49 protein-coding genes, 1 tRNA gene and 1 pseudogene are annotated in these 56,904 nt (G+C 71.9%); 26 read left to right on the forward strand and 25 right to left on the reverse strand.

What is annotated here, in order from left to right:
• The 9 genes from AFL01nite_RS15305 to cls all read left to right on the forward strand — a co-directional run.
• On the forward strand, window positions 1-399 hold a 399-nt coding region (locus AFL01nite_RS15305), incomplete at its 5' end, for a hypothetical protein (protein ID WP_186813866.1).
• A gap of 42 nt (window positions 400-441) precedes the next feature.
• Complete coding sequence (locus AFL01nite_RS07695) at window positions 442-927, forward strand: DoxX family protein (protein ID WP_146827101.1); 486 nt, start codon at window positions 442-444, stop codon at window positions 925-927.
• The gene (gene aroA / locus AFL01nite_RS07700) at window positions 924-2,186 is read left to right on the forward strand and encodes a 3-phosphoshikimate 1-carboxyvinyltransferase (protein ID WP_146827102.1); all 1,263 of its coding nucleotides are present in this window, start codon (window positions 924-926) and stop codon (window positions 2,184-2,186) included. Before AFL01nite_RS07695 ends, aroA begins: the two co-directional genes overlap by 4 nt.
• Entirely contained in the window at window positions 2,183-3,160 is a 978-nt protein-coding gene (gene rsgA, locus AFL01nite_RS07705; RefSeq protein WP_146827103.1) for a ribosome small subunit-dependent GTPase A, read from the forward strand. Before aroA ends, rsgA begins: the two co-directional genes overlap by 4 nt.
• Before the next feature lie 34 nt (window positions 3,161-3,194).
• Window positions 3,195-4,085: a histidinol-phosphatase gene (gene hisN / locus AFL01nite_RS07710; RefSeq protein WP_146827104.1), complete on the forward strand. Its 891-nt coding sequence runs from the start codon at window positions 3,195-3,197 to the stop codon at window positions 4,083-4,085.
• A 115-nt stretch (window positions 4,086-4,200) separates the two neighbouring features.
• Window positions 4,201-4,587, forward strand: coding sequence for a CBS domain-containing protein (locus tag AFL01nite_RS07715; RefSeq protein WP_307724458.1), 387 nt, complete (start codon window positions 4,201-4,203; stop codon window positions 4,585-4,587).
• A gap of 111 nt (window positions 4,588-4,698) precedes the next feature.
• Window positions 4,699-5,289 carry a PadR family transcriptional regulator gene (locus AFL01nite_RS07720; RefSeq protein ID WP_222593443.1) on the forward strand — a complete coding sequence of 197 codons (591 nt, stop codon included), beginning with the start codon at window positions 4,699-4,701 and terminating at the stop codon, window positions 5,287-5,289.
• Window positions 5,279-5,683, forward strand: a complete 405-nt coding sequence (gene arfB, locus AFL01nite_RS07725) for an alternative ribosome rescue aminoacyl-tRNA hydrolase ArfB (RefSeq protein WP_146827107.1) — start codon at window positions 5,279-5,281, stop codon at window positions 5,681-5,683. The genes AFL01nite_RS07720 and arfB overlap by 11 nt, the downstream gene beginning before the upstream one ends.
• A 41-nt stretch (window positions 5,684-5,724) precedes the next feature.
• Entirely contained in the window at window positions 5,725-7,188 is a 1,464-nt protein-coding gene (cls, locus tag AFL01nite_RS07730) for a cardiolipin synthase (protein WP_146827108.1), read from the forward strand.
• Between the two features lie 4 nt (window positions 7,189-7,192).
• On the opposite strand, the gene AFL01nite_RS07735 is transcribed toward cls, so the two are convergent.
• Both AFL01nite_RS07735 and AFL01nite_RS07740 read right to left on the reverse strand, forming a co-directional pair.
• Window positions 7,193-7,642 (reverse strand): CAP domain-containing protein, encoded by a 450-nt coding sequence (locus AFL01nite_RS07735; RefSeq protein ID WP_146827109.1) that lies wholly within the window; start codon window positions 7,640-7,642, stop codon window positions 7,193-7,195.
• Window positions 7,643-7,689: 47 nt separating this feature from the next.
• Complete coding sequence (locus tag AFL01nite_RS07740) at window positions 7,690-8,007, reverse strand: hypothetical protein (RefSeq protein WP_146827110.1); 318 nt, start codon at window positions 8,005-8,007, stop codon at window positions 7,690-7,692.
• 90 nt (window positions 8,008-8,097) lie between these two features.
• Between AFL01nite_RS07740 and AFL01nite_RS15310 the strand changes: the two genes are divergently transcribed.
• On the forward strand, window positions 8,098-8,262 hold the full coding sequence (locus AFL01nite_RS15310) for a hypothetical protein (RefSeq protein WP_186813867.1): 165 nt from the start codon (window positions 8,098-8,100) through the stop codon (window positions 8,260-8,262).
• 13 nt (window positions 8,263-8,275) lie between these two features.
• Here the strand turns inward: AFL01nite_RS15310 and AFL01nite_RS07745 are convergent, their stop codons facing one another.
• The 3 genes from AFL01nite_RS07745 to AFL01nite_RS07755 are packed head-to-tail and all read right to left on the reverse strand — an operon-like array spanning window position 8,276 to window position 10,669.
• Entirely contained in the window at window positions 8,276-8,977 is a 702-nt protein-coding gene (locus AFL01nite_RS07745; protein WP_146827111.1) for a VIT1/CCC1 transporter family protein, read from the reverse strand.
• A gap of 52 nt (window positions 8,978-9,029) precedes the next feature.
• Window positions 9,030-9,521 (reverse strand): DUF456 domain-containing protein, encoded by a 492-nt coding sequence (locus AFL01nite_RS07750; RefSeq protein ID WP_146827112.1) that lies wholly within the window; start codon window positions 9,519-9,521, stop codon window positions 9,030-9,032.
• Window positions 9,518-10,669, reverse strand: a complete 1,152-nt coding sequence (locus AFL01nite_RS07755; protein WP_146827113.1) for an acyl-CoA dehydrogenase family protein — start codon at window positions 10,667-10,669, stop codon at window positions 9,518-9,520. Before AFL01nite_RS07755 ends, AFL01nite_RS07750 begins: the two co-directional genes overlap by 4 nt.
• Window positions 10,670-10,702: 33 nt before the next feature.
• On the opposite strand from AFL01nite_RS07755, the gene AFL01nite_RS07760 reads away from it, so the two are divergent.
• Both AFL01nite_RS07760 and AFL01nite_RS07765 read left to right on the forward strand, forming a co-directional pair.
• Entirely contained in the window at window positions 10,703-11,731 is a 1,029-nt protein-coding gene (locus AFL01nite_RS07760; protein ID WP_146827114.1) for a Gfo/Idh/MocA family protein, read from the forward strand.
• A gap of 24 nt (window positions 11,732-11,755) precedes the next feature.
• A complete protein-coding gene (locus AFL01nite_RS07765; RefSeq protein ID WP_146827115.1) occupies window positions 11,756-13,393 on the forward strand; it encodes a lipase family protein in 1,638 nt (545 codons plus the stop codon).
• A gap of 80 nt (window positions 13,394-13,473) precedes the next feature.
• Here the strand turns inward: AFL01nite_RS07765 and AFL01nite_RS07770 are convergent, their stop codons facing one another.
• Window positions 13,474-13,848: a MarR family winged helix-turn-helix transcriptional regulator gene (locus AFL01nite_RS07770; RefSeq protein ID WP_186813868.1), complete on the reverse strand. Its 375-nt coding sequence runs from the start codon at window positions 13,846-13,848 to the stop codon at window positions 13,474-13,476.
• Window positions 13,849-14,003: 155 nt separating this feature from the next.
• Here AFL01nite_RS07770 and AFL01nite_RS07775 point away from each other — a divergent pair, with 155 nt between their 5' ends.
• Window positions 14,004-15,089, forward strand: a complete 1,086-nt coding sequence (locus tag AFL01nite_RS07775; RefSeq protein WP_246119637.1) for a substrate-binding domain-containing protein — start codon at window positions 14,004-14,006, stop codon at window positions 15,087-15,089.
• On the opposite strand, the gene AFL01nite_RS07780 is transcribed toward AFL01nite_RS07775, so the two are convergent.
• From AFL01nite_RS07780 to AFL01nite_RS07795, 4 genes are read right to left on the reverse strand one after another with little or no spacing between them, the layout of a single operon-like run.
• A complete protein-coding gene (locus AFL01nite_RS07780; protein WP_146827118.1) occupies window positions 15,026-15,826 on the reverse strand; it encodes an urease accessory protein UreD in 801 nt (266 codons plus the stop codon). The two genes, AFL01nite_RS07775 and AFL01nite_RS07780, sit on opposite strands and share 64 nt — an antisense overlap.
• Window positions 15,804-16,541, reverse strand: a complete 738-nt coding sequence (gene ureG, locus AFL01nite_RS07785; protein ID WP_146827119.1) for an urease accessory protein UreG — start codon at window positions 16,539-16,541, stop codon at window positions 15,804-15,806. The genes AFL01nite_RS07780 and ureG overlap by 23 nt, the downstream gene beginning before the upstream one ends.
• Window positions 16,534-17,193, reverse strand: a complete 660-nt coding sequence (locus AFL01nite_RS07790) for an urease accessory UreF family protein (protein WP_246119638.1) — start codon at window positions 17,191-17,193, stop codon at window positions 16,534-16,536. Before AFL01nite_RS07790 ends, ureG begins: the two co-directional genes overlap by 8 nt.
• Window positions 17,194-17,199: 6 nt before the next feature.
• Window positions 17,200-18,489 (reverse strand): urease subunit alpha, encoded by a 1,290-nt coding sequence (locus tag AFL01nite_RS07795; RefSeq protein ID WP_246119639.1) that lies wholly within the window; start codon window positions 18,487-18,489, stop codon window positions 17,200-17,202.
• Here AFL01nite_RS07795 and AFL01nite_RS07800 point away from each other — a divergent pair, their 5' ends adjacent.
• Window positions 18,490-19,542 (forward strand): MMPL family transporter, encoded by a 1,053-nt coding sequence (locus AFL01nite_RS07800; protein WP_246119640.1) that lies wholly within the window; start codon window positions 18,490-18,492, stop codon window positions 19,540-19,542.
• Window positions 19,543-20,502: 960 nt separating this feature from the next.
• Window positions 20,503-21,057 (forward strand): TetR/AcrR family transcriptional regulator, encoded by a 555-nt coding sequence (locus AFL01nite_RS07805; protein WP_068111705.1) that lies wholly within the window; start codon window positions 20,503-20,505, stop codon window positions 21,055-21,057.
• Between the two features lie 333 nt (window positions 21,058-21,390).
• Here AFL01nite_RS07805 and AFL01nite_RS07810 read toward each other — a convergent pair whose 3' ends face one another.
• Both AFL01nite_RS07810 and AFL01nite_RS07815 read right to left on the reverse strand, forming a co-directional pair.
• Window positions 21,391-21,870: a PaaI family thioesterase gene (locus AFL01nite_RS07810; RefSeq protein ID WP_068115057.1), complete on the reverse strand. Its 480-nt coding sequence runs from the start codon at window positions 21,868-21,870 to the stop codon at window positions 21,391-21,393.
• 5 nt (window positions 21,871-21,875) lie between these two features.
• The gene (locus tag AFL01nite_RS07815) at window positions 21,876-22,502 is read right to left on the reverse strand and encodes a TetR/AcrR family transcriptional regulator (RefSeq protein ID WP_068111701.1); all 627 of its coding nucleotides are present in this window, start codon (window positions 22,500-22,502) and stop codon (window positions 21,876-21,878) included.
• A gap of 199 nt (window positions 22,503-22,701) precedes the next feature.
• Between AFL01nite_RS07815 and AFL01nite_RS07820 the strand changes: the two genes are divergently transcribed.
• Together AFL01nite_RS07820 and AFL01nite_RS07825 are read left to right on the forward strand one after the other, a co-directional pair.
• Complete coding sequence (locus tag AFL01nite_RS07820; protein ID WP_246119641.1) at window positions 22,702-23,910, forward strand: cytochrome P450; 1,209 nt, start codon at window positions 22,702-22,704, stop codon at window positions 23,908-23,910.
• 360 nt (window positions 23,911-24,270) lie between these two features.
• Complete coding sequence (locus AFL01nite_RS07825) at window positions 24,271-24,810, forward strand: hypothetical protein (RefSeq protein ID WP_135268390.1); 540 nt, start codon at window positions 24,271-24,273, stop codon at window positions 24,808-24,810.
• A gap of 320 nt (window positions 24,811-25,130) precedes the next feature.
• Here AFL01nite_RS07825 and AFL01nite_RS15710 read toward each other — a convergent pair.
• The 4 genes and pseudogenes from AFL01nite_RS15710 to AFL01nite_RS07845 form a co-directional block, all read right to left on the reverse strand.
• A pseudogene (locus AFL01nite_RS15710) lies at window positions 25,131-25,244 on the reverse strand (MerR family transcriptional regulator); the annotation flags it as partial.
• 275 nt (window positions 25,245-25,519) lie between these two features.
• Window positions 25,520-26,446, reverse strand: coding sequence for a tyrosine-type recombinase/integrase (locus AFL01nite_RS07835; protein ID WP_084527694.1), 927 nt, complete (start codon window positions 26,444-26,446; stop codon window positions 25,520-25,522).
• Between the two features lie 170 nt (window positions 26,447-26,616).
• Window positions 26,617-26,690: transfer RNA gene (locus tag AFL01nite_RS07840), tRNA-Met, on the reverse strand.
• A gap of 74 nt (window positions 26,691-26,764) precedes the next feature.
• Window positions 26,765-30,211 (reverse strand): proline dehydrogenase family protein, encoded by a 3,447-nt coding sequence (locus tag AFL01nite_RS07845; protein ID WP_146827121.1) that lies wholly within the window; start codon window positions 30,209-30,211, stop codon window positions 26,765-26,767.
• Window positions 30,212-30,322: 111 nt separating this feature from the next.
• Here AFL01nite_RS07845 and AFL01nite_RS07850 point away from each other — a divergent pair, with 111 nt between their 5' ends.
• The 3 genes from AFL01nite_RS07850 to AFL01nite_RS07860 are packed head-to-tail and all read left to right on the forward strand — an operon-like array spanning window position 30,323 to window position 33,433.
• Window positions 30,323-31,225: a LysR substrate-binding domain-containing protein gene (locus tag AFL01nite_RS07850; RefSeq protein WP_146827122.1), complete on the forward strand. Its 903-nt coding sequence runs from the start codon at window positions 30,323-30,325 to the stop codon at window positions 31,223-31,225.
• Between the two features lie 10 nt (window positions 31,226-31,235).
• Window positions 31,236-32,957, forward strand: a complete 1,722-nt coding sequence (gene poxB / locus AFL01nite_RS07855) for a ubiquinone-dependent pyruvate dehydrogenase (protein ID WP_146827123.1) — start codon at window positions 31,236-31,238, stop codon at window positions 32,955-32,957.
• Between the two features lie 8 nt (window positions 32,958-32,965).
• Window positions 32,966-33,433 carry an aminoacyl-tRNA deacylase gene (locus AFL01nite_RS07860; RefSeq protein WP_146827124.1) on the forward strand — a complete coding sequence of 156 codons (468 nt, stop codon included), beginning with the start codon at window positions 32,966-32,968 and terminating at the stop codon, window positions 33,431-33,433.
• A 12-nt stretch (window positions 33,434-33,445) separates the two neighbouring features.
• Here the strand turns inward: AFL01nite_RS07860 and AFL01nite_RS07865 are convergent, their stop codons facing one another.
• From AFL01nite_RS07865 to AFL01nite_RS07875, 3 genes are all read right to left on the reverse strand, one after another.
• Window positions 33,446-36,283: a UPF0182 family membrane protein gene (locus AFL01nite_RS07865; RefSeq protein ID WP_246119642.1), complete on the reverse strand. Its 2,838-nt coding sequence runs from the start codon at window positions 36,281-36,283 to the stop codon at window positions 33,446-33,448.
• 139 nt (window positions 36,284-36,422) lie between these two features.
• Window positions 36,423-36,968, reverse strand: a complete 546-nt coding sequence (locus AFL01nite_RS07870) for a PPA1309 family protein (protein ID WP_222593444.1) — start codon at window positions 36,966-36,968, stop codon at window positions 36,423-36,425.
• The gene (locus AFL01nite_RS07875) at window positions 36,961-38,031 is read right to left on the reverse strand and encodes a YlbL family protein (RefSeq protein ID WP_222593445.1); all 1,071 of its coding nucleotides are present in this window, start codon (window positions 38,029-38,031) and stop codon (window positions 36,961-36,963) included. The genes AFL01nite_RS07870 and AFL01nite_RS07875 overlap by 8 nt, the downstream gene beginning before the upstream one ends.
• Window positions 38,032-38,130: 99 nt before the next feature.
• Here AFL01nite_RS07875 and AFL01nite_RS07880 point away from each other — a divergent pair, with 99 nt between their 5' ends.
• Together AFL01nite_RS07880 and AFL01nite_RS07885 are read left to right on the forward strand one after the other, a co-directional pair.
• Window positions 38,131-39,429: a zinc-dependent metalloprotease gene (locus tag AFL01nite_RS07880; RefSeq protein WP_146827126.1), complete on the forward strand. Its 1,299-nt coding sequence runs from the start codon at window positions 38,131-38,133 to the stop codon at window positions 39,427-39,429.
• Window positions 39,426-39,998 carry an NUDIX hydrolase gene (locus AFL01nite_RS07885; RefSeq protein ID WP_146827127.1) on the forward strand — a complete coding sequence of 191 codons (573 nt, stop codon included), beginning with the start codon at window positions 39,426-39,428 and terminating at the stop codon, window positions 39,996-39,998. The genes AFL01nite_RS07880 and AFL01nite_RS07885 overlap by 4 nt, the downstream gene beginning before the upstream one ends.
• On the opposite strand, the gene AFL01nite_RS07890 is transcribed toward AFL01nite_RS07885, so the two are convergent.
• Entirely contained in the window at window positions 39,922-40,428 is a 507-nt protein-coding gene (locus AFL01nite_RS07890) for a M48 metallopeptidase family protein (RefSeq protein WP_146827128.1), read from the reverse strand. The two genes, AFL01nite_RS07885 and AFL01nite_RS07890, sit on opposite strands and share 77 nt — an antisense overlap.
• A gap of 350 nt (window positions 40,429-40,778) precedes the next feature.
• On the opposite strand from AFL01nite_RS07890, the gene AFL01nite_RS07895 reads away from it, so the two are divergent.
• The 3 genes from AFL01nite_RS07895 to AFL01nite_RS07905 all read left to right on the forward strand — a co-directional run bounded on the left by AFL01nite_RS07895 (window position 40,779) and on the right by AFL01nite_RS07905 (window position 43,240).
• Window positions 40,779-40,937, forward strand: coding sequence for a DUF5679 domain-containing protein (locus tag AFL01nite_RS07895; protein WP_146827129.1), 159 nt, complete (start codon window positions 40,779-40,781; stop codon window positions 40,935-40,937).
• 98 nt (window positions 40,938-41,035) lie between these two features.
• The gene (locus AFL01nite_RS07900) at window positions 41,036-41,839 is read left to right on the forward strand and encodes a hypothetical protein (RefSeq protein ID WP_146827130.1); all 804 of its coding nucleotides are present in this window, start codon (window positions 41,036-41,038) and stop codon (window positions 41,837-41,839) included.
• A 36-nt stretch (window positions 41,840-41,875) separates the two neighbouring features.
• Window positions 41,876-43,240 (forward strand): ABC1 kinase family protein, encoded by a 1,365-nt coding sequence (locus AFL01nite_RS07905; RefSeq protein WP_146827131.1) that lies wholly within the window; start codon window positions 41,876-41,878, stop codon window positions 43,238-43,240.
• A gap of 4 nt (window positions 43,241-43,244) precedes the next feature.
• Here the strand turns inward: AFL01nite_RS07905 and AFL01nite_RS07910 are convergent, their stop codons facing one another.
• Window positions 43,245-45,251 (reverse strand): ATP-dependent helicase, encoded by a 2,007-nt coding sequence (locus AFL01nite_RS07910; RefSeq protein ID WP_146827132.1) that lies wholly within the window; start codon window positions 45,249-45,251, stop codon window positions 43,245-43,247.
• A gap of 118 nt (window positions 45,252-45,369) precedes the next feature.
• Between AFL01nite_RS07910 and AFL01nite_RS07915 the strand changes: the two genes are divergently transcribed.
• On the forward strand, window positions 45,370-45,624 hold the full coding sequence (locus tag AFL01nite_RS07915) for a mycoredoxin (RefSeq protein ID WP_146827133.1): 255 nt from the start codon (window positions 45,370-45,372) through the stop codon (window positions 45,622-45,624).
• 93 nt (window positions 45,625-45,717) lie between these two features.
• Here the strand turns inward: AFL01nite_RS07915 and AFL01nite_RS07920 are convergent, their stop codons facing one another.
• The 4 genes from AFL01nite_RS07920 to AFL01nite_RS07935 all read right to left on the reverse strand — a co-directional run bounded on the left by AFL01nite_RS07920 (window position 45,718) and on the right by AFL01nite_RS07935 (window position 56,891).
• Window positions 45,718-49,623, reverse strand: a complete 3,906-nt coding sequence (locus AFL01nite_RS07920; protein ID WP_146827134.1) for a hypothetical protein — start codon at window positions 49,621-49,623, stop codon at window positions 45,718-45,720.
• A 78-nt stretch (window positions 49,624-49,701) separates the two neighbouring features.
• A complete protein-coding gene (gene nudC, locus AFL01nite_RS07925) occupies window positions 49,702-50,565 on the reverse strand; it encodes an NAD(+) diphosphatase (protein WP_146827135.1) in 864 nt (287 codons plus the stop codon).
• 3 nt (window positions 50,566-50,568) lie between these two features.
• The gene (locus AFL01nite_RS07930) at window positions 50,569-53,697 is read right to left on the reverse strand and encodes an ATP-dependent helicase (protein ID WP_146827136.1); all 3,129 of its coding nucleotides are present in this window, start codon (window positions 53,695-53,697) and stop codon (window positions 50,569-50,571) included.
• Window positions 53,694-56,891, reverse strand: a complete 3,198-nt coding sequence (locus AFL01nite_RS07935) for an ATP-dependent helicase (protein WP_146827137.1) — start codon at window positions 56,889-56,891, stop codon at window positions 53,694-53,696. Before AFL01nite_RS07935 ends, AFL01nite_RS07930 begins: the two co-directional genes overlap by 4 nt.
• Window positions 56,892-56,904: the final 13 nt, after the last annotated feature.

A 56,904-nucleotide genomic window follows, 5' to 3' on the forward strand; every position in this document is an offset into this window, starting at 1 on the left:
ACCGAGCCCACGACGGAGCCCACCACCGAGCCCACGGTCGAACCGCCCGTGCCCGGTGACACCTCCGTCACGACGACCGCGACCGTCGGCAACCTCGGCTGGGACCTGCGCTATCCGGTGAGCTTCGCCTTCCGGGTCGGCCAGGACGTGCGCCCCGGCCAGACCGTCGGCGTCCGCGCCGTGTTCGACGGCGGCATCCGCGACTTCGCGATCGTGAGTTGGAGCGGGTCCGGCTGGACCTGCGAGGAGGGCGAGACCAGCAACGTCGTGTCCTGCGTGGCCTCCGTCCGCGCCGACCGCACCGTGGCGCCGCTCGTCATGAAGACGTTCCTGCTGCGTCCCCAGGGCGCCTACGCGGTCACCCTCGGCAGCGTCGTCACCCGCGGCACCTTCGGCTGAGCGTGGGTCGGCACCGGCACCGTCCTGCGGCATGATGAGGGCATGACTCTCCTGCGCGCGGTCGCCCGTCCGATGCTCGCCTCCATGTTCATCTCGGGCGGCGTGATGGCCCTGCGCAAGCCCGACGCCCTCGCGGCCAAGGCCCAGCCGATCGCCGACGTCCTGCGCAAGGCGGCGCCCCAGGCGAACCTCTCGGCCAGGAACCTCATCCGGCTGAACTCGGCCGTCCACGTCGCGGCGGGCGCGGCCCTGGCGACGGGCCACCTCCCCCGCACCTCGGCCCTCGTGCTGGCGGCCACCATGCCCGCCACGACCGTCGCCGGCCACCCGTTCTGGAACGAGACCGACCCGGTGGCGCGACGCAACCAGTTCACCCACTTCGTCAAGAACGTCTCGCTGACCGGCGGACTGCTGCTCTCCACGCTCGACCCCGACCCGCACAAGCCGTGGCTCGGCGCCCGGGCGAGGAACACGGCCTTGGCGGCCAAGGACTCGGTCGTCGACCAGATCGACGAGCTGCGGGGATGACGGTGGACTGGCACGCGCCTCGCCGGGAGCACCCGGCCGACGTCGACGTCCTGCTGCCCGGGTCGAAGTCCCAGACCAACCGGGCGCTGGTCCTGGCCGCCATCGCCGACGGCCCCTCGTCGATCCACCTGCCGCTCGCGGCGCGCGACACCGAGCTCATGGCGGCCGCCCTGGTCAGCCTCGGCGCGCGGATCGACCGCGACGGCGACACCTGGACGGTCACGCCGATCACTCCTGTCGAGGCCGCCGAGGTCGACTGCGGCCTCGCCGGCACCGTCATGCGCTTCGTCCCGCCGGTCGCCGCACTCGGCGCGGGCACCGTGCGGTTCGACGGCGACCCCCGGGCACGGGAGCGGCCGATGGGCACCACGATCTCCAGCCTGCGCGATCTCGGCGTCCGCATCGACGACGAGGGCACCGCGAGCCTGCCCTTCACCCTCCACGGCACCGGCGCGGTCCGTGGCGGTGCGCTGACGGTGGACGCGTCGGCGTCCAGCCAGTTCGTCTCGGCGCTGCTGCTGGTGGCCCCGCGCTTCGCGGAGGGACTCGACCTGCGCCACGCGGGCGGCCCGCTCCCCTCGCTGCCGCACGTCGCCATGACCGTCACCGAGCTGCGCCGGCGCGGCGTCGTCGTCGACGTGTCGGACGGTCGCTGGCAGGTCCACCCCGGCCCCGTGAAGGCACTCGACGTCACGATCGAGCCCGACCTCTCCAACGCGGGACCCTTCGTCGCCGCGGCCCTGGCCACGGCCGGCCGCGCGCGCGTGCGGCACTGGCCCGAGCAGACCGACCAGGCCGGCGACGCCTGGCGCGACCTGGCCGTCGCCTTCGGCGGACAGGTCGCCCGCGACGGCGCCGACCTCGTCGTCACCGGGCCCGAGCGCCTGCGCGGCGTCGACCTCGACCTGCACGACGTCGGCGAGCTGACGCCCGTCGTGGCCGCGCTGGCCGCCCTGGCCGACGGGCCCAGCACCCTGACCGGCATCGAGCACCTCCGCGGTCACGAGACCGACCGGCTGACCGCGCTGGCCACCGAGATCACCCGCCTCGGCGGGAACGTGGTCGAGCGCACCGACGGCCTCGTCATCACGCCCGCTCCCCTGCACGGGGGCGCGTTCGCGACGTACGACGACCACCGCATGGCGCACGCCGCCGCCGTCCTGGGCCTGCGGGTCGACGACCTCGTGGTCGAGAACATCGGCACGACGGCCAAGACCTACCCCGCCTTCGCCGACGACTGGGAACGGTCGGTGTCGTGAGGGACGAGGACGCCCAGTACGACCGGCCCCGGCGCCGCACCCGGCCCCGAACGAAGGACCGCCCGGACTACTCCGACGCCGTCGTCGCGATCGTCACCACCGTCGACCGCGGCCGCTACACCCTGCTGCTGGAGGACGGCACCGTCGTCACCGCGATGAAGTCGCGGCCGCTGGGCCGTCAGGGCGTCGTGGTCGGCGACGAGGTCCGCATCGTCGGCGACGTGTCGGGCGATCCCGGCAGCCTGGCCCGCATCGTCGAGGTGCTCGAGCGCCGCACCGTGCTGCGCCGCAGCGCGGACGACGACGACCCCATCGAGCGGGTCGTCGTCGCCAACGCCGACCAGCTCGTGATCGTCACCGCACTGGCCGACCCCCCGCCGCGGACGGGCCTGATCGACCGGTGCCTGGTCGCGGCCTACGATGCCGGCATGGACCCGGCCGTGTGCCTCACGAAGTCCGACCTGGCGTCCGCCGACGAGATCCTGGCCCAGCTCGAGCCGCTCGGCGTCCGCGTGGTCACCACCCGGATGGACGGCGAGCTCGACCACGTCCGCGACCTGCTGCGCGACCGCACGAGCGTGCTGATGGGCCACAGCGGCGTCGGCAAGTCGACGCTGGTCAACGCCCTGGTGCCCGATGCGCACCGCACGGTGAGCCACGTCAACGAGGTGACCGGGCGCGGCCGCCACACCTCGACCTCGGCCATGATCCTCGCGCTGCCGTTCGGCGGACGGATCGTCGACACCCCCGGCTTCCGCTCCTTCGGGCTGGCCCACGTCGACATCGAGCGGATCCTGCGGGCGTTCGCCGACCTCAACACGGCCGCGCGGGACTGCCCCCGGGGGTGCACGCACCTCGAGGCGGAGCCGGAGTGCGCCCTCGACGTGGCCGCCGAGACCGGCGAGATCGACCCCGCGCGACTGGCGTCGTTCCGCCGGATCATGGCCAGCCGCTCGCTGGCTGACGAGTACTGACCTGAGCGCGACGCCCAGACCGTAGGCTGAGCCCATGGCCAACCCGTACCTCGATGACCTGCGACTGGCCCACATCCTGGCCGACTCCGCCGACAACCTCAGCATGGACCGCTTCGGCGCCCTCGACCTCGAGGTCTCGACCAAGCCGGACATGACCTACGTGACGGAGTCCGACCGGGCCGTCGAGGACGCGATCCGTCGCACCCTCAAGACGTCGCGCGGTCGCGACATCGTGCTCGGCGAGGAGTCCGGCGAGACCGAGGGAACGGCCGAGAACGCCGAGCGGCGCTGGATCGTCGACCCGATCGACGGCACGTCGAACTTCGTCCGCGGCGTCCCGGTGTGGGCCACGCTGATCGCCCTGGAGGACGCCGGCGAGATCGTCGTCGGCTGCGTCTCGGCCCCCGCGCTCGGCCGTCGCTGGTGGGCGATGAAGGGCGACGGCGCGCACACCGGCAAGTCGTTCCGCCAGACGCGGCCGATCCAGGTCTCCGGGGTCCGTGAGCTCACGGCCGCGTCGCTGTCCTACTCCTCGGCGCCCAGCTGGGACCAGATCAACCGGCAGGGCGAGTTCGACGCGCTGATGCGCCAGTGCTGGCGGACGCGGGCCTACGGCGACTTCTGGTCGTACATGCTCGTCGCCGAGGGTGCCGTCGACATCGCCGCCGAGCCCGAGCTGAACCTGTGGGACATGGCTGCGCTGGACATCATCGTGCGCGAGGCCGGCGGCCAGTTCACGAGCCTGGCCGGCGAGCCCGGCCCGTGGGGCGCCAACGCCGTCGCCACGAACGGCCGGCTCCACGACTCCGTCATGGCCTACCTCGGCCACTTCCCCGACGACGAGCCGGCGTGGGCCGACGAGCCCGGCGACGACGGCGAGTTGGCGGACAACGTCACCCGCCTGCGATTCACGCGCGACGACTGAACCGCGAGATCGGCACCTGTGCGCCGGGTGTGATGCGGGCTACACTGCCGATCACAGTCGAGGAGGCTCGCCCATGCGCGTACGTGACGTTCTCACCGCCAAAGGCAGTTCGGTCGTGTTCACCATCGCCCCGGATGCGACGGTCGACGAGCTGCTCGACCGGTTGACCGAGTACAACATCGGAGCGCTGGTGGTCAGCCCGGACGGCCGGTCGATGGCGGGCATCGTGTCCGAGCGCGACGTGGTCCGCAAGCTGCGCGACGTCCCCGACCCCCGCGCGGCCACGGTCCAGCAGATCATGACAACCGACGTGCAGGTGTGCAGCCCGGAGGATTCGTTCGGCGCGTTGATGAGCGCCATGACCGAGCACCGCGTGCGGCACATCCCCGTGCTCGAGAACGAGGAGATCGTCGGCGTGCTCAGCATCGGCGACGCCGTGAAGTTCCGCATGGACCAGCTGGAGTTCGAGCGCGACCAGCTCACCCACTACGTCCAGAGCTGAGCTCCCCCCATGCCGGCGTGCCGGCCATCACGTTGTCGTCGATACGATTCCGATATATCGTTAATGCATCGACACCGCGGTGGTGTCGTCATGAAGCGAAAGGGGACGAGCATGCACAGCACTCCTCCCAAGCACGCCGGACAGCACCGGCACCCCCACCGGGCGCGTCGCGCCGGTGGACGCGACTTCGACTGGGACATGGGTCCCGGTCGCATGGGCCGCCCCGGACCTCGCGGTCCGCGCCGCGGCCGCAAGGGCGGCGACGTCCGCGCCGCAGCCCTCCTGCTGCTCGCCGAGGCCCCGGCCCACGGCTACCACCTGATCCAGCAGATCGCCGCCCGCAGCGAAGGCGCCTGGTCGCCGAGCCCCGGCTCGATCTACCCGGTCCTGCAGCAGCTCGAGGACGAGGGACTCATCGAGTTCGAGCGCGTCGACGGTCGCAAGACCGCGACCCTCACCGAGGCCGGCACGGCCTACGTCGAGGAGCACCGCGAGGCGCTCGGCGAGCCCTGGAACCCCGAGCAGCTGCGCCGCGGCGGCGACGCCGAGTCCGCCGCACTCGCCACGTCCCTTCGGACGCTGTCGGCGGCGGCCCGCCAGGTCATGACGGTCGGCACCCCGGCCCAGCAGACCAAGGCAGTCGAGATCGTCAGTGAGGCCAGGCGCCAGCTGTACGGCCTGCTCGCGGACGATGACGCCTGACGGACGCGTCCGGCTGCCCGAGTCGGAGCTGAGCTGGCGCTTCAGCCGCTCCTCCGGCCCGGGCGGCCAGCACGTCAACACGACCGAGACCCGCGTCGAGGTCCTCTGGTCCCCCGCCGACAGCACGGTGCTGTCGGACGACCAGAAGGCCCGGGTCGCCGCGCGCCTGCGCGGGCGACTCGTCGACGGCCGGGTCTCGGTCGTCGCGTCCACCCACCGGTCGCAGCTGCGCAACCGCGAGGACGCCTGGCGCCGGCTCGAGGAGCTCGTGGCCGAGGCGCTGCGACCCGTGAAGCGGCGGCGTCAGACCCGCCCCACCCGCGGATCGGTCGAGCGGCGGCTCGACGCGAAGAAGCGGCGCAGCCAGATCAAGCGCGACCGCCGCGACTGGTGACGCGTCCCGGTGCGGCGACCCGGCACCGATAGCCTGCGCGCATGGACTGGAGCACCGTCGTCTCCGTGGCCGCGGTCGTCGCCATCGTTGCCGTCAACATCGCCGCGATCGGCATCATCCCCGAGGGCCGGCGCCCCCAGACGGCCATGGCGTGGCTCATCCTCATCGTCTTCGCCCCGCTCGTCGGCCTGCTGGCCTTCCTGTTCTTCGGCAGTGCCCGCATCGGGCACCAGCGCCACCACCGGCTCACCTCCGCCAACGCGGTGATCGCCCGCGAGACCCAGGTGCTCGCCGCCGAGGTGCCGGCCGACGCACCCGACTACCTCGCCCCGATCGTGCGGCTCAACCATCGCCTGGCCTCGATGCCGCTGACCCGGGGCAACCACGTGGAGCTGCTCCCGGACTACCAGGAGTCGATCGACGAGATGATCGCCGCGATCGACGGCGCCACGGCCCGGGTGCACGTCGAGTTCTACATCATGGCGCTCGACGAGATGACGACCCCGTTCTTCGACGCCCTCGACCGAGCCACGGCGCGCGGGGTGACCGTGCGGGTCCTCTTCGACCACCTCGGGACGCGCGGCATCCCCGGGTACCGCGACCTGCGGAGGCGCCTGGCGACCTCGGACATCGACTGGCACCTGATGATGCCGTTGCTCCCGCTGCGGGGACGCTTCCGCCGTCCCGACCTGCGCAACCATCGCAAGCTCCTGGTGGTCGACGACGTCGTCGGGTTCACGGGGTCGCTCAACCTGACCCACCCCTCGTACAACAAGCCCCGGAACCTGGCCCGGGGTCGGGAATGGGTCGAGCTGTGGCTGCGCGTCGAGGGTCCGGTCGTGGCCACGATCGACGCGCTCTTCGCCGCGGACTGGGCTCTCGAGACGTCCGAGGTTCTCGACGTGCAGATGCACGAGGTCGACCAGACGCCGCACTCCCCGCGCGACACCGTCGACGTCTCGGTCCAGCTCGTGCCCAGCGGACCCGGCTTCGAGGCCGAGAACAACCTGCGGCTGTTCACCTCCCTGATCTACTGCGCTCAGGAGCGCATCTCGCTGACCAGCCCGTACTTCGTCCCGGACGAGACGCTGCTCTACGCCGTCACCACGGCGGCCCAGCGCGGTGTCGCGGTCGAGCTCTTCGTGAGCGAGGAGGCCGATCAGTTCATGGTCGGGCACGCGCAGGCCTCCTACTACCGCGAGCTGCTGGAGGCGGGCGTCCGGATCTGGCTGTACCCGGCGCCGTTCGTGCTGCACGCCAAGCACTTCAGCATCGACGACGACGTCGCCGTGGTGGGCACCAGCAACATGGACATGCGCTCGTTCGCCCTCAACTACGAGATGAGCCTGATGATCGCCGACCGCGAGGTCGTCCGACGGATCAGGACGGTCGAGGACTCCTACCGCGTCGTGTCACGTGAGCTGCTGCTCGACGCGTGGGAGCGTCGGCCCCGGCGCACCCGGTTCGTCGACAACGCGATGCGCTTGACCGCGACCCTGCAGTGAGCGGTCAGGCGGGCCGGCCGAAGACCTGCACGGTCCACGTGTGACCGCGGGCGTCCTTCGCGACGCCGATGCCCAGGCGGGTGTAGTTGCGGCTCAGCATGTTCTTGCGGTGACCGGGCGACTTCAGCCAGGCCCGGACGTTGCTCTTCGGCGTCGTGAAGCCGTGGGCCACGTTCTCCGCGACGGCCCGGTCGTTGCACGTGCGCAGGACCACCGACAGGTTCTGGTGGTACATCCGCTGCTGCTTCGCCATCCGGCGGGCCTGCCGCTGCGCGTACCGGTCGAGGCAGCGGTCCTTCTTGAGCGCCTTGCGGTCGCGGAACGTCCGGGACGCGTTCGTCTGCTGGTGCAGCTTCTTGTCGAAGGTGCTCGCGGACATGGCGACCGACGCCGGAGCGCTCGGGACGACGACGAGGGCGAGCGCAGTCAGGACCGCGGCGACGATGTGGCGCATGTTTCCAGTGTTACTGCAGCGCCCTCCAGGATCAAGCCGGCCCGGATTCAGGCGCCCGAGTAGCCGTTCAGCAGGGCGTAGAACACGGCGATCGCGACGCCGGCGGAGACGAGTCCGGCCACCGCGCCGACCGCGACCAGGTGACCCCGGCTCCGCGAGCCGTCCGACAGGCCCGGGACGAGCGACCACAGCAGCATGCCCGCCACGACCATGACGGCGACGAACAGCGGCAGGATCAGGTCCTCGTTGGCCTCGTCGAGCACGGCGGCCGTGGACGGGAAGAGGCCCAGTGCCAGCAGCACGAGGATCACGCCGACCGTGATGCGGCGATAGCCCCGGCGCTCCGGGGGCGACAACTGTTCCATGGGCCGAACCTACTGCGGAACGGGCGCCCCCCGCACCCTGCGCCACGTCGCCGCCTGGGGCAGGATCGGGAGGAGACAGAAGGAGGCGCCATGACCACGACCCCCGACGAGCCCCGACCGGACGTCGACCTCGAACCCGCCGCCGAGCCCGCCGACGCCGCCGAGCAGCAGCGTGACGCGTGGCAGAACGAGGACGAGCTGATCGTGCCCGACCCCGAGCGTCCGGTGCCGATCGACGAGGAGGAGGCGGAGTGAGACGACCTCCGGCCTAGACCATGCCGGACGTGTCCAGCAACTGCCCGATCGCGTACGTCAGGACCAGGGCCAGCGCACCGCCCACGACGAGGCGGACGGCGGCCCGAAGCTTCGGCCCACCGCCGATGTGGGCGGCGGTCGAGCCGGTGATCGCGAGCGCGATCATCACCGCCATGAAGGTCACGCCGACACGCCACTGCAGGTCGGTGAGCAGCATCGCGGCCAGCGGCAGCGCCCCGCCGAGCGTGAACGCGACCGCGGACGAGAACGCCGCGTGCCACGGGCTGACGAGGTCGTGCTCATCCAGTCCCAGCTCGACCTCGAGGTGCGCGGCGAGCGCATCGTGCTCGGTCATCTCGCCCGCCGCCCGGATCGCCGTGTCACGCGAGATGCCGCGCGCCTCGAGCATTCCCGCGAGTTCCTCCAGCTCGCCCTCGGGATCCTGGTGCAACTCGCGCTTCTCGATCGCGATGAGGTTGCGCTCGCTGTCGCGCTGACTGCTGACCGAGACGTACTCCCCCAGCGCCATCGACACGGCCCCGCCGACGAGTGCCGCAGCGCCGGCGGTGGCGATCGCGCTGGTGTCGTCCGTGGCACCGGCCACGCCGACGACGAGCGACGCGACGGAGACGATCCCGTCATTGGCGCCCAGCACGCCCGCGCGCAGCCAGTTCAGCTTCTGGGAGGTGACGCCCTCGTGGGGCTCGGTGCTCATGGCCACAGACTAGTGCCCACCGGGTGGACCCCGATGGTGGGCGGGGCCGACGTCAGACCCGGACGACGAGCACCGCACCGAGCCACGCCAGCGCGGTGACGAGCGCGAGCGCCAGCTCCACCAGGATCGAGATCCCGGTGGCCTTCATGGCGTGCCCGGTCGCCCGCCGGGCCGCCTGCGCGTCGCCGAGGCGCTGCAGCTCGGACAGGTACGTGCCCCCGATGAAGCCGATGAACAGTCCGACCACCGGGATGACGAAGAACCCGACGACGCCGAGCACCGCGCCGACGAGGAGGCTGCGGTTGGGCACGCCGCGACGCTGCAGGTACCGGCCCGCCAGCAGGTACTTGAGCACGATCCCGGCGACGGCCAGCACCACCGACAGCGCGGCCACCGTCCAGCCGAGGGTTCCACCGGTGACGGCACCCCACACCACGACCGCGAGGCCCACGACGAGGCCGCCCGGCACGATCTGGACGACCGCGCCGACGAGCCCGGCGACGATGACCAGGGCGATGAGGAGGTCGAAGACGAGGCTGCTCACGAGAACGCGCTGATTCCGGTCTCGGCCCGACCGATGATCAGCTTCTGGATCTGGCTCGTCCCCTCGTAAAGGGTCATGACCCGCGCGTCGCGCATGTACTTCTGCACCGGGTACTCGTCGACGTAGCCGTAGCCGCCGAAGACCTGGATCGCCAGGTTGGCGGCCTTCACCGCCGCCTCGGAGGCGAAGAGCTTGGCCTTGGACGCCTCGACGCTGAACCGCTCGCCCTTCTCGATCAGGTCGGCGGCCCGCCACGTCAGCAGGCGCGCGGCGTCGGCGTCGACCGACATCTCGGCGATCATGTCCTGCACCAGCTGGTACGAGGCGATCGGCCGGCCGAACTGCTCGCGCTGGGTGCTGTACTCGACCGACGCCTCGAGGCAGCCCTGGACGATCCCGACACAGCTGGCGGCGATGCCCACGCGGCCCTTGTCGAGCGCGGTCATCGCGATGCGGAACCCCTGTCCCTCCTCGCCGAGCAGCGCGTCGGACGGAACGCGCAGGTCGCTGAACGACAGCGCCGCGGTCGCCTGGCCGCGCAGACCGAGCTTGCCCTTGACCTCGGTGGCCTCGAACCCCGGCGTGTCCGTGGGGACGAGGAACGCCGAGACGCCCTTGGCGCCCGGCCCCCCGGTGCGGGCGAAGACGAGCGCCACGTCGGCCCAGGTGCCGTTCGTGATGAAGATCTTCGAGCCGTTGATGACCCAGTCGTCGCCCTCACGCACGGCGCGCGTCTTCAGGTTGCCGGCGTCGGAGCCGTTGTCGGGCTCGGTGAGGCCGAAGCAGCCCAGGGACGTGCCCGAGGAGATGCCGGGCAGCCAGCGCTGCTTCTGCTCCTCGGTGCCGAACTGCAGCACCGACTTGCCGAACAGGCCCGTCGAGACCGACACGATGCCGCGGATCGCCGAGTCGGCCCGGCCGAGCTCCTCCATCGCCAGGACGTAGGTGATGTAGTCGCCCCCGATGCCGCCGTACTCCTCGGGGATCGTCAGGCCCAAGAAGCCGATCTCGCCGAGCTTGGGGATGATCGCGGTGTCGACCGACTCCACGCGGTCCCACTCGGCGCGGTACGGGACGACCTCCTTGTCGAGGAACTCCCGGGCGAGCGATCGGAAACCGCGTTGGTCCTCGTTCAGCGTCAGATCCATGCCCCGATCCTGCCACCGACCTACGATGCTGGGATGGTCCTGCCCGCGCCGCGCACCCCCGATCCTCGTGAAGCCCCTCCCCTGCGCTGGGGGATCCTCGGTGCCGGAGGCATCGCGGCGGCCATGACGACGGCCCTGCTGGAGGGCACCCGTCAGCAGGTCGTCGCGGTCGGCTCCCGTGACCACGACCGCGCGCGCGCCTTCGCGGATCGCCTCGGCGTGGCGCGTGCGCACGGCTCCTACGAGGACCTGGTCGCCGACCCCGAGGTGGACGTGGTCTACGTCGCGACGCCGCACTCGGAGCATCGCGACCACGCGCTGCTGGCGATCGCGGCGGGCAAGCACGTGCTGGTCGAGAAGGCGTTCACCCGCAACGCGCGCGAGGCCGACGAGGTGCTCGCCGCCGCGGAGGCCGCCGGCGTGACGTGCCTCGAGGCCATGTGGTCGCGCTTCCTGCCGGGCTACGACGTGGTGCGCCGCGCGGTCGAGGAGGGCCTCGTCGGCAACATGCGCCTGATCGAGGCCGACCACGGCCAGCTGCTCTACCCGAACGGTCCCGCGCGCCTGGCCACCCCCGAGCTGGCCGGCGGCGCCCTGCTCGACCTCGGCGTCTACCCCCTGCACCTGGCCGCGATGCTCCTGCCCGACATCGCGTCGGTGCGCGCCGTCGGCACCCTCACGCCGCTCGGCGTCGACGAGCACGAGTCCGTGTCGCTGCGCGACGCGTCAGGTGCCGTCGCCGCCCTCACGGCGTGCATGTCGGCCACCACGCCCACCGTCGCCAGCATCGCCGGCACGCAGGCCCGACTCGACCTGGCCGGGCCGTTCTACCAGCCGACCGCGATCCGGCTGGTCGATCCCGCGGGGGTCACGCTCGACACCTGGGCCCCCGAGACGCCGGACGCCCACCTCGGACTGCGGTTCGAGGCGGCCGAGCTGGCCCGCTGTGTCGAGCAGGGTCGCCGCGAGTCGCCGCTGCTGCCGTGGACCGAGACCCGGCGCCTGATGGCCCTCATGGACGAGGTCCGCGCCCAGCTGGGCGTGGTGCTGCCCGACGAGTAGGTCGGCGCGTCTAGCGTGGTGGCGATGCGCCCCGACCGACCCCACCGCCGCGGCGCGCCCGTGCTGGTGGCCCTGTCGATCCTGGTCGGGGTCGTGCTGATCGTCCGGCCACTCAGCGCGATCGACGTCCTGCTGATCGTGACCCTGCCCGGGCTCGCCGTCGCGGGCGCCCACGAGCTGGTCACCGCCCACGCCCTGCGTGACCGGCTGATCGGCGCGGTCCTGCTGGGCGCGGCCGTCGTGCTCGCCCTCCAACCGGCCTGGGCCGTCCGCGTGCTCGTCACCGTGCTGGGGGCCGTGCTCGTCGGCGAGGGCATCGCCACCGTCCGGCGCCGCACCCGCACCGACGCCGCGCTCGGCACCGGCCAGGTGCTGCTGGGCGTGCTGGCGCTGGCCTGGCCCGACGTCTCGGTCTTCGTGCTCGGCGTCCTGCTCGGCGTGCGCCTGGTCCTGTTCGGGTTCCCACGGCTGGGCCGGGTCGTCCCCCGCCCCGTCACGGCGACCGTCGTGCTCGTGCTCGCGATCGCCCTGACCGGCTACACCGTCGGCGTCACGTGGACGGCCCCGCGGCCCGACCGGTTCTACACCGCCCCGCAGGACACGCCCCGCTCCCCCGGGCTGCTGCTGCGGGCCGAGCCCTTCACCACCGACGTGCCCGAGGGAGCCCGCGCGTGGCGCATCCTCTACAGCACGACCCGCGCCGGGGACGAGCCCACCGTGGCCAGCGCCCTCGTCGCGGCACCGCGCGAGGCGACCCGCCCCGCGGTGGTCGCGTGGGCCCACGGCACCACCGGCTTCGACCGCCGCTGCGCCCCCAGCCTGCGCACGAGGCGCACCATCGGCGCCGGGGGCATCGAAGCCGTGCGCGCGGCACTCGACGAAGGCTGGGCGATCGTCGCGCCCGACTACCCGGGCCTGGGCACGCGCGGCGTGCAGCCGTACCTGGTGGGATCGGGCGAGGCACGCTCGGTGCTCGACGCGGTACGCGCCGCTCGCCGCATCCCCGAGCTGGACCTGGCGCCGGACACCACCGTGTGGGGCCACTCCCAGGGCGGCCACGCCGCCCTGTGGACCGCGATGACCCAGCCCGACTACGCCCCGGACGTGCCGCTGGCCGGGGTCGCCGCGATCTCGCCGGTCAGCAGCCCGGTTACGTTCCTGCGCGACCTCCAGCGCCGCCCCGTCGGCACGATCTTCGTGGCGTACGCGCTGGCCGCGTACGCCGGCACGTACCCCGACGTCGAGGTCGGCGACCACGTGCGCGCCAGCGCGCGCATCCCGCTGCGGCAGATCGCCGACCGGTGCCTGCGCTCGCCCACCTCGGAGGTCTCGTTGGCGCAGGCCCGCGTGATGGCCGACCGGTTCGTGGCCAACTCGCTGTACGAGGGTGCGCTGGGGCGGCGGCTCAGCGAGAACGACGCCACCGGCGTCATGGAGGCACCGCTGCTGATCGCCCAGGGCGAGCGCGACCGCGTCGTCACGTTGGGCCTGCAGGACGCCTACGTGCGCGAGCGGTGCGCCGCGGGGCAGTCCCTGGACTACCGGACCTACGCCGGCCGCGGCCACGGCGACCTGCTGCGCGAGGAGTCGCCGTTCGTGGACGAGCTGCTCTCCTGGACCACCGACCGCTTCGCCGGCGAGCCCACCACCACGACCTGCTGACGCCCGCCGGTCCCCGGCGCGAGATGTGTAGCGGTGACCACGCGTTTCGGGCGGAAACGGCTCAATTCGGGTGGGTACCGCTACACATCTCGGTCGCCGGAGGCGACGAGAGGCGGGAGGACGGCGCGGGACTCGGCGTCGTGGAGGAGGGCCGCGAGTCGCTCGCCGAGGGTCGAGAGGGCGACGGCGGCCCGGCGACGGTCATCGGGGTCGATGCGGCGGATCACGAGCGCGCGCTCGACGAGCCGGTCGACGTGGCGGGTCAGCGAGGCGGCGGGCAGCACGGCGAACTCGGCCAGCTCGGTCATGCGCAGGCCGGGCCGCTCGCGCAGCGCGGACAGCACCTGCCACTGCTCGAAGGTGAGCCGCTCGGCAGCCAGGACGGGCTCGACCGCACGGCGCAGCGCCTGCTCGGCCTGCTTGAGCCGCAGGGTCGCGCTCTCGGGTCCTGACACGGTGTCGCCTCCTGCGCCCACGGTACTGCCATCTGGAAGCATCCGCGGCCCCCATGAGCGCTCCCGAGGTGACGTCCTCGTTACGTCGTGTCACCGCCGCGTGACGATTCGTCACAGCCATGGGAGACGGCCCCGGACTGGCCCACACTGGCCGGGTGGTCCCTGCCCCCGCCGCTCCCGGAGCCCCGCGCGTGCGCGTGGCGTTCGTGGTGCCGTTGCAGGGCCCGACGGGGATCTACGGCCCCTCGTGCCTGGCCTGCGGCGAGCTCGCGGTCGAGCAGCTCAACGCCCACGACGGCATCGCCGGCCGTGAGGTCGAGCTGGTCGTGGTGGACGGCGGCCGCCACCCCGAGGTCGTGGCCGCCGAGGTCGACGCGCTCGTCACGTCGGGCGCGGTCGACGTCGTGGCCGGCTGGCACATCTCCGCGGTCCGGCAGGCCATCACCCGGCGGGTCGGCGGCCGCGTCGCCTACGCCTACGCCGCGATGCACGAGGGCCGCGACGACACCCCCGGCGTCTTCATGCTCGGCGAGCGGCCGATCAACCAGCTGCTGCCCGCCGCGCACTGGATGCGCGAGCAGCTCGGCGTCGGCCGCTGGGCGGTGGTCGGCAACGACTACGTCTTCCCGCGCGTCACCGGGGCGACGACCCGGCTGGCGCTGCAGGACACCGACTCCCGCGTCGTCACCGAGCGGTACGTCCCCCTGGGGACCACCGACTTCTCGCTCGTCCTGCAGGAGCTGCGCCACACCGAGATCGACGGCGTCGTCATGCTGCTGATGGGTCAGGACGCGGTGCACTTCAACCGCCAGTTCGCCCGCGAGGGACTCGACGACCGGCTGGTCCGCCTCAGCCCCGCGGTGGAGGAGAACACGCTGCTCGCCGGCGGCGCCGACGCCCATCACGACCTGTTCGCCGCGGCCGCGTACTTCGACGGGCTGGACACCGTCGAGAGCAACGAGCTGGCGCGTGCCTACGCGCAGCGCTTCGGCCCGTGGGCACCGGCGCTCAACGCCGTCGGCGAGTCCTGCTACGAGGCGATCTGGTTCCTCGGCCGGCTCGGCCGGCACTGCGGCGGCATCGACCTGGCGTCGGTGTCGTCCTTCGGGTCGGGCAGCTTCTACGACGGTCCGCGCGGCCTGATGCGGCTCGACGGCAACCTGCTCGACCAGGACGTCTACCTGGCCAGCGCCGACGGGCTGGAGTTCCAGGTCGAGGCGCAGATCTCGCGCATCAGCTGACGGGCGGCGCGCCACGACCGGTCGGGCACGGCCACGTGCGCGGCGTCGGCCAGCCGCCGCACCACCGTGCCCTCGGCCTCGAGGTCCAGGCGCGTTCCGTCGTCCGTCGCGGGAAGCCGCGCGCCCAGCACCGTGACGGTGCCCATCACCCGCGCACCGCCGAGCGCGAGGTCCCCGAACGCAGCGCCGACCGCCAGCGACTCGGCCAGCACCGGGGTGCCGTTGGGCCCGGTGGCGTCGAAGTCCTGGCACAGCTCGCCCGGACGCTCGCCGTGGCGGCCGAGCACGAGGACCTCGCGCAACGCGAGCCGGGCGTCCCAGGCCAGCTCGACGGTCGTGCGCCGGTCGACGCGCGCACCCTCCGAGACGACGAACGGCTCGCCGGCCCACACCAGCGACGACGCCGGCGCGAGGTGGATCGTGACGTCCCACGAGGCCCGCCCGCCGTCGCTCATCGCGTACGCCACCGTCCCCGCGGGCTCGACGAGCTCGAGCCGCGCGCCGGCCCCGACGACGACCTCGATCACGACCGCGTCGCCCGAGAGCAGCAGCGCCCCTTCGGGCACGAGCGACACCCGGGCGCCGTCGTCGTCCGAGCTCAGCAGCATCGGGCGCACCCGTGGCCGGTCGGCCGGACCCGAGCACGACAGCCGTACCTCGCACCGCCCGCCGCGGACGGGCCGGTGGACCTCGATTCGGGTCAGGCTCGCCCCGTCACGCGTGGACGTGGTCGTCATGGGCGCCGTCGTGCGCGTGCGCCGTGCCGTCGGCGTGGAAGTGCGCGGCCATCGGGCCCGGGTCGGCGGGGACGAGCGTGCCGGCCCGGTGCACCGCCAGCTGCCCCAGCAGCCAGTCCGTCAGCGCCGCGACCGAGGCGGCGTCCTGCCGCGACAGCGCGATGACCGGCCGGCCGTCGCGCACGGCACCGGCGTCGGCGACCATCTGCTCGGCGTCGACGCCGACGTGCGGCGCGAGATCGGTCTTGTTCACCACGAGCAGGTCGGCCCGGGTGATGCCGGGTCCGCCCTTGCGCGCCACGTCGCCGCCGCCCGCGACGTCGATGAGGAAGATCTGCGTGTCCACCAGTGCCGGCGAGAACGTGGCCGTCAGGTTGTCCCCGCCGGACTCGACGAGCACCAGGTCCAGTGGAGCGAAGTCCTCCTCCAGCTCCTCGACGGCGAGCAGGTTCGCGGTGATGTCGTCGCGGATGGCGGTGTGCGGGCAGGCGCCCGTCTCGACCGCGCGGATCCGCTCGGGGTCGAGCACGCCGGCGGAGCGCAGGAAGCGCGCGTCCTCGTCGGTGTAGATGTCGTTCGTGACCACGGCGATCTGCAGTGACGCGGCCAGCTGGGCGCAGACCAGGGCGATGAGCGAGCTCTTGCCGGTCCCGACGGGTCCGCAGACGCCGACCCGCAGGGCGCGGCCGGAGGGGTGGATGGGTGTGTCAGGCACTGAACAGTCTCCTCGTGGTGGTGGCGTGGCTCTCGGCCCACGCCTCGATGCGGGGCGCCCCGGCGGCGGGGATGTCGCCGGGGGTGGTCAGGGGGGCGACGTCGGCGGCGAGCCGGTCGACGGCGGGCAGGGCCGCCAGGACCCAGCCCGCGACCTTGGCCGGGTCGAGCGGCAGCAGCTTCAGCGCCGCGGCGCCCACCGTCTGCACGTCGTCGTAGCCGACGAGCCGGGCCAGGGCGGCCGCGTCCAGCCCCGCGGCGTCGGCGGCGGCCGCCAGGACGACCGCGCGGGAGGCACCACGGCGGAGCGAGGCGATCCCCCGGTGGTCGGGCCACAGCCGCGAGGCCAGCCGCAGCAGGGCACGGCCCATCGTGCGGGACGTGGCGCGCATGGCCGCGCTCGGCGTGCGCGCCGCCCAGGCGAGCTCGACCGCGTCGAGGGCGAGCCCGTGCCGCAGGTGGTGCAGCGCCACGACCGCGGTGGCGGCCTCGACCCGCGTGACTGTCGCCAGGCGCAGCGAGACGAACGCCGGCACGTCCGCCGCCGCCAGGCCCGATGCGACCGCCGGCTCGAGCTGGGCCGACTGCGTGTGCCCGGCCGTGGGCAGGCGCGCGTCGGCGAGCAGCATGAGCAGCAGGTCGGGGGACGTCACGGCGACTCAGAAGAGGGAGTACAGCTGGGTCAGGGGCAGGGACTCGGCCGGCTTCGGCTCGACCAGCTCGCCGTCGACGTGGATCGAGAAGCTCTCGGGGTCGACCGTGATGTCCGGCACGGCGTCGTTGTGCACCATCTGGGCCTTGCCGACGTCGCGGGTGGGCTTGAGCCCGACGAGCCGCCGCTGCAGGCCGAGCTCGGCAGCGAGCCCCGCATCGATCGCCGACGGCGCCACGAAGGTGACGGCATGGTCGGCCCCGTTGGCGGTGTCGACCAGCGCGGGCCGCATGAGCTGGGGCTGGGGCGTCGGGATCGAGGCGTTCGGGTCGCCGAGCGATCCCCAGACCAGCGCCCCGGCCTTGAGCACGACCTCGGGCCGGAAGCCGAAGAACCGCGGGTCCCACAGCACGAGGTCGGCGAGCTTGCCCGGCTCGACCGAGCCGATCTCGTCGTCCAGGCCGTGGGCGACGGCGGGGTTGATCGTGTACTTGGCGACGTACCGCTTGGCGCGGACGTTGTCGGCGCGGCCGCCGAGCGACCCGTACCGGTCCTTCATCACGTGGGCGACCTGCCACGTCCGGGTGACGACCTCGCCGATGCGGCCCATCGCCTGCGCGTCGGACGACGTGATCGACAGGGCACCGAGGTCGTGCAGCAGGTCCTCGGCGGCGATCGTGGTGGCGCGGATCCGCGACTCGGCGAAGGCCAGGTCCTCGGGCACGCGCGGGTTCAGGTGGTGGCAGACCATGAGCATGTCGAGGTGCTCGGCGACGGTGTTCACGGTGTGCGGCAGGGTCGGGTTCGTCGAGCCCGGGATGACGTGCGGCAGCGACGCGATCGACAGGATGTCGGGGGCGTGCCCGCCCCCGGCGCCCTCGGCGTGGAAGGCGTGGATCGAGCGCCCGGCGATGGCTCCGACCGTCGACTCCAGATAGCCGGCCTCGTTGAGGGAGTCCGAGTGCAGCGCCACCTGCAGGCCGTGCTCGTCGGCGGCGCGCAGGGCCGCGTCGATCGCGGCCGGCGTCGAGCCCCAGTCCTCGTGCACCTTGTAGCTGCCGGCGCCGGCCAGCGCCTGCTCGGCCAGCGCGGGCGCGGACACCGTGTTGCCCTTGCCCATCAGCAGGACGTTGAGCGGCAGCGAGTCGAGCGCCCGGTGGATCGTGCGCAGGTGCCACGCGCCCGGCGTGACCGTGGTGGCCTTCGAGCCCTCCGAGGGCCCGGTGCCGCCGCCGCCCACCGTGGTGATGCCGCTGGAGAGCGCCTCGACGAGCTGCGAGCGCGACAGGAAGTGCACGTGGATGTCGATCGCCCCGGCGGCGCGAACCAGGACACCGCCGCCCGGCAGAGCTACGAGGCAGTCTCGCAAGGCTTCGGCGAGGGATTCAACGGTCCCCTACTCGTCACCGCAGAACCCACCGGCACCGCCGGCCGCGTCACACCCGAGCTGACCGCGAAACTGATCGCCGACCTCCAGGACCGAGACGACATCGTGCTGGCCGCCCCGGTCGGCGTCAACGAAGCCGGCGACCTGGCCGTGTTCAGCGTCATCCCCACTTCCGGCCCGAGCGACGAGGTCACCAGCGACCTGGTGACTTCGCTGCGCGAGCCCGACAACGCGATCGCCGGCGACAATGAGGTACAGTTGGGCGTAACTGGGTTCACCGCCATCGGCATCGACATGTCCGACAAGCTCGCCGACGTCCTTCCGCTCTACCTCGGCATCATCATCGCGCTTTCCGTGCTGATCCTGATGCTGGTCTTCCGCTCGGTAGTCGTCCCGATCAAGGCCACAGCCGGCTTCCTGCTCAGCATCCTGGCCACCTTCGGCGCCACCACTGCCGTCTTCCAGTGGGGCTGGCTCAGCAGCCTCTTCGGGTTCGACACCGGGGGGCCGCTGATGAGTTTCATGCCGATCATCGTCACCGGCATCCTCTATGGACTGGCCATGGACTACGAGGTCTTCCTGGTCTCCTCAATGCGCGAGGCACACATCCACGGTGAGGGAGCACGGCAGAGCGTCGTCCACGGGTTCGACCAAGCCAGCCGGGTCGTCGTCGCAGCCGCCATCATCATGGTCGCGGTCTTCTCCGGCTTCATCTTCAGCCACGACATCATGATCAAGCAGATCGGCTTTGCCCTCGCCGCTGGCATCCTTATCGACGCCTTCGTCGTCCGGCTGACGCTCGTCCCGGCGCTCATGGCCGTCTTCAACGAGCGAGCATGGTGGCTGCCCCGCTGGCTCGACCGCGTGCTGCCAGACCTCGACATCGAGGGGGACAAACTGCTCACGATGCTCAACGAGGAGGCTGAGGCTCCGGGTCGTCAACACCTCGAGGTCCGCAACTGAAGTAGGCGAAGCTTCCAGAGTCGAACGTCGGGCGATGTTTCAGGAGCCGCCCCAGACCTACGGCGTCTGCCAGCCTCTCTGAACGTGGGCGGCCATCGGCCCTTTGGCTCGACAGTCAGCCTGGACCGCTCCGCGAGTCACACAAGCGCAGCTCCGTTAGTGCCAGCTCGCTGCGCGGAAAGCGCTCAACGTCGCTGCTGGGGTTGATGGAGTTGCTTGGTGGCCGCCATCGCCGGGCCCCCGGACGGGGTGTCTGGGCCCGCCCATCAGCGATGAGTTAGCGAACGGCTGACCGAGGGCGTCCGGCGCGATGGAGGTTGGCTTACCGCCGGGGCGCGCCTGGGCGCCTCCACGTGCGAAACCGCGCGGGACGAGAAGGAACATCGTGGGGGCAGGCTGGACCGCGTTCGCGCAGGTACTCCTCGAGGTCGCCCAGCCCTCGGGCGATATCCCTGCGCAGCTTGCGTTCGGCAACGAACCGGAGGCGCGGAGGCGGATGCTCGCGAACCCACGCGGTGTACATGAACTGGCCCATGCACCAGCATGAGCCGAACGCGATGCTGCCAGCCACCAGCGTCCACAACACGACTGCCAACGCATCCCACAACGCGCTTCCCAGCTGTTGCCATGCCGGCCCGTACGGATCTCCGTACCTCACTTCGTTCACCTCCACCCCTAGCGGCGAGCCGGGCCTCACGATCACCCCAGCCACAGTGGCACAGCCCACGGTACGCCGAAATACATAGGAGGAACAGGGTAGATTCGGGAAGCGCGCTATCGAGCCTTGTCAGCGTCGATTCGGCTCCGCCGGCGATCCCCGGGACGGAGAGGCGACGCCAGCATCCACACTGAGCACGGAGTGAGTTGTGTATGGAGCAACCTTCTGGCCGAACAAAGACCCCCGGGACGGCAACGCCCAGGCTCAGCCCGGGAGGTTCAGGACGCCGACCGGGGCACAGCGTGACACGCGAGCAGATAGCTCGGGCCGCTCGCGAGCAGTTCGCCGCCGGCGGCTACGACCGCGTGACCATGAGGTCAATCGCGGCACAGGCAGGCGTCGATGCCGCCCTGGTGGCATACTTCTTCGGCTCGAAACGGGAGCTCTTCGACGAGGTGACCGTCCTCTCTTTCGATTCGGCCGCGTTGAGGGCTCAGCTCCTCGACGGCGACTCCAGGGACGTCGGCGAGCGCCTAGCCAGGTGCCTGATCGAAGCCCTCGATGAAGCAGGCCGGCGGCAGCGTATCCTCGCAATCATCCGCACCGCCGGGGTCGAAGCCGACACTGCCCGCATGATTCGGGACAAGTTCACGACGGGGGTGCTGGAACCGATCGTGTCCCAGCTCGGAGCCGGGCAGGCACCATTGCGCGCCGTGCTCGTCATGTCGCAGATCCTGGGCATTGCCGTGGCTCGCCACGTCGTCGGACTCGAAGATCTGACCTCGGCAAGCCAAGACGAGCTGGTGGCCGCGTTTGCTCCTACGTTGCAGCGCTACCTGGTCGGCAACATCTCCTGACACGGCGTCCGTCTGCCCGCGGACACTCGGCCCTATCTTCGACCCGCGTCGGCTTGCAGCCTGCCCACCGCCACCCGTGGGTCGCGGCGCCTGCGCAGGCGTCCCCGGCTATGGCGCAAGAGACAGAGCAGGATTCCCCCTCGGCTAGCGGTATGGGTGCTACATGCAACAAAAAGCGGAGGGCGAGCTGGTCTCGGTGGAGACAATCGAGCAGGAGCTGACGTTGTTGGTGCGTGGCGCCCAGAAGGTGCACTTGCGCGGCGGGATCGAGCGGCCCCCACGAGCGCGGCTCGGAACCCTCTGGTCCGGAAGAACGGCGCCGGACTGTCTGCGTCAGATTGGCAAGCCCTGGTTGAAGTGGGTCACGTCCACAGAAAGGAAGAGGGCCGAGGCGGAGGCGACACGTGACCCTCCGAGCTGCTTCATGTCGGCTTCCATGAAGAGTTTGCGCCCTTCTGTGCGGGTGACCCTGGCGGCGAGGTCGTAGGTAGTGCCGAGGATGACCGGTGAGTCGTAGAGCACCTCGAGCTTCCGGGTCACCGCAGGACCGCCCGTGAGGTAGAGCAGGAACCCGAAGAGGTCGTCGAAAACGGTTGCTACGGCACCGCCGTGGGCGATCCCGGGTGCGCCCACGTGACGTTCATCGAAGACGTGGGTCGCGTGCACCTCCTCTCCTCGACGATTGACGGTGAGGTGGTGGCCGTGCGGGTTGTCGGGTCCACAGGCGAGGCAGAGGGTGTGGTGCGGGGGAAGTTGAGCACCATCAGCGTGCAGCCGGAACTTCTCGTTCCAGCTGGCGAGGAGCTCCTCCATGCTGCTCACAGCGGGTCACCCCGCCGCTGGTCGCGACTGCCAGGTGTCGCGAGACCGTCGAGGACCAGCTCGGTGATCGCGGCGGAGAACCGTGCTGCGTCGGCGGACGGGTCGGCGGAGGGCCCCTCGACGGCCGCGCTGAGGCCAGCGACGGTGATGGCACCGAAGACGCTCAAGGCCACGGCTGCCGGGTCGGCGACCTGGCGCAGGGACCCGTCGGAGACACCGTCAGCCAATAGTTGCTCGATCGGTTCGTAGAAGGCAGTCCGCAGTGCCGCCGCCAACTCGGGCAGCCGGGTCGCGCGTCCGAGGTCGCCGACCAGTGCCCGGCACAAGGACGGGTGCTCGAGCATCACGCCCAGCTGCGCCAGCACAGCCGCCTCGAGTCGGGTCCGCGCGTTCTCCTCACTCGTGACCGCAACACCGACGGCTCCGGCGATCATGTCCAACAGGTCGCCGAGGAGAAACTCCAGCACGGCATTCTTGCCGTCGAGGTGGTAGTAGATCGTGGCCTTGGGGATGCCCGTGGCTTCGGCGATGTCTTCGATCTTGGTGCCGTCCAGACCGCGCTCCGCGATCAGCTCCGCCGCCCCGTAGAGCTGACTGGCCAACTTCGCCGGAAGCTTCCTCATCCCACACGTCTCCGTTCGGGTGCCGTCGATCTCGGTGAGGTCGCGGGTCTCGACCTATGCGACATCGTATGTTGTACTCACAGTACAAACCAAGAGTTCAGAAGATGACGCGGCCCACCGAGCGACGGTCGGTGGGCGGCACGGTCGTCGCCCCCGCCCACTGTCCGTACTCGACATCGATCACAGCCGAGGGCTGCGGATGAAGGAGCGACCGCGAAGGAGATGTTCGATGAGCGATCAGCCACTGACCTACAGCCCGTTCGACGCCGAGGTGATAGCTGACCCCTATCCCGTCTACCGAGAGCTGCGGGCCAACTCCCCGGCCCACTGGTCGCGCGAGGCCAACTCGTGGGTACTCAGCCGGTACGACGACGTCTCCGCCGCCCTGGCCGACCCGGCGACGTACTCCTCAGCGTCGGGCATCTTCCCAACCCCACCCGGGGTCGACATGACGGAACTGTTCCTGCCGATGCTCATCATGAGCGATCCACCCCGGCACACCCAGCTGCGCCAGATCGTCAGTCGAGCCTTCACCCCGCGTCGCATCGCAGCGCTCGAGCCGCACATCGAGACCTTGGTCAAGGACCTCCTCGACCAAACTCCGGAGGCAGGCAATTGGGAGTTCGTCTCCGGGTTCGCCGGCCCGCTTCCCGCCATCGTCATCGCGGACATGCTCGGCGTTCCGCGTGACGACCGTGATCAGTTCCGGGCATGGTCCACCACGCTGATCCAGTCGAATCCTGTCCGAGGAGAGTTCGGCGCCGGGCTGGATGCCGCCGCCGCGCTCTACGAGTACTTCACAGCCTTCCTCGCCGAGCGACGCGCGCACCCTCAAGACGACCTCATGACGGCACTCGTCCAGGCCGAAGTCGACGGCGAGTACCTCAGCGAAGAAGAGCTGCTCGGGTTCTGCCTACTGCTGCTCGTCGCCGGGCACGAGACCACCACCAACCTACTCTCCAACAGCGCCGTGGTGCTCGCCCAGCACCCCGATGTCCGACAGCAGCTGGCGGACGACCCAGAACTCGTGCCGGCCGCGGTCGAGGAACTACTTCGCTTCGACTCACCCGTCCAGGGCCTCGCGCGAACCCTCACCGCGCCGGTGGAGCTGCACGGGGAAAGCATGCAGACCGGTGACACGGTGCTGCTTCTCTTCGGTTCGGCCAACCGCGACGATCACGCCTTTCCCCACGCAGACCGCTTCGACGTCAACCGGCACCCCGAACGACAGGTTGCCTTCGGACGCGGCATCCACTTCTGCCTCGGCGCATCCTTGGCCCGCCTCGAAGCACGCATCGCTCTCCAGACACTGCTGACTCGCCGTCCTGACTGGGACGTCGACCTCGACGCGGCCGTCAGGCTCCACTCCGGCCCGATCCGGGGCTACATCTCGCTGCCCATGCAGTAGACGCCCAACGCGGAACGGACGACATACGAGACGATCCGCGATCGACCCGCACCGTGTCCTCGACACCGAGGACGTCGCAGACGCTCCGCTGGCTCCTGGCACGGGTCGTCCACCGCAGAGCCGAGCCAAGCACCTACGGCGACCTCCAAGACTGGGAGGGCACGGTCATCGAGGGCTGCGGCATGCCGTCGAGACGCTCCGGGAATGCTGTGGTCACGACCCTGTGCGAACGTCAACTTCGCCGCCGTTTCGTCACGGTCTGGTCGACCACTCCGCCGGTCCGCACACGCGCGAGTGCGGACTCCTGTCCCGGTCCGAGGACGTCCGCTGACCAGTAGCCGCGCGGGTACCCTGAGACGCATGCCCTACCGTCGCTGGACCCGGCTCGGGATAGTCGCCGTGGCCAGCCACCTCGGCTACGAGCTAGCCGTCGGGGTCGGGGTGCCGGGTGCCCCGCGGATCGGCGTGCGGCCCGCCGTCGCGGGGTACGCCCTGGCGACCGCCGGCGCCTACCGGACCGCCGGTCGTCTCCCTGGCCCGCGCGGAGACCGTAGGTTCGCGGCCGCGAACGGGCTGTTCGCGGCCGCGGTGATCTCGCACTATGCGAGCTGGCCGCGGGCGACCTGGCACGGACTCCCCTGGCTGGTGGAGTGCGAGGGGATCGAGGGCGTGTTGATCGTTCCCTACAACATGGTGCTCCAGGTGTCGGCCGTGGCCGTCGTGGGCGGACTGGTCGAGAACCTCAGCGCCTGGCCGTGGGCGCTCGCGGCCGGCCTCGTCGCCGTACCGGCACTGCGCTGGCTGACACCGCGCGAGTACGACCGTCTGCTGGCGCAAGCGGCCGCCCAGCCGGGCTGGTGGAACCGGCGGCTGGCAATCCGGATGCGAAGCGGCAGCTAAGAAGGCATGGGCACCGACAGATACCAAGCAGTCACGGACGGCACGGTTCATGAGCTCACGCGTACGGGCACGCTTCTGCGGGTCGAGGCCGGGTCGGCTCGCGACGAGGTCGGGAAGACCTGGTCGAGGATCTAGTCCATCCCCTCCGCCTGGACGAGCCCGTCTCGGCCAATGCCCATCAGCGAGTCCCGGAGATGCTCGGGTAGAGCACGTCTGCGTCGCAGAGGACGACGAACAGCACCGTCAAGCACGCCCTTCTCCTGGTCAGTCCGTCGGCGGCGTCGCGGGGCGGCCCCTGTTCATCACGGCCATGTAGACCATCAGGGGCTGGCCTTGATCCGGCGGTGCTTGCCGACCTTGCGGTACTCGTGGTCGCCGGCGGCGAGCAGACCGATGAGGCAGGGCCGGCTGACGTTGAGGAGCTCTGCGGCCTGCTGGGTGGCGAGCTCGACTGCGCCAGCACAACAAGCGTCTCCTTGGGGTCGCGGCCGGGAGGAGTCGGATGACGCTGTCGGGGTGGGTGGCGAGGTCGTCCTTGACGTGCGGCGCGGCGCGACGGCGGCGCTGCCGGGGTTGGACGGGACGAGTGGTCAATGCGGTCATGGTGCTTCTTTTCTCGAGGCGGGCACGAATTCGCAATACTCGAAGCAAACGGAGCGTTTCAATCTTCGGGTGGGTCTTCTTCCGCTCTCCCGAGGCTCCAACGCGTTCACAGGTTCCCGAGGTCGAGACGCCGGGCTTCGGCGGCGGCGCGTTCGCTGGCGTTGGCGCGGGTGTAGCGGATGAGCATCTCGACGCGGGTCCAGCCGGCCATGGCCATCAGGCCGGACTCGGAGCCGCCGGCGGCCAGCCAGCGGTGGGCCGCGGTGTGGCGGAGTCGGTGGGGTCGGAACCCGGTGATGCCGGCTCGTTCGGCGCGTCGGCGCAGGGAGCGGTAGAGGGCGTCGGCGGCGAGCCCGCAGCGACGTTCGCCGAGCCAGAGTTCTTCGCGATCGGCATGGGGCTGGGTGGTGCGAACGGCGAGGTAGGTGCGGATCGCGGTAGCTGTGGCCTGGCCGATGGGGATGACGCGGCCGCGGCCGCCCTTGCCGCGCCGGATCGTGACGAGGCCAGTCGCGAGGTCGAGGTCGCCCGCGGTGAGGGCGATGACCTCGCTGAGCCGGATCCCGGTCTCGGCCATCAGCCGGATGATTGCCTCGTCGCGGGCGTGCCGTAGCGGACGCGCCGTCGCGGGAACGTCGGCGGCCTCCGGCTGGCAGGTCTGCAGGAGCGCGCGGACCTGCGCGACAGTGAGCGGGTCGACCACGGGCTGGTCCAGCTTGGGCGAGGTCATGCCCTGGAACGGGGCACCATCCAGGTGCCCGACTGCGAGAAGCCAGGCAGCGTAGCGGCGCACGGCCTGTTGCCGGATCCGCGCCGTGCTGGGCGACCGACCGGCAGCCAGCATGGTCGTGATCCAGGTCTGCAGGCTGGTGCGTCGCATCGGCGGCAGGTCCTGGGTCTCGGTCCAGGTCAGGTAGCGGCCGACGGCGTCGAGGTAGAGGGCGATCGTCTTGGGGCTCTTGCGCTCGGAGGTGAGCGCGAGGCGCCACTCGGGCAGGAGGTCGCGGGCGGTGGTGGTAGTGAGGTCAGTCATGGCGACAACCGACCAGCGGGCCGTCAGCGTCACGCGCTCAGCAAAGGCCGACGACTACGACGCGAAGCGGGGACGTGGTTGGTCCGGATAACTCAGCCGTAAGTGGTACGAGAATCAAGTCTCTAAATGCTTTCAGGCTCGGAATCCGTAGATTCCGAGCCTGAACTTTGTAGCGGGGGCAGGATTTGAACCTGCGACCTCTGGGTTATGAGCCCAGCGAGCTACCGAACTGCTCCACCCCGCGTTGCTCAGACAACATTACCGGAGGGTTACTGCGAGCCCAAATCGGGGTGGGTGTGTTCCCGACCACGGGGCCGCTCAGAGCAGCGCGTCGGTGAGGTGGTTCGGCGTGCCGAAGCGATGCGCGGTGATGCTGATCGCCTGTTCTCGCAGGAACGGCAGCAGCTCCACGCGGCCCGACTCGGTGACTCCGTGCGCATGGACCGCCAGCTTCGGGTCGCCACCGTTCTGCTCCTCCAGCGCCGAGCGGCTGCCACCGACGAGCCGGAGCCGGGAGTCGAGGTAGCTCGGGGCCACCGCCGTCCACGGCGCCTCGTCCATGATCATCCACGAGGCACCGTGCCGCTGGATCACATCGGTGACCGTCCTCGGCAGCTCGAAGGCCGACCACACGATCAGCCGCGCCCCCGACAACAGGCCGGCCCCGATGACCCGCAGACCGTCCACCAGCCGCGCGTCCTCCGCCAGGCGGATCCCGACCAGGGGGACGGGCACGTAGCGCAGGATGTTCCGCTCGGCCGCCAGGCCCGAGACGTCCGTGACGACACCGAACTCGTCGCGCCAGGCCAGGGCGTCGCTGGCGAACGCGCGCTCCAGGAACGCGAGGTCGGCCGCCGGCAGCTCAGCGTCACGCGCCGCCTGCAGGAGCATCGTGGCGCTCTCGCCGAGGTCCGCACCCGCGGTCGCAGGCGCCGGCGCCCACTCCCCCAGTCCGAACAGGTAGTGCGGTCCACCGGCCTTCGTGCCGGGCCCGATCGACGACTTCTTCCAGCCGCCGAACGGCTGGCGCCGCACGATCGCGCCCGTCGTGCCCCGGTTGACGTACAGGTTGCCCGCCTCCACCCGGTCGAGCCAGAGCTCGATCTCCTCCGGGTCGAGCGAGTGCAGCCCGGCGGTCAGTCCGTAGTCCACGGCGTTCTGCAGCTCGATCGCGCCCTCGAGCGAGTCCGCCGTCATGATGCCCAGCACCGGACCGAAGTACTCCTTGAGGTGCGTGCGCGATCCGCCCTTCACGCCGGTCCGGATCCCCGGGGTCCAGAGCCGCCCCTCCTCGTCGAGCCGGCGGGGCTCGACGAGCCACTCCTCACCCTTGCTCAACTTCGTCAGCCCCTTGAGCAGCTTGCCCGCGGCCGGCTCGATGAGCGGACCCATCTGCGTCTCGGGGTCCTGCGGCCAGCCGACGGTCAGTGACGTCACGGCATCGACCAACTGCTCGCGGAAGCGGGTCGACTCCGCGACGGACCCGACGAGGATCACCAGCGACGCCGCCGAGCACTTCTGGCCCGCGTGCCCGAACGCGGACGCGGCGATGTCCTTGGCGGCGAGGTCGAAGTCCGCCGAGGGCGTCACGACGATCGCGTTCTTGCCGCTCGTCTCGGCCAGCAGCGGCAGGTCCGGCCGGAACGTCCGGAACAGCTTGGCGGTCTCGTAGGCGCCGGTCAGGATGAGCCGGTCGACCCGCGGGTCGGAGACGAGGCGCCGGCCGAGGTCGGACTCGTCGACGTGCACGAGACGCAGCACCTCGCGCGGCACGCCGGCCTCCCACAGCGCCTCGACCATGACCGAGCCGCAGCGCGCGGCCTGGGGCGCCGGCTTGATCACGACCGCCGAGCCCGCGGCCAGCGCCGCGAGTGTCGAACCGGCCGGAATCGCGACCGGGAAGTTCCACGGCGGCGTCACCACGGTGAGGCGCGACGGCACGAACGTGGCACCGTCGACCGCATCGAGCTCCCGCGCGGACTGCGCGTAGTAGCGCGCGAAGTCGATCGCCTCGGACACCTCGGGGTCGCCCTGGTCGAGGGTCTTGCCGGCCTCCGACGCCATGACCTCGAGCAGGTCGGCCCGGCGTTGCTCCAGGCGATGCGCGGCACGCTCGAGGACCTCGGCACGCTCGGCCCCGGACCGGCGTCCCCACGCCTCACCCGCCGCCACCGCACCGGAGACGACCGACTCGAGCGCCTCCGCGTCGCGCAGGGTGTGCTCCTCCACGAGGTCGGCGCCGAGGGTCGACGCCGGCACGCGCTCCAGGATGGCGCGCGCCCACGCCCGGTTCGGCGCCAACGAGGGGTCGGTGTCGGGCGTGTTGGCGAAGGCCGTTCCGCTGGGAATGGCCTCCACCGGTGCCGACCGGTCCTGCGTACGGTGCGGTGCGGGCACGGAGTCGTCGACCTCGGCCAGGGACGCCAGGAACCTGTCCCTCTCCCGCTCGAACAGCTCGTCGTTGTCGTTGAGCTCGAAGACGGCCGACATGAAGTTGTCGTGGCTCGCGCCCTCCTCGAGCCGCCGGATCAGGTAGGCGATCGCCACGTCGAAGTCCTGCGGGTCCACGACGGGCGTGTAGAGCAGCAGGTTGCCCACCTCGCGACGCACGACGTCGGCCTGGCTCTGCGCCATGCCCAGCAGCATCTCGAAGTCGACGCCCTCCCGGACGCCCCGTTGCCCGGCCAGCAGCCACGCGTGGGCGAGGTCGAAGAGGTTGTGGCCCGCCACGCCGATGCGCACGTTCGCGACCCGCTCCGGGTGCAGCGCGTGGTCCAGCACCCGCTTGTAGTGGGCGTCCGTCTCCTGCTTGGTCGACCACGTCGCCAGCGGCCAGCCGTGCACCTCGGCGTCGACCCGCTCCATCGGCAGGTTCGCACCCTTGACCACGCGCACCTTGATGCCGGCCCCGCCGCGCGACCGCCGCGCGGCCGCCCACTCCTGCAGGTGGATCATCGCGGCCATCGCATCGGGCAGGTACGCCTGCAGCACGATCCCGGACTCGAGCTGCTCTAGGCCCGGCGTGTCGAGGATCCGGGTGAAGACTGCGAGAGTCAGGTCGAGGTCGTGGTACTCCTCCATGTCGAGGTTGATGAACTTCGGCGTGGCCGCCGCGGCCGCCTGCTCGTACAGCGGCAGCAGGTTCTCGGCGACGTGCTCGACCGCCTCGTCGAAGGCCCACCGCGAGTGGGGCGGCACGATCGCCGAGACCTTGACCGACACGTAGTCGACGTCGTCCCGCGCCAGCAGGTCGTGCGTGCCCTGCAGCCGGCGCGACGCCTCCCGCTCGCCGAGCACCGCCTCACCGAGCAGGTTGATGTTCAGTCGCACGCCCTCGCGCCGGATCTTCGCGATCCCCCGGCCGAGCTGCGCCGGACGGGCGTCGACGACCAGGTGCCCGACGAGCGAGCGCAGGGCGCGCCGCACCACGGGGATCACCAGGCGTGGAGCGCGGCGTCCGGCCAGCGCACCGACCCGGACCGCCTGGCGCAGGTGCCAGGGCAGGAACGCCGGGACGTCCCGGGCCAGCAGGGCGAAGTTCCGGGCGGCGATCACCGGGTCCTCGGGCCGGATCACCCCGTCGATGAAGCCGACGGTGAAGTCCAGGCCCTTCGGGTCCTTGAGCAACGCGGCGAGCTGGGCGCCGGCCCGGTCGGCCGGCACCTTCGCGGACTCGGCCAGCCAGTGGCGCACCAGGGCCACCGACTCCTCCCCCAGGTCGCCCGCGGGAGGCACCACCGAGTCGTGGGTCACGTGCTGGGTCACGGGCGTGCCTTCCGAGAGCGGATTCGCGTTCCCCGCCAGTCTGACCCGCGTGACTGGTTAAGGTAAAGCGATCTTTCGTGACCGATAACGATCAGGTGAGGTGAACGATCCGTGCTCGACGTCCGACGACTCCGCCTCCTGCGCGAGCTCCAGCTCCGCGGCACGCTCGCCAGCGTGGCGGCCGCGCTGCACCAGAGTCCGTCGTCGGTCTCGCAGCAGCTCTCCCTCCTCGAGCAGGAGGTGGGCGTCCAGCTGCTGCGCAAGGTCGGCCGCCGCGTCCAGCTGACTCCCCAGGCCGAGATCCTCGTCGAGCACACCTCCGCCGTCCTCGAGCGACTCGAGCAGGCCGAGTCCGACCTGGCCGCTTCCCTCGCCGAGGCCACCGGCACGTTCCGGCTGGCCGTGTTCCAGTCGGCGGCCCTGGCCCTCATGCCCACGACCCTCTCGATCCTCGAGGCCGAGCACCCGCGCCTGCGCGTCACCATGACCCAGCGCGAGCCCGAGTCGGCGCTGCACGAGACGTGGGCCCGCGAGTTCGACCTCGTCATCGCCGAGAAGTACCCCGGGCACAGCCCACCCTGGCACGCCGAGCTCGACGCCGTCGACCTCACGACCGACGAGGTCCGGCTGGCGGTGCCCCCGTCCGGCTCGCCGCTCCGCGAGATCACCACCATCGCGCAGGCCGCCGACGCGCCGTGGGTGATGGAGCCGCCGGGGGTCGCGTCGAGGCACTTCGCCGAGCAGGCCTGCCGGCTCGCCGGCTTCGAGCCGGACGTCCGCTACGAGACCGCCGACCTGCAGGCGCAGGTGAGCCTGATCGAGTCCGGTCACGCCGTCGCCCTGCTGCCCGACCTGCTGTGGCTCAACCGCGAGCCGCCGGTCGCCCTGCACGACCTCGAAGGACGGCCTCGCCGGACGATCTTCACCTCCGCGCGGCGCGCGTCGGCGCAGTCCCCGGGGGTCGTGGCCACCCGCCGGGCGCTCTCCCGTGCGGTGGCGGCCCACCCCGCCTAGCGTCGAACCCATGGCGACCATCGCGCAGAACATCGTTCAAACCCTGGAGGCGAACGGGGTGGAGCGCGTCTACGGCATCCCCGGCGACTCGCTGAACGGCTTCACCGACGCGCTGCGCACCTCCGAGATCGAGTGGGTCCAGGTCCGCCACGAGGAGGCCGCCGCCTTCGCCGCCGCGGGCGAAGCCGCCACGACCGGCCGCCTGGCCGTGTGCGCGGGCAGTGCCGGCCCGGGCAACCTGCACCTGATCAACGGGCTGTTCGACGCGAACCGCTCGCGGGTCCCGGTGCTGGCGATCGCCGCGCACATCCCCACGTCCGAGATCGGCACCGGCTACTTCCAGGAGACCCACCCGCAGGAGCTCTTCCGCGAGTGCAGCGTCTTCGCCGAGCACGTCTCCAGCGCCTCCCAGATGCCGCGGATGCTGCGGATCGCCCTGCGTGCGGCCATCGAGCAGCGGGGCGTGGCCGTGCTCGTCGTGCCGGGCGACATCGCGCTGATGGACGCCGATGACGAGACCGTCACGACCGTGCGCCCCGCGGAGCCGCGGGTGCTGCCGTCGGTCGACGAGCTGCGCCGCGCCGCCGAGCTGCTGGACGCGGCCGGCAAGGTCACGATCCTCGCCGGCGCGGGGTGCGCGGGCGCTCACGACGAGGTGGTCGCCCTGGCCGAGCACCTCGGCGCCCCCGTCGTGCACGCGATGCGCGGCAAGGAGCACCTGGAGTGGGACAACCCGTACGACGTCGGCATGACCGGCCTGCTCGGGTTCGCGTCCGGCTACCGCGCGATCGAGTCCTGCGACGCCCTGCTGATGCTCGGCACCGACTTCCCCTACCCCGACTTCTTCCCGCCGAAGGCGACGATCGTGCAGGTCGACGTGCGCGGCGAGCAGCTGGGTCGGCGCGTGGCCCTCGACCTCGGCCTCGTCGGCACCGTCAAGGACACCGCCGAGGCCCTGCTGCCGCTGGTCGACCGCACGAAGGACCGCCGCCACCTCGACGACGCCGTCGAGCACTACGCCAGGACCCGCGAGAAGCTCGACGACCTCGACGAGCCGGTGAAGGAGGGACGCGCCCAGCACCCGCAGTACGTGGCCCGGGCGATCGACCGCCTGGCCGCCGACGACGCGGTGTTCCTGCCCGACGTCGGGTCGCCCGTCATGTGGGCCGCGCGCTACCTGACAATGAACGGCCGGCGCCGCATCGTCGGGTCGTTCTCGCACGGGTCCATGGCCAACGCCCTCCCCCAGGCCATCGGCGTGCAGGCCGCCCACCCGGGCCGCCAGGTGATCGCGATGTCCGGCGACGGTGGCCTGACGATGATGCTCGGCGAGCTCATCACCCTCGTGCAGCAGCGCCTGCCCGTGAAGATCGTGGTCTTCGAGAACAGCTCGCTGAACTTCGTCGAGCTCGAGATGAAGGCCGCCGGCTTCGTCAACTGGGGCACCGAGCTGGCCAATCCCGACTTCGCCGAGGTCGCCCGCTCGATCGGCCTGCTGGGCCTGCGCGTCGACCACTCGGCCGACCTCGAGCCCGCACTGGCCGAGGCGTTCGCGCACGACGGGCCCGCCCTGGTCAACGTCATCACCGAGCGGCAGGAGATCACCGTCCCGCCGTCGGTCAAGGCCGAGCAGGTCAAGGGCTTCACCCTCTACGCGCTCCGCACCGTCATGTCCGGACGCGGCGACGAGCTGGTCGACCTGGCCAGGGCGAACCTGCGCCAGGTGTTCTGAGGAGGATCATGAGCGAGGAACGAGCCATCGCCGCCCTGGAGGCGGCCGGCGTCCCCTACCGCGTCACGCGGCACGGCCACGTCGGTTCGCTGGCCGAGGCGGCCGCCCTGCGCGGCGTCGACCCCGACCGCATCGTGAAGACGCTCGTCGTGCGACGGGCCGACGACGACCACCTGTTCGTGCTCGTGCCCGGCGACCGCCAGATCAGCTGGCCCAAGCTGCGCGGCCTGCTGGGCGTCTCGCGGCTCTCGATGCCACCGCCGGAGGACGCCTTCGCCGCCACGGGCTACGAGCGCGGCACGATCACGCCGTTCGGCTCGTCGCACCCGTGGCCCGTGGTCGCCGACGAGCAGGTCACCGGCACCATCTCGCTCGGTGCCGGCGCCCACGGCGTCGCCGTGACGGTCGAGGCCCGGGACGTCATCGCCGCCCTGGACGCGACCGTCGCCGACGTCACCGACTCCCCCACCGACTGACGCCGGCGCGGCCTACTTCTCGAGCGCCCGCTGCGCCGCCTCGAGCGCGGCGGCCATGTCGTCGATGCGTGCCTGGTACGTGGCCAGGTTGCCGTCCTCGAGGGCGGCCTGGGCCTGGTCGTAGTACCGCGACGCGTCAGCCAGGTACTGCTCGGCCGTCTTCGCCTCACCGCCACCACCGCCGGCTCCGGGCTCGGGCGCCGGCTCGTCGTCGGCAGCCGGAGCGCTGCCCTCCTCCAGGCCGAGGGCGACCCGCAGCGCCTCGTCGAGCGTCTGGCCCACGCCGACGCCGTCACCGAACGTCGCCGTGATCAGCTGGAGCACCGGGTAGGAGCCCTCGCCCACGCGCTGGATGTAGATCGGCTGGACGTAGAGCATCGCGCCGCCGACCGGCAGGGTCAGCAGGTTGCCGCGCAGGATCCGCGTGTTCTGCGACTGCTCGTACTGCAGCAGCGCGGCACGGACGCCGGCGTCGGACTCGAACTGCGCGGCGATCTGGTTCGGGCCACCGACCCGCGTGTCACTGGGCAGCTCGAGCACCTGGAGCTTGCCGTAGTTCTCGGTGTCGGACGCCTCGGAGTTGACGCTCATGAACGCCGCGAGGTTCTGCCGGTTGTTCGGCAGGTAGATGCTCGTCAGGCTGAACTTCGGCGTCTCGTCGCCCGGTCGACTCGTCGACAGGTAGTACGGAGGCTGCTTCGTGCTGCCCGACGCGGACGGGTCCTCGGGGATCTTCCAGCGCTCGCCGTCCTCGTAGAACGTCTGCGCGTTCGTCACGTGGTAGCGGCTGAGCACGTCGCGCTGGACCTTGAACAGGTCGACCGGGTAGCGCAGGTGCTGCAGCAGCTCGGGGCTGATCGTCGACTTGGGCTCGACGACGTCCGGGAAGACCTTCGACCAGGTCTTCAGGATCGGGTCCTCGGTGTCCCACTCGTAGAGCTTCACGGTGCCGTCATACGCGTCGACCACGGCCTTGACCGAGTTGCGCATGTAGTTGACCTGGTCGGTGGGCAGCGCGATCTGGCTGGCGCCCTCGGTCAGGGTGTCGCTCGTCGCGGTGTTCAGCGAGCGCGACTCCGAGTACGGGTAGGTCTTGCTGGTCGTGTAGCCGTCGACGATCCAGACGACCTTGCCGTCGACGACGGCCGGGTACGTGTCGCCGTCGAGCGTCAGCCACGGGGCGACCTTGCGGACGCGGTCGCGCGGGTGGCGGTCGTAGATGATCTTGGAGTTCTCGTTGACGCGGTCCGAGAGCACGATCTTCGGCTCGGCGAACTTGAACGCGTAGAGCGCCTGGCGGAAGAGCGAGCCCATGCCGACTCCGCCCTTGCCGTCGTACGTGTTGGCGGTGGAGTCGCCGCCCTCGGGGGCCTCGTCCTCGGCGGTGCCTCCGCCGCGCGGCGTGTCGACCTCGATCGGGTTGGCGCCGTCGGGGCGACCCACGATCGAGTAGCTCGGCGACTTCTCGCCGAAGTAGATGCGCGGCGCCTTGTCGAACTCGAGCTCGCCGGTGGGCGGGATGTCCTTGGCCACCCAGACCGGCTCGCCCTGCGAGCCGCGCTGGTTGCCGTACGCCGCGATGACGCCGTAGCCGTGCGTGTAGACCGTGTGGTCGTTCGACCACGTGCGCTGCGTGGACTGCAGGCCGTCGAGGTCGACCTCGCGGGCCGCGATGATGACGTCCTGCGGCTGCGGGTCGTCGCCGAGCGCGTACCGGTCGACGTCGAGCGTGTTCTGCACCGTGTAGTAGCCGCGGACCTGCTGCAGCTGCTGGAACGCGGGCGAGATCAAGGTGGGGTCGAGCAGTCGGGTGCTGACGCGGGCCTCGGCCGACGCGTTGAGCTCCTTGGGCGTCAGCTCGGTCTTGGCCGAGTAGTCCTGGGTGGCGACGTCGGCCACCCCGAACGCCTCGCGGGTGCCCTCGATGTTCTTCTCCAGGTACGGACCCTCGCGGTCGGGCTCGGAGGGGTTGACCTGGAACTGCTGCATGATGGCCGGCCACGCGGCGCCGATCAGCAGCGAGGTCAGGAACCACAGGCCCAGGCCCAGCGCCGGCAGCGTCCAGGAGCCCAGGAAGATCGTCGAGAAGAACATCAGCGCGCACAGGATCGCGACGACCATGAGGATGTTCTTGGCCGGGATCTCGGCGTTCGCCGCGGTGTAGGTGATGCCGTCGAACAGGCCCGACGTGTCGTACGACATCGCGTAGCGGTCGAGCCAGTAGTTGGCCGCGCGCACGAGCATCGCCAGGCCGACCAGCACGGCCACCTGGATCTGCGCGGCGCGGCTGAAGTTGGGGCCCTTGTTGCCGAGCCGGATGCCGCCGAAGACGTAGTGCACGAACGCCACGGCGATCGCCGTGAGGATCAGCAGGGCGAACAGGTACGACACCAGGAACTGCAGCCACGGCATGTCGAAGACGTAGAAGCCCACGTCCTTGCCGAAGTGCGGGTCCTTCGTGCCGAACGACTCGCCGTTGCGCCACAGCTGGAACGACTCCCACCGGCTGCTGCCGATGATGCCGGAGAAGAAGCCCACGAACAGCGCCACGGCGAGCAGCGCCCAGCGGGCGATCGGCGCGATCGCCATGCGGTACCGCGCGGCCGGGTCGTCACGACGCAGGCCGAGCGGGTTGGGGCGGTTGCGGTGCGCGAGCCACACGTTGACGCCCACGACGAGCGCCCCGAACAGGGCGAAGGCCACGAACAGGCCCATCCGCGTGAGCAGGACGGTGGTGAACACGCCCTCGAAGTCGACCGACTTGTACCAGAGCCGCTCGGTCCACAGGCTCACGAAGAGCGAGCCGACGACCAGCAGCAGCGCCAGCGTGATGATCGTCGGGATCAGCACCCGTCGCCCTCGGTCGGAACGCGGCTCAGGCTCGCGTCGAGGGGGTGTCGATCCGAAGATGTCGCTCACGGTGCTCCTGGCTCACGGCAGTGTGGGTCTGGTGGGCGCCAGCCTACGGGGTGTGGAAGAACCCCGAGGGTCAGGCGTCGTCGGCGAGGGTCTCGGTCAGCAGCTCGACCAGTCCCGGCACGAGGCCGGGGCCCTCGATCAGCGGCGCGTCGGCGGGAACCCGGGGGCGCACGGCCACGTGGGCCGGACCGTCGCGCAGGACCGCCGCGACGATGCGCATCTCCTGGCGGTCGGGGTGCTCGGCGGCGAACTCGACGGCCGCGGTCGGGTCGTCCGGCAGCTGCGCCTCGGCCTCGGCGGGCAGCGTGAGCCGCTCCATCACCACGGCGCACCCCGCCACCTCGCCCGGCCAGCCGATCTCGGGCAGCAGGTCCTCGACCTCGCGGCCCTGCGGCAGCTCCTGCTCGATGGGCGTGTACGACTCGGGGTCGCCGAGCTCGTCGGCCAGCTCGGGCTGCGCGGCGAGCAGGTCGGCGGTCAGCACGAGGGCGAACAGGCGCGGCGGCTGGTCCCAGCCGCCGTCGCCCACGTGGGACTCGACCTCGAGCGCGGCCTGGCGCACCGGCGAGTCCTCCCCCATGCCGTCGCCCGTCACGGTCAGTCGCGGATCAGCCACAGCTCGACACCTTCTCCTTCGGGTTCTTCGCGAGCGTGCCCACGGCATCGATCGCGTCCTTGAGTTTCTCGACCTTCACCAGTGTCATGCCGAAGTCGTCGCCCCGCGTCGCCTCGTCGCAGTTGGACGCCGGCACGAGGAAGATGTCGGCGCCGGCGTTCGCGGCTCCGGCCATCTTCTGGCGGACGCCGCCGATCGCACCGACCGTGCCCTCGGGATCGATCGTTCCCGTGCCGGCGACGTTCTGCCCGCCGGTGAGCGCCCCGGGCGTCAACTGGTCGTAGATCGCCAGCGCGAACATGGCGCCGGCGCTCGGACCGCCGACGCGGTCGCCGATGTGGTTCTCGATCTCGACCGGGAACTCGAAGCCCGAGCCCACCGAGATGCCGACCCGCGCCTTGGACGGGTCGTCGCCCATCGAGGTGGTCCTGATGGTGACGGCACCCTCCTTGCCCTCGCGGAGGTACCCGATCGTGGCGTCGGTGCCGGGCTTGCGACCGCTGATGGCCTCGCCGACGGCCTCCTGCGACGTGACGCGACGGCCGTCGACGGCCACGATGAGGTCGCCCACCTCGAGCTTGCCCTCGGCGGGCCCGCCGTCGACGACGTCGGCCACCTTGGGCACCTCGGTGACCTCGCGGCCCAGCGCCCGCAGCGCGGCGGCGCGGGAGGCGTCCTGCGAGCTGGCCAGCTCGGCGGCGCCCTCGGCCTTGCTGTCCTCGTCGGTCTGGCGGTCGGGGTAGATGAAGTCGTGGGGCACGACCGCGACCTCGGGGTCGAGCCAGCCCTCGATCGCGCCCGCCAGCGACATCCGCGACTCGGCGCGCGTGACCGACACCGTCGTGAAGTCGAGTCGTCCGTCGGTCGGGTAGGTGCGCACGTCGTCGCCGAACGTCAGCATCGGCGTGCCGTCCAGCTCGCCCAGCGTGTTGAAGACGGGTCCCGGGCGCATCGTCACGTACGGCACCGGCAGGAAGGCCACGAGACACGTCAGCACGGTCAGGAACGACAGGCCGACCGCGAGGGTGAGCGTGCGCCGGCTCAGGCGCATCGGGGATGACACACCGACACCCTAGAGGCAGCGCCGAAACCCCTGCGGGAGCGAACCGAACGCACCCACCGCGGGGGCGTGTGGTTGGGCCCCAGCGCCTAGGCTGGGCCCATGGCCGAGGAACCCCGCGAGGACCCGCAGAACCCCTTCAAGGGCACGCCCCTGGAGGGCTTGTTCGGACAGATGGGCGGGGGTCAGTTCGACCTCGGCCAGATGATGTCCCAGATGCAGCGGATGTTCGAGCCGCACGAGGGCACGGTCAACTACCGGCTCGCCGCCGACGTGGCCCGCCACGCGGTGGCCGCGGCCGGGGACGATCCCAGCCCCCACGCCGGCCAGACCGGCGCCGTCGCCGATGCGGCCCGCCTCGCCGAGATGTGGCTCGACAAGGTCACCGGACTGCCGTCCGGCGCGACGTCCGCCCTGGCCTGGAGCCGCGCCGACTGGGTCGAGCAGACGATGGACACGTGGCAGGTCATGGTCGAGCCCGTCGCCCAGCACGTCGTCGCCTCCATGGGCGAGGCGCTCCCGCCCGAGGCCAAGGCGATGGCCGGCCCGCTGGTGGGCATGCTCAACCAGGCCGGTGGCGCGATGTTCGGCCAGCAGCTCGGCTCGGCGATCGGGGCGCTCGCCACCGAGGTGCTCTCCTCCACCGAGGTGGGCCTGCCGCTCGGGCCCGAGCACAGCGCCGCCGTGCTGCCGCACAACGTCGCCGCCCTCGCCGACTCCCTCGAGGCCACTCAGGCCGACGTCCTGCTCTACGTGATGCTGCGCGAGAGCGCCCACCACCGCCTCTACGCCCACGCCGCCTGGCTGCGCGCCGCCGTCCTGGGCGCGGTCGAGGACTTCGCCCGCGGGATCCGGATCGACGTCGCCTCCATCGAGGAGCAGATGCGCTCGATCGACCCGACGAACCCCGAGGCCATGCAGGAGGCGCTGTCCGGCGGGCTCCTCGATCCCGCGCCGACCCCCGAGCAGGAGCGCGCCAAGGAGCGGCTGGAGCTGCTGCTCGCGCTCGTCGAGGGCTGGGTCGACGAGGTCGTCGCGCAGGCCACCGCGGGCGTCATGCCCGCCGCCGGCGCCCTGGCCGAGGCGTTCCGCCGCCGCCGCGCCACCGGCGGTCCGGCCGAGGAGACCTTCGCGACGCTCGTGGGCCTCGAGCTGCGGCCCCGCCGCCTGCGGGACGCCGCCAACCTGTGGTCGGCCCTGCGCGACCAGCGCGGCGCCGAGGCCCGCGACAGCGTGTGGAGCCACCCCGACCTGCTGCCGACCTCGGCCGACCTGGACGACCCGCTGGGATTCTGCGAGCGGCAGACCGGCGAGCTCAGCGACGCCGACTTCGACGCCGCCCTGCAGCAGCTGCTGTCCGCGGACGACTCCGGCGACGGCTCCGACTCCGACGACCGGTGAGCCTGACCGACGACATCCGTCGGGTCCTGGCGACGTGGTCGCCGCCCGACGCCGAGCAGGGCGTCCTGCGCGAGGTCTTCGCCGGCCACGCCCGGGCGCACGACGAGCCCGGCGCGCGCGCCTGCGCCCCCGACCACGTGACGGCGAGCGCCCTGGTGGTGTCCGCCGACCACGACCGCGTGGCGCTCGTCCTGCATCCCAAGTTCGATCGCTGGCTCCAGACCGGCGGTCACTGCGAGCCGGGTGATCCGTCCCTCGCCGAGGCGGCACGCCGCGAGGCCACCGAGGAGACCGGGATCGACGGACTGACGATCGACCCCGACCCGGTGCTGCTCTCCCGGCACCCGGTGCGCTGCCACGAGGGCGGACACCACCTCGACGTGCAGTTCGTGGCAGTCGCGCCGCGCGGCGCCGAGCCCACGTGCTCGGACGAGTCCGACGACGTCCGGTGGTTCGCCCTGGACGCGCTGCCCGAGCCGACCGACGCGTCGGTCAGGAGTCTCGTCGCTGCTGCCAGCTCACGCCTTCGAGGAACCCCATCGCCTCGTCCGTCCGCCGGAAGCGCCTGACGATCGCGTCGAAGGCGCGGCCGTGGCCGGACACGACGAGGTGGGCCAGCTCGTGCACGATCACCGCGTCGACGACGTGCTCGGGCATGTCGCGCAAGCGGTGCGACAACCGGATGGTGCGGTCGGCGGGCGTGCACGACCCCCATCGCGTGCTCTGGTTGGTGACCCACCGCACCGAGGCGGGCGCGGGCGCCTCCGGGACGTAGAGCTCGGCCAGTCGCGCCGCGCGCTCGATGAGTGCCGCGTCGGAGCGCGTGACCGTGCGGCGCTGCTCTCGGGCATCGAGCTTCGCGACCATCTCGGCGACGGCACGGCGCTCCTCGCGCGCGGACATGGCGGCCGGGATCATGACGATCGTGCGACCCCCTTCGCGGCGCGCCGAGACCGTGCGCTTCCGACGCGCGCTGCGTCGCACCTCGACCTCGGCCATGGCTCCACGGTATCCACAGGGAAGTGGGACGTTTGTGCAGGTCAGCGGGCTTGCATCGACGGCGGCCTCCTGCAGGCCGACCGACTGTCCACACCGATCCTCACACCCCACCCGGCGTGGCCCACAAGCTTGTCCCCAACATTGTCCACAGGCGGTGGACAGACCTCCGGACGGGCCATTGACCCCGGCCGGGGACAGGCCCTACCTTGAGCCGTGTTGAAGCCCTGCTTCCGACGCGCAAGGGGAAGGCGCGCCGGGCGGGGCTTCAGCCTTGCTCCCAGCGGTTTTGCGCCTAGGCTGAGCGTGACCTGCGCCACATTCGGCGGTGCAGCATCGGCAAGGAGGCCGTTATGGCGGAGACATGGACGGGCGAGTTCTACTGCGTGAAGTGCAAGGACAAGCGCGAGACCAGCGGTGAGGTCCAGGTCAGCGAGAAGGGCACCCGCATGGCCAAGGGCGTCTGCCCCGAGTGCGGCACGAAGCTCAACCGCATCCTCGGCAAGGCGTGAATCACCGCGGTGGGGGCGGGTGACCGCCCCCACCGCCGTCCCGCCCGGGCCTGTGGACCACGCGCCCCGCGCCGCCTGAGGTCAGTCACGATGGGCCGGTGCCCGCCCCGCCCGCTCCCGCCGCCGCGCGTGGCCCCTGCCTGCTGCCGGGAGCGATGCTGCTGCGCCGCGACGTCCGCACCCTGCAGGTCGGCACCAGTCCGGGCGTCCTCGTGCGCGACCGACCCGGGCTCGTGCGCGTCCTGCGCCTGCTCGACGGGTCCCTCGACCTCCCGCGGCTCGCGGCCCTCGTCGCCCGCGACGTCCCGGAGTTCACCGACGACCTCGGTGCCACGCTCGACCGGCTGATCGTGTCCGGCGCCGTGATCGCCCCCTCCCCCGCCGCGCCCGCGGCGCGCATCGCCGTGCGTCACGACCGCTCGACCGCCTCGCTCGCCGCGCTGCTCCTCGACGTGTTCGGCCCGCCGCCGACGGACCCCGACCTCGAGATCCTGCTCACCGGCGGCGAGCCGCCCCGGTCGACCTTCGAGAACCTCGTCGCCGCGGGCGTGGTCCACCTCCCCGTCACGCTCGACGAGCGACGGGTCCGCATCGGGCCGCTGGTGGCCCCCGGCGCCACGCCCTGCCTGGGCTGCCTGGACGCCCACGTGATCGCCGCCGACCCGGGGTGGTCGGCGCTGCTGCCGCAGTTCGAGCGCTCGCGGCTGCTGCCGCAGGCACTGCCGCTCGGCGTGCTCTACCGCGCCGCCGCCGAGGTGGTCCACCAGGTCGACTGCCTGCGCCTCGACCGGCGACCGCCCACCGTCGGCCACGTCGTCTCTGTGGGACCCGGCCCGGCCGACGTCGACCTGCGGGACGTGCCGTTCGCGGCAGACTGCGCCTGTCGACTCCTGCTCGCATGACCGGGCCGATGCGGCACGCGCCACTATCCTGACCACGTGGCCGACGACGACCAGGACGATCCGCGCGACATCCCCCTCACCGGCAGCGCGCTGCGCCGCGGGGCACGCCTGGCGAGCCTTCCGGCCGGGTTCGCGGCGCGGACCACCTGGGGCATCGGTCGCCGCCTGGTCGGTGCGCCGGCCGCCGCGGTCATGACCGACGTCCAGCGCCGCACCGCCGACCAGGTCTTCAGCGTGCTGGGCCAGCTCAAGGGCGGCGCGATGAAGTTCGGTCAGGCGCTGAGCATCTTCGAGGCCGCCCTGCCCGAGGAGGTCATCGCCCCGTACCGCGAGGCCCTCACGAAGCTGCAGGACGCCGCCCCGCCGATGGGCGCGGCCACCGTCAAGCGCGTCATGACCCGCGAGTTCGGCGCCGACTGGCCCGAGCGCTTCCCCGAGTTCGAGATGACTCCCGCCGCCGCGGCGTCGATCGGCCAGGTGCACCGCAGCCTGTTCATCGCCGAGGGCGGCGCCGAGCCGGTCCGGGTGGCCGTCAAGATCCAGTACCCCGGCGCCGCCGAGGCACTGAACTCCGACCTGCGCCAGATCGGCCGGCTGGCCCGCCTCATGGGCACGCTGATGCCCGGCGTCGACATCAAGGCCCTCGTCCGCGAGCTCCAGGAGCGCGTGGCCGAGGAGCTCGACTACTCCCTCGAGGCCGACGCGCAGGCGCAGTTCGCCGACGCCTTCGCCGACGACCCGAACATCGTCGTTCCCCGGCCGCTGGCGCACACCGAGCGCGCGCTCGTCTCGGAGTGGCTCACCGGCGACCGCTCCCTGGCCGACATCATCGCGAACGGGACCCAGGAGGAGCGCGACCACTACGGCGAAACCTACGTGCGCTTCCTCTTCGAGGGTCCCGCGCGCGCCGGCCTGCTGCACGCCGATCCGCACCCGGGCAACTTCCGCGTGCTGCCCGACGGGCGGCTCGGCGTGGTCGACTACGGCGCCGTCGCTCGCCTGCCCGACGGACTGCCCGCGCCGATGGGCCCCCTGCTGCGAGCCGCGGCCGACGGCGACTACGTCACGGTGGCCGACGGGCTGCGCGCGGAGGGCTTCGTCCGCGCCGGCAGCCGGGTCGAGCCCGACGTGCTGGCTCGCTACCTCGCCCCGATCGTCGAGCCCGTGGCCGTCGAGTCGTTCGGCTTCGATCGCGACTGGCTGCGGCGCCAGGGCCAGCGGCTCGCCGCGCCCGGAGCCGAGGGCATGGGCACCGCGCTGAAGCTCACCGTGCCGCCGAGCTACCTGCTGATCCACCGCGTCTGGGCCGGCGGGGTCGGCGTGCTGTGCCAGCTGGGTGCCACGGCGCGCTTCCGCCAGATCGTGGCGGACTCCCTGCCCGGCTTCGACGACCCGGCCTGAGCACTCAGGCGTCGGCGACGATCCCGAGCACGCCCTCGCCGTACTTCTCCAGCTTCGACTGACCGACGCCCGAGATCTGCAGCAGCTGGTCGCCGCTGGAGGGCCGCACCGCGGCGATCGCCTTGAGCGTCGCGTCGTTGAAGACGGTGAAGGCGGGCTTGCTCTCCTCCTGCGAGACCTCCTTGCGCCACGCGCGCAGGCGCTCGAACAGGGCCTCGTCGTAGTCGAGGTCGGGTTGGGGCAGCCGCACCTTGCGCTTCGGCGCGCGCGAGACCTGGACCGACTCGGGCAGCAGTCGGTCGAGGAACCGGCTGGGCTTGCGCCGCGCCTGTCCCCCGGCCTTGCGCGCGGCCGACCACGACACCATGAGGTGACGGCGGGCGCGGGTGATGCCGACGTAGAACAGCCGGCGCTCCTCCTCGACGGCCGCGGGGTCGTCCATCGTGGCGACGTAGGGCAGCGTGCCCTCCTGCGCACCGGCGACGAAGACGGCGTCCCACTCCAGGCCCTTGGCCGCGTGGAAGGTGGACATGGTGACCCCGTCGGTGGACGGCGCGTGCGCCTGGTCGGCGCGGCGGTCGAGGTCGGCGACGAGCGCCGCGAGATCGGCCTCGGGCTGCTCCTGCGCGAGATCGATGGCCATCGTGTGGATGGCCATCAGCGACTCCCACCGGTCGCGCACGGCGCCGCGCCCCTCGGGCGGGGTCTCGGAGAAGTCCATGGCGGCGAGCACGGCACGCACGTCGTCGGCCAGCGAGCCCGACCCCTCGCCCGCGCGGGCGGACCCGCGCAGCAGCGTGACGGCCTGGCGCACCTCGGGGCGCTGGAAGAAGCCCGTGCCGCCACGCATCGAGTACGGGATCTGCAGGCGACCCAGCGCCTCCTCGTAGACCTCGGACTGGGCGTTGATCCGGTAGAGGACCGCCATCTCGCGGTAGGGCACGCCCTGGCGGTGCAGCGCCACGATCCGGTCGGCGATCGCGTCGGCCTCGGCCGGCTCGTCGGCGAACGGCCGGTAGTCGACGGCCGGGCCGGGCGAGTTCTGCGACTGCAGCCGCACCCCGAGCGTGACCGAGGGGCCGCGCCCGGCGAACACCTCGTTGGCGGCCGCGACGATCTGCGGGCTGGAGCGGTAGTTGCGGACCAGCTCGATCCGCGGCGCGTCGGGGAACCGGCGCGTGGTGAAGTCGCCCAGGATCGTGGCCGAGGCGCCGGCGAACGTGTAGATCGTCTGGCGGGGGTCGCCGACGACGCAGACCTCGTCGCGCCCGCCCAGCCACAGGTCGAGCAGCGTGGACTGCAGCGGGTTGACGTCCTGGAACTCGTCGACGACGAACCACTTGTACTGGCGCCGCACCTCGGCCGCGATCGCCGGCTCGTCGGCGAGGATGGCGGCGGTGATCAACAGGATGTCCTCCATGTCGATCCGGCCGCGGTCGCGCTTGACCTGCTCGTACGAGCGCAGGATGGCGCCCACCTCGCCCGGGTCGATGTCGCCGACCGTGCGCTGGCGGCGTACCGCCTCGGCGCCGTAGTCGTCGGGGCGGACGTTGGAGACCTTGGCCCACTCGACCTCGGCCGCGAGGTCGCGCAGCGTGGCCTGGTCGGCGCGGACGCCCACCTGCCGGGCGGCCTCGGCCACGAAGGCGAACTTCGACTCGAGGATCTGGGGGAAGTCGGTGCCGTAGACCCGCGGCCAGAAGTACCGCGCCTGGCGCAGCGCCGCGGAGTGGAACGTGCGGGCCTGCACGCCGTGGGCGCCGAGCGTGCGCAGCCGCTCGCGCATCTCGCCGGCCGCCTTGACCGTGAACGTGACCGCCAGGACCTCCATGGGCTTGTAGACGCCCGTCGCCGTGCCGTAGGCGATGCGGTGCGTGATGGCCCGCGTCTTGCCCGTGCCGGCGCCGGCGATGACGCACACCGGGCCGCGCAGCGTGGTGGCGACCTCGCGCTGCTCGGGGTCGAGTCCGTCCAGGAGGGCGTCGGCGTCGAGGCGTTCGGGGAGGGCCATGGTCTCCGATCGTGGGAATGCGGGTGGCAGGCTGGAGGTTGATGGTGGTGTGCCGTCCGATCGACGATTCGCGCGATCGACGGCCCCACGACAGCGTAGTGCGAGGGAGCGACAGTCCATGACCGAGTCAGCCAGCGGAACCTTCACGATGTACAGCACCCCGTGGTGCGGGTACTGCCACCGCCTGAAGTCCCAGCTCAAGCGCGAGGGCATCGAGTTCGACGAGGTCGACATCGAGCAGCAGCCCGACGCCGCCCAGATCGTCGAGCAGGCCAACGGCGGCAACCAGACCGTGCCGACGCTGGTCTTCGCCGACGGCACGGCGCTGACGAACCCGTCCGTCGCGCAGGTCAAGGCCCAGCTCGGCCTCTGAGCCGCCCACGCCACCAGTCCCGCCGAGTGGCGCAGAATCGCCCGCCACTCGTCGAGAGGCGGGCGTTCTTGCGCCACTCGAGGTGGCTCCGTCTCACTTCGTGACGACGATCGCTCCGAGGAAGTTGTTCTTCACGGTCGTCCAGGTCGTCGACAGCGTCTTCACCGGCTGGGCCCACGTCCAGTAGTCGAACGTCGCCGTGTCCGCGGCCTCGTCGATGACGATCGGCGACTCGATCGTGATCATGTGGGTGCTCGTCCGCGAGTCCCCGATCATCGGCATCCGGATCCAGAAGGCCACCTGGTTCGACGCGGTCTTCTTCACCGTCTTGATGGCGGCGGCGTCGGTGTCGGAGACGACCTTGACGTCGGACCACAGCTCGGTGTCCTCGTACCAGCCGGCCATCTCCTTCATTGAGGTCTCCATGTCCGCCTCGTCGTCGGGCGACCCGTCGAAGTCGAAGATCCAGTTCTCCGAGTCGCGCAGGGCGCACATCGCCATCCACTCGCCCTGCGGCGGGAATCCGGTGTGCTTCGCCGCCAGCGCGGTGTGGTCGGCGGCTCGCAGGTCGTCGCCCGGATGGACCTTCAGCTTCCCCAGGAAGCCCGTGCCGCTGCCGAACAGCGAGTTGATGTAGTTCTTCCACACCATCGGGTCGCGCTGGACGAGGTGGTGGAAGAACGCGGCGGCCGTGCACAGGCCGAGCGCGCCCTGCTGGAACGTGTTGGGGTCGGCCGCCACCCGATCCTTGTCGGACATGACCTTCGCCGCGGTCAGGTGCGGCCATGCCGACTTCGGCCCGACCGCGGGAGTTGACTGCGGCGACTCGCTGCTGCCGAGGCCGGCGTCCATCTTCTCCATCACCCTCCCGAGCAGGCCGCTGGCGGGCTCGGTGTCACCCCACGTGGCCGCGAGCGCGGCGGGGTTCTTCGAGTACGCCGCGGCATCGCCCGCCGGCGTTCCGCCGCCGCTCTGGCCGCCCGTCACGGGCGCCGGTCCCGTCCCGTCATCGGAGCCGGTCGTGCCCCCGCCACCCCCGCCGGGCGTGGCCGTCTTGTCGAAGTAGTTGATCTTGGCGCCGTCCTGCGACGGTGAGCCGCCCGCGGTCCCACCGCCGCCGCCGGCTCCGACCGCACCGCCGGTGTACATCGAGGCGGCCGTCTTGGCCAGGTCGGTGATCATCGAGGCCGCGATCCGCTGACGCTCGGTGTTGGCCGTCAGCAGCGAGTTCATGTTGGTTCCCGCCTGCTGGCCCGCCGTCGACGCGCCCGCGGCACTGGCCTGCAGGGCCGCCTGGGCCAGGCCGACCGTCGCCTGGAGTCCGCTCATGTCGCGGAACATCTGGCCGTTCTGCACCGCTCCGAGCACCGCGGCGGTGCCCGCCGGGTCGGGCAGCGACGTCGGTGTCTGCAGGTTGATGATCGGGGCGCTCAGCTGGCCGGGCGACGTGTCCTCCGCCGTCGCGCGACTGCCCATCTGGACCGCGGCGATGTCGGTCGGGGCGAGCGGGATCGGCGAGTCCTGCCAGTTCCAGAACCGCGTGATGTCGAGCTTCTCGGCACTGTTCGAGCGGCCCAGGACCGCCTCGGCGAACGTGCCGCCGGTGCCCAGCGGCACCAGGTCCTCGCGAGGACGCCCCAGCACGATGCCGTGGTCCTTGAGCCACGTGCCCCAGTCCTGGTCGGTCGGCTCGACGTTCATCGCGAACGCCAGGTAGTTGCCGATGTAGCGGATGGGCGTGGGATCGACGACCTGCACCAGGGGCACGTCCTGGTCGCCCATCGTGATCGTGTGCCCGGACAGCAGCATCGCCACCTGGGACGCGTCCAGGGAACGGTAGATCGACTGGGCGTAGTGCAGCTTGTTCTGGTTCAGGTGCTCGACGATGTTGGCACTGACCCCGCCCGGCGCCACCTCTACGATCGGCGCCGACCCCTGTGCCGTCACGCTCACGACCACGTCCGGCAGCCGCAGCGGGAACCGGACGCCGTTGCGGTTCAGGGTCAGGGTGACCGTCGCCTCGCCACTGGCCTCGGGAGCGCCGCCGACCGAGATCCGCCGCACCTCGCTCAGGCGCAGCGGGTTCTCCGGGCTCACGTCGCGCCGTGCCTGTCCGGATGCGAGGTCGAAGACCGCCGATGCGGCACCCGACGCCACGCTGACGGTCACGCCCTCCACCAGCACGTCGGTGGGGAGGTACATCGCCGCGCTCGCGGGGCGCAGCAGGGGCGTGCTCAGCAGGCCTGCGAGCCGACTCACCTGGTCGTCGAGCCAGAGCCGTGACGTGACCTGCTGCATCACCGGGACGGCCTCGGACAGCCGCACCCGCGTGACCGAGAGCGAGCCCTCGGCGAGCAGGGCCGACGAGCTCACGGAGGCGCGCACGACCGCCGCCGGCGTGTCGTCGTCCTCCGCGTCCGCCGACGCCGACCCCTGGAACAGCGAGCCCTCCTTCATCGCGACCACCTTCGTGGGCCCGGTGCGATGGATCAGCGCCTCGGCCACCACGGTCTTGAGCGGTCGGTCGAAGCCGCGGAACTGCGTGTCCTTGGCGGGCGTGAGCTCGATGACGTCGAGGTTGCGCAGCGCCTCGCGCATCTCCATCGTCAGCGCCGCACGGGACAGGACCGACTGGAAGCGGCGCACGACGGCCGGTGAGGAGAAGTCCGGCAGGGCCACGGGCACGAAGACGACCTTGTCGGCACGGGAGACGGCCGTCTCGATGCGGTAGACCTGCACGACCTCGTAGTACTGCACCGTCAGCGCGTGCATGTGGTTGTAATTCGCCACCACCCGCGTGCTGACGGACTCGTGCTCGGACTGTGCCACCTCCTTGACCACCGAGGCCCGCCGGTTCCGGCTGGAGTGGGCCTGCTGGTGCGTGCGGTCGTTGACGTTCTGCAGCATCGACGAGCCCACCTCGCGGCGACCGAAGCTGGACGAGTACGAGTCGGCGTGCGAGGAGGACGACGCGGTGCTCAGCGAGGTGCCCATCGACCCGCTCGGGCCCCCGAGCAGCCCGCCCAGCGGCGCGGACATCTCGGCTGCCATCGACATGCCGAACTGGGTGGAGCTCGAGCTCGCGTTGCTCTGCGAGAACCCCTGCTGCGCCTCGGTGGCGACGGCGTTCGTGACCTCGTTGATGGCGCGGTTGTGCTCGGCCGACTGCGAGAGGTCGTCGACCTCGCTGATCGTCTCGGTCTCCCCCGCGCGGCTGCGCCGGGTCCAGTCCACGACCGCGATCCGCGTGCTCTCCCCCGGGGCCAGTGCCGTGCTGTGCAGCAGCTGGCCGAGGGTCACGCCCTGGGCGAACCAGGACTGCGTGAACGTCAGCAGCGCCCCGAACGCCACACGGTTGAAGCCTCGGTCGGCCACGGCCAGCTCGGCGAGGTCGAGCGGCTTGAACTCGCGGTCGAGGATGTTGATCCGCTGCTCGTCGACGGTCGTGATCTCGTCCATCAGCAGCGACGTGTACTGCACCCGCTCGGTCGGGTACTCGCCGCTCACCGGGACGAGGTCGGCCGGGCGCTCGGGATCGGCCCCGGGCTCGTTCTCCGGGAAGAAGACGGCGTTGAGGAGGCGGATGGCCGCCAGGTACGGCGGGAAGTCGGCCATCTCCTGCACCGACGTCACGTCCAAGGCGGCGGCGATCTCGGCGGCCCGGTCGGGCGGGATCGCCTGCAGGATGGCGATGGACTCCCCGGCCATCTCGGCCACGGGGACGGCGGTCGCGCCCTCGTGGACGAGGTCGCTCGTCGCGGCACCCTGCTGGTACAGCGGACTGGTCGGGTTGCCGGACACCGTCGCCAGCTTCGCGGCGGCGGCGAAGGCACCCGAGGTCGCGAGGTCGAACACGGTCCGGACGTCGAGCAGCTCCAGGGCGGCCAGGGCGGCGGCGTCGACGCCCAGCAGGACCGAGGGATCGGCGTGCAGCAGCTCGCGTACCGGGGTCGTGCGGTGGGCACTGCGGACGCCGGTGAGGGCTTCGTGAGTGGACATGGTCACCTCCGGGTCGACGCCGGACGCCTCCGCCCGACAACCTCGGGGAGCGCCCTGACCGCGGGGGTGATACCCGGGCTACCAGCTGCCGGGCAGTTCTCCGCCGTACCACTGCTCGACGAGCCAGCTCGAGATGGAGACGCCGCGCGGCGGCAGGACGAGCTCCTCGCCCTTGATCGCCTCGAGCAGCTCCCCGCGCGTGAACCAGCGGGCCTCGGCGATCTCCTGCGGATCGAGCGTCAGCTCGGTGTCGGTGGCCTGCACGCGGAACCCGAGCATCAGGCTCTGCGGGAACGGCCAGGGCTGGCTGCCCAGGTAGGTGGCCTCGCCGACGGTGACGCCGACCTCCTCGGCCACCTCGCGTCGCACCGCGTCCTCGAGCGTCTCACCCGGCTCCACGAAGCCGGCCAGGGTCGAGAACCGGCCCGGGGGCCACTGCGGGTTGCGGGCCAGCAGCGCCCGGTCGTCGGTGTCGGTGACCAGCATGATCACGGCGGGGTCAGTGCGCGGATGGTGCTCTGCGCCGCAGGACGGGCAGACCCGCAGGTGGCCGGCCTGCTGGCTGTACAGGTACTCGCCGCAGCGCGAGCAGTAGGTGTGCGACTGCAACCAGCGGCCCAGGCCGACGGCGTGGATCGCGAGGGAGAGCTCGTCGGGGTGGAGCAGCGGCGCGAGCGTGCGGATGCTGACCGGGTTCAGCTCGGCAGGGACACGCTGCACCGCAACCGCGGCGTACCGCGTGCCGTCCTGGTCGCCCAGCAGGATCCACTCCCCGTCGGGAGCCTGGTCAGGGGTGACCCACCGCAGCGCCGGACCGTCGGTGGTGGCGACGTGCTCGCCGCCGAGGACCAGGACCCGCAGGTCGGGCGTCCGCCAGAGCTCCTCACTGCGCCGCAGGTTCCCCGCCCGGTCGTGCCGGGCCTGATCGAAGGCGAAATCCACGCCTCACCGTAACCCGAGCCGCTGCTCGAGCGCCGCTCGGTCGGGCAGGTCGTCGAACGTGTGCGACTCCCCCAGCCGCACGTAGTGGAAGGTGCCCACGACCCGCCGCGGATCCACGCCCTGCAGCTCGGCCCAGGCCAGGCGGTAGAGTGCCAGCTGCAGCTCGTCGGCGTCGGGCGCGCGGTTGGTCTTCCAGTCGACGACCTCGAATCCGTCGCTGGCGTCGGGCAGCGTGACGGGGAAGACGGCGTCGATCCGGCCGATGACCTGCTGCCCGCCCAGCCGCAGGGTGAACGGCGTCTCGATCGCGACCGGCTCGCGACCGGCGAACGGCCCGGACTCGAAGGCCTCCTTGAGCGCGTCGAGGTCGGACTCGTCGATGACCTCGGCGTCGCCGCGGCCCGGCAGCTCGTCGGGATCGAGCAGAGTCTGCTGGCCGTACCGAGCCTCGATCCACGCGTGGAACCGTGTGCCGAAGCGCGCCGCGGCGGACGGACGACGCGGCATCGGTCGCGCGAGCGAGGCGACGAACGACTCCTCGTCCTGCGCCAGCGCCAGCACGTCGGTGGCCGACAGCGAGGACGGCAGCTCGACGGCGATCTCGTGCTCGGCCCGGGCCCGCGCCTCCTCGAGCAGCAGGTCGAGGTCGGTGCGCAGGTCGGCGAGGCGGGCATCGACCTCGAGCGGCGGGGCCTCCTCGGTGGCGAGGTGCGCGCGCACCGCCTCGGCCAGCGCCCGGCGCCGGTCGAACGAGGTGAGGGTGACCGGCCACGGGACCGTCTGGTCGACCAGGTGCGGGTTCTGGTCGTCGTCCAGGGGCGCCTCGGCCCAGACGACGGGCGCGGTGCCGCGCTCAGCGAGCCAGTCGCGCACGTCGACCAGGAACGCCGACTCCGGACGCGGCTTCAGCTGGGTGCGACCCCAACGGTGGCCGCTGATGTGCAGGCGGCGCTTGGCCCGGGTGAACGCCACGTACGCCAGCCGGATCTCCTCCATGAGGGAGTCGCGCTTCGTGTCCTCCTCGAAGGCCTTCCTGGCGGCGCTGGTGAACTCGGCCAGCTGGGGCACGAAGTCGACGTCGCCGCGCAACGGCGCCGGGATCGCCTTGGCCACCGTGGGCCAGCGCGAGCGCCCCCGCGCGGACGGGAAGACCGTGCCGGCGACGAACGGGACGAAGACCTCCTCGAACTCCAGCCCCTTGGCGCGGTGGATGGTCAGCAGCTTGATCGAGTCGGCGTCGGACGGAGCGCTGAGCTCCATCCCCTCGTTGTACTCGCGCTCGGCGTCGAGGTGGGCGAGCAGGCCCGCCAGCGACGCGTAACGGTCGTGCTGGGCGTAGTCGCCGATCGCGTCCATCAGCAGCGACAGGTTGTCGGTGGGCACTCCCGCGACCGGGAGCTCGACGTCGAGGTCGAGCTCGGTGACCACCCGGCGCGCGAGGTCGAGCAGCGGCTCGTGGGCGTGCCGGCGCAGCCGCCGCAGCATCGACGCGAGGTCGGCGAACCGGGCCTTCGCCTCGCGGGAGTACGCCAGGTCGCCCGGGTCCTCGACGGCCTCGGCGAGGGAGACGATCTCGGTGGGATCGACACCCGTCGTCGCGTCGTCGAGCGCCGCCTGCAGGACGGCGTCGGGGTCGCTGCGGTCGATCTCGTCGCCCTCGCGCCAGAGCCGGCCCAGCGCGACGGCGCGCTGGCCGAGCAGCGCCAGGTCGCGCTCGCCGATGCGCCAGCGCACCCCCGTCAGGAGCCGCAGCATCGCGGGATTGGCGGTGACGTCGTCGAGGACCGCCAGGACCGACAGCACGTCGACGACCTCGGGCTGCTGCAGGAGGCCCGTGAGGCCGACGATCTCGACGGGCAGTCCGCGCGAGCGCAGCGCCCGGACGATCTCGGGGTTCTCGTTGGTGGTGCGCACCAGGACGGCGATCTCGCGCCGGGCGACACCGCGCTCGACCGAGGCGACGACGAGGTCGACGAGCGCCTCGATCTCCTCGGCGACGCCGGTGTGCAGCGCGACGGACACCTCCCCCGGCGGGTTCTCGGGGGCTGCCCGCAGCGGCGTGACGATGGCGGAGACGCCGGGCGACCCGTAGTACTCACGGGCGACGTACCCGGCGAGGTCGATGATCTCGGGCGCGCAGCGACGCGTGACGTCGAGGCTGAACAGCCGGCCCTTGCCGCCGTCGGCCGCGGGGAAGTCGTCGAGGAAGGCCGTCAGGTTGCCCGAGGCCGCACCGCGCCAGCCGTAGATGCCCTGGGCCGGGTCGCCCACGGCACTGATCGGCCGGCCGGCGAACAACGACTGCAGCAGGTCGCGCTGGGCGACCGAGGTGTCCTGGTACTCGTCGAGCAGGACGACGTCGTACCGCTCGCGCAGCACCTGCTGGACCTCGGGCAGGGTGGCCAGCTGGGCGCCCCACGCCATCTGGTCGGAGAAGTCCATCACGCCGGCGTCGGTCTTGGCGGCGCGGTACTCGTCGACCAGGTCGGCCAACTCGTCGCGCTTGAGGCAGGCCGCGACGACGTCGCCGTGCCACTTGAGCGGCTTCTCGACCGACTGCGCGGCCTCGACCGTGCGGCGGTCGAACTCGCGCAGCTCCTCGGTGGTGACGAGGTGCTCCGAGAGCTGGCCGTCGAGGTCGAGCAGGTCGCTGATGACGGTGGGCAGCCAGGCCGAGACGTGCCGCAGGGGTCCGTCGTGACCACGCGCGACGCGGGCGGCGATCTGGAACCGCGTGGCGTCGGCCAGCACCCGCAGGTCGGGCTCGATGCCCATCCGCAGCCCGTGCTCGGCGATGAGCGTGCCCGCGAACGCGTGGTAGGTGGACACGGTGGGCTCACCGAACTCGGAGAAGTCGCCGATCCGCTCGAGCGACTCGCGCACGCGCCCGGCGAGCTCGGCGGCCGCCTTGGACGTGAAGGTCAGGCCCAGCAGCCGGTCGGGGGCGTAACCGAGGTGTCCGACGAGCCACACCACGCGCGCGGCCATGACGGCCGTCTTGCCCGCGCCGGCGCCGGCGATGATCGCCTGCGGCAGTGCGGGATCGGCGGTGATGGCGCCCAGCTGCTCGTCGCTGAACGGGATGCCCAGCACCTGCTTGAGGTGGTCGGTGTCGCGCACGAGCGGGGTCACTCGGGGCCTCCGATCGTGGGTCCGGTGATGACCGGGCACAGCGGGCGGAAGTCGCAGAACGTGCAGTGGTCGTCCGGACGGGCCACCAGCCGTTCGCCGCGCACGGTGCGTGCGGAGTCGGCCAGCAGCTCGAGGGCGAAGAACGCCGGCTCCCCCTCGCCCACCGGCGCGGCCTGGGGCTGCACCTTGGGCGAGTCGGGGTCCTTCGCGCCGGCGGGGTTGCGCAGCTGGACCAGCTCGGCGCCGCCGGAGCGGGCGTCGGGGATGCCGAGCGCCTCGACGGCACCGTGCTCGACGGCGACCTGGTAGACGCCCAGCTGCGCGTGCTCGGCGATCTTGGCCTGGCTGGGCGCGGAACGGCTGGTCTTGAAGTCGACCACGTGGACCCGGCCCTGCGCGTCGACCTCGACCCGGTCCATGGAGCCGCGGATCAGGACCTCCACGCCCCCGACGATGACCGTGGTGCGGAACTCGTGCTCGGCCGCCAGCACGGTGCGCGGGTTGGCCCGGTGCCAGCGGGCGAACCGCACCAGCGACTCGTGCGCGGACTCGCGCTCGCGTTCGCCGAGCCAGGCCGCCTGGTGGTCGAGCCGGTGCCAGACCTCGTCCAGCCGGGCGGCCATCGCGACCTCGTCGGGCTCGACCCCGCGCTGGACGACGTCGGCGGCCAGGGCGTGCACGATCGAGCCGAAGCCCTGCGCGGAGGTGGACGCCGACTCGCCGTGCGCCTCGCGACCGAGGAACCACCGCAGCGAGCAGGCAGTGATCCCGTCGACCGCGGAGCCCGACAGCGCGAGCGCCTGGTCCTCGGGACGCCACGGCGTCTCGGAACGCGTGGGCTCGGCCAGGCCCCACCAGCGGTCGGGGTGGGCGGGGCGGGTGAGCGCGAGGTCGGCCCGGACGATCTCGGCCAGCATCGACGCGACCTGGTCGCGCACGACCGGGTCGTCGTCCTGCTCGCCGAGACGCCGGAGCTCGGCCACGACGCCCCGCAGGGAGACCGGGCGCGCCGGGCGGCCCAGGGGCAGCGCCTCGGCGTCGCCGAACCCACCCGCCAGCAGCTCCGCGACGAACCGCGACGGCTGGTCGCCGTCGTCGGTGGGCGTCTGGACGGCCGTCACGACCAGCCGGCTGGTGGCGCGCGTGCACGCGACGTAGAACAGGCGGCGCTCCTCGCGCAGCTGCTCGCCGCGCGCCCCCGGGCCGACGGGCCCGTCGAGGTGCTCGGCGCGCAGCAGGCTGCCGCGCGAGCGCAGGTCGGGCCAGCGCTGCGCCTGGACGCCCGCCACCACGACGAGCGGCCACTCGAGCCCCTTCGACCGGTGCGCCGTCATGAGCCGGACCGCGTCGGGGCGGGCGGCGCTGGACTCGAGCTGGTCGGCGGGGATCTGCTGGGCGCGCAGCTCGGCGACGAAGTTGACGGTGTCCCGCCGACGACCACCCTCCTCGGCGCGCGCGGCGTGCCGGAACAGGGCACAGATCGCGTCGAGGTCGCGGTCGGCGTGGGCCCGCCCCTCGACCGACCCCCACTGCTCGCGCAGCCGGGCGGGCCAGGCGGTGCCGTCCCACAGCAGCCACAGCGCCTCCTCGGGCGGCTCGCCCCGGCGCAGCACCGCGGCCGCCCGGCCGAGCAGGGCGGCCAGCGTGCGCGCCGCCTCGACCGCATCGGCCGTGGAGCGATCGGTGGTGTCGAGCCCGAGACCGGCGGGGTCGTGCAGCGAGGCCGCGACGAGGGCACTGGACGGCGTCTCGGGATCGCGCCGCCGCAAAGCGCGGCCGAGCCGGCGCATCGCGGGTCCGTCGAGGCCCGCCAGCGGGCCCGTGAGCAGGGCCTCGGCCATCTCGGCATCGAGCTCCTCGTCGCGAGCGATCCGGTCGGCGGCCTCGAGCGCCAGCAGCAACGTGCGCACGGCAGGCTCGGCGACCAGCGGCACCTCGTCGCCCGCCACCTCGACGGGCACACCCGCGGGGCCGAGCACGCGCTGGAGCCGGGTGAGGTCGGCGCCGGTGCGCACGAGGACCGCCATCTGCGACCAGGCGAGGCCGTCGTCGAGGTGGGCGCGCCGCAGGATTCCCGCGATGTGCTCGGCCTCGGCGGTGGCCGAGGCGTAGGTGGCGACCTCGACCCGGCCGGCGTCCCGCGCGGCCGAGCGCAGGTTGCGGTGCCGGTCGGCCGCCTGGACGTCGAGCCCCGGCGGCAGCGGCGGGTGGCCCAGCGCGATGCGGGCCGCCTCGAGGATGCGCGGCCCGAAGCGCCGGGTCGTGGTGAGTGCGACGGTCGGCGCCGGTCGGCCGGCGGTGGCGAACTGCTGCGGGAACCGGGTGATGGCGCCGGGGTCGGCCCCGCGGAAGCCGTAGATCGCCTGGTCGTGGTCGCCCACCACCACGAGGTCGCGGCCGTCGCCGGCGAGATCGTGCAGCAGTCGGACCTGCAGCGGATCGGTGTCCTGGTACTCGTCGACCACGACGAGCCGGAACCGGTCGCGCAGCACCCGCTGGTGGTCGCGGTCGCCCGCGATCGCCGCGGCCCGCGTGACGAGGTCGGTGTAGTCGGTGCGGTTCTGCAGGTCGATGACCTGGTGGTACTCCTCGATCGCGTCGGCCACGCGGACCCACTCGGGCCGCTCCCGCGTGAGCGCGAGCGCCCGCAGGTCGTCGGGGCCGAGGCCCTGGGTGACGGCCGCCGACATGAAGGACTGCAGCTCGGCCGCCAGGCCCCGCGTGCCCAGCGCCTCGCGCAGGGACGGCGGCCAGCTGGACGCGTCGTGCCCGCCGAGCAGGTCGGCGACGACGGCGTCGCGCGCGGGGGCGGTCATCAGCTCGGGCGGAGCGGCGAACGCCTCGGGGTCGCTGAACTCGCGGACGAGGGCGTAGCAGAACGCGTGGAAGGTCATCGCCGGAACGGTGGCGGACGTGCCGGGGAGGCGGCGGCCGATCCGGTCGCGCAGCTCGCCGGCGGCCTTGCGGCTGAAGGTGAGGACGAGGATCTGGTCGGTGGTCAGCTCGCCGGACTCGATCCGTTCGACGACGACCTCGACCAGGGTCGTGGTCTTGCCGGTGCCGGGCCCCGCGAGCACCAGCAGCGGACCGCCGCGGTGTTCGACCACCGAGCGCTGGGCGTCGTCGAGCGCCGGCGCCGCGGCACGCGCGGCGTCGGGGCGCTGCAGGACGAACTGGGGAGGCACGACGCCCATGGAACCAGACCCC

This window comes from Aeromicrobium flavum, from assembly GCF_007992115.1.
GTDB classification, from domain to species: Bacteria; Actinomycetota; Actinomycetes; order Propionibacteriales; family Nocardioidaceae; genus Aeromicrobium; species Aeromicrobium flavum.

What these genes read in the sequence shown, in the direction of transcription:
- AFL01nite_RS07695 (WP_146827101.1), top strand. Translation starts at nt 442, where the DNA reads ATGACTCTCCTGCGCGCGGTCGCCCGTCCGATGCTCGCCTCCATGTTC.
- aroA (WP_146827102.1), top strand. Translation starts at nt 924, where the DNA reads ATGACGGTGGACTGGCACGCGCCTCGCCGGGAGCACCCGGCCGACGTC.
- hisN (WP_146827104.1), top strand. Translation starts at nt 3,195, where the DNA reads ATGGCCAACCCGTACCTCGATGACCTGCGACTGGCCCACATCCTGGCC.
- AFL01nite_RS07720 (WP_222593443.1), top strand. Translation starts at nt 4,699, where the DNA reads ATGCACAGCACTCCTCCCAAGCACGCCGGACAGCACCGGCACCCCCAC.
- arfB (WP_146827107.1), top strand. Translation starts at nt 5,279, where the DNA reads ATGACGCCTGACGGACGCGTCCGGCTGCCCGAGTCGGAGCTGAGCTGG.
- cls (WP_146827108.1), top strand. Translation starts at nt 5,725, where the DNA reads ATGGACTGGAGCACCGTCGTCTCCGTGGCCGCGGTCGTCGCCATCGTT.
- AFL01nite_RS07735 (WP_146827109.1), bottom strand. Translation starts at nt 7,642, where the DNA reads ATGCGCCACATCGTCGCCGCGGTCCTGACTGCGCTCGCCCTCGTCGTC.
- AFL01nite_RS07740 (WP_146827110.1), bottom strand. Translation starts at nt 8,007, where the DNA reads ATGGAACAGTTGTCGCCCCCGGAGCGCCGGGGCTATCGCCGCATCACG.
- AFL01nite_RS15310 (WP_186813867.1), top strand. Translation starts at nt 8,098, where the DNA reads ATGACCACGACCCCCGACGAGCCCCGACCGGACGTCGACCTCGAACCC.
- AFL01nite_RS07745 (WP_146827111.1), bottom strand. Translation starts at nt 8,977, where the DNA reads ATGAGCACCGAGCCCCACGAGGGCGTCACCTCCCAGAAGCTGAACTGG.
- AFL01nite_RS07755 (WP_146827113.1), bottom strand. Translation starts at nt 10,669, where the DNA reads ATGGATCTGACGCTGAACGAGGACCAACGCGGTTTCCGATCGCTCGCC.
- AFL01nite_RS07760 (WP_146827114.1), top strand. Translation starts at nt 10,703, where the DNA reads ATGGTCCTGCCCGCGCCGCGCACCCCCGATCCTCGTGAAGCCCCTCCC.
- AFL01nite_RS07765 (WP_146827115.1), top strand. Translation starts at nt 11,756, where the DNA reads ATGCGCCCCGACCGACCCCACCGCCGCGGCGCGCCCGTGCTGGTGGCC.
- AFL01nite_RS07780 (WP_146827118.1), bottom strand. Translation starts at nt 15,826, where the DNA reads ATGACGACCACGTCCACGCGTGACGGGGCGAGCCTGACCCGAATCGAG.
- AFL01nite_RS07810 (WP_068115057.1), bottom strand. Translation starts at nt 21,870, where the DNA reads ATGGAGGAGCTCCTCGCCAGCTGGAACGAGAAGTTCCGGCTGCACGCT.
- AFL01nite_RS07815 (WP_068111701.1), bottom strand. Translation starts at nt 22,502, where the DNA reads ATGAGGAAGCTTCCGGCGAAGTTGGCCAGTCAGCTCTACGGGGCGGCG.
- AFL01nite_RS07820 (WP_246119641.1), top strand. Translation starts at nt 22,702, where the DNA reads ATGAAGGAGCGACCGCGAAGGAGATGTTCGATGAGCGATCAGCCACTG.
- AFL01nite_RS07825 (WP_135268390.1), top strand. Translation starts at nt 24,271, where the DNA reads ATGCCCTACCGTCGCTGGACCCGGCTCGGGATAGTCGCCGTGGCCAGC.
- AFL01nite_RS07835 (WP_084527694.1), bottom strand. Translation starts at nt 26,446, where the DNA reads ATGACTGACCTCACTACCACCACCGCCCGCGACCTCCTGCCCGAGTGG.
- poxB (WP_146827123.1), top strand. Translation starts at nt 31,236, where the DNA reads ATGGCGACCATCGCGCAGAACATCGTTCAAACCCTGGAGGCGAACGGG.
- AFL01nite_RS07860 (WP_146827124.1), top strand. Translation starts at nt 32,966, where the DNA reads ATGAGCGAGGAACGAGCCATCGCCGCCCTGGAGGCGGCCGGCGTCCCC.
- AFL01nite_RS07880 (WP_146827126.1), top strand. Translation starts at nt 38,131, where the DNA reads ATGGCCGAGGAACCCCGCGAGGACCCGCAGAACCCCTTCAAGGGCACG.
- AFL01nite_RS07890 (WP_146827128.1), bottom strand. Translation starts at nt 40,428, where the DNA reads ATGGCCGAGGTCGAGGTGCGACGCAGCGCGCGTCGGAAGCGCACGGTC.
- AFL01nite_RS07895 (WP_146827129.1), top strand. Translation starts at nt 40,779, where the DNA reads ATGGCGGAGACATGGACGGGCGAGTTCTACTGCGTGAAGTGCAAGGAC.
- AFL01nite_RS07910 (WP_146827132.1), bottom strand. Translation starts at nt 45,251, where the DNA reads ATGGCCCTCCCCGAACGCCTCGACGCCGACGCCCTCCTGGACGGACTC.
- AFL01nite_RS07915 (WP_146827133.1), top strand. Translation starts at nt 45,370, where the DNA reads ATGACCGAGTCAGCCAGCGGAACCTTCACGATGTACAGCACCCCGTGG.
- AFL01nite_RS07920 (WP_146827134.1), bottom strand. Translation starts at nt 49,623, where the DNA reads ATGTCCACTCACGAAGCCCTCACCGGCGTCCGCAGTGCCCACCGCACG.
- AFL01nite_RS07935 (WP_146827137.1), bottom strand. Translation starts at nt 56,891, where the DNA reads ATGGGCGTCGTGCCTCCCCAGTTCGTCCTGCAGCGCCCCGACGCCGCG.